This is a genomic window from Microbacterium sp. USHLN272 (assembly GCF_037149655.1).
Lineage (GTDB): Bacteria > Actinomycetota > Actinomycetes > Actinomycetales > Microbacteriaceae > Microbacterium > Microbacterium galbinum.
This window is the reverse complement of the sequence record NZ_JBBCRA010000001.1, coordinates 1072363-1129211: the sequence shown is the minus strand read 5'-3', so window position 1 is coordinate 1129211 and position 56849 is coordinate 1072363. Positions and strand designations below refer to the sequence as shown.

53 protein-coding genes, 1 tRNA gene and 1 riboswitch (2 of these 55 only partly in view) are annotated in these 56849 nt (G+C 70.1%); of the genes, 31 read left to right on the top strand and 23 right to left on the bottom strand.

Features of this window, described 5'->3' with window-relative positions; translation table 11 throughout:
• The 4 genes from WFJ97_RS05570 to WFJ97_RS05555 form a co-directional block, all read right to left on the bottom strand.
• Positions 1-30 carry the start of a glycoside hydrolase family 35 protein gene (locus tag WFJ97_RS05570; RefSeq protein ID WP_336640752.1) on the bottom strand. 1707 nt of this gene lie to the left of the window's left edge, so only the first 30 of its 1737 coding nucleotides appear in the window; the start codon lies at positions 28-30; its stop codon lies off the left edge, out of view.
• A 95-nt stretch (positions 31-125) separates the two neighbouring features.
• A complete protein-coding gene (locus tag WFJ97_RS05565; RefSeq protein ID WP_336640751.1) occupies positions 126-1481 on the bottom strand; it encodes an ABC transporter substrate-binding protein in 1356 nt (451 codons plus the stop codon).
• 76 nt (positions 1482-1557) lie between these two features.
• On the bottom strand, positions 1558-2403 hold the full coding sequence (locus WFJ97_RS05560; RefSeq protein ID WP_247624713.1) for a carbohydrate ABC transporter permease: 846 nt from the start codon (positions 2401-2403) through the stop codon (positions 1558-1560).
• A 46-nt stretch (positions 2404-2449) separates the two neighbouring features.
• A complete protein-coding gene (locus WFJ97_RS05555; protein WP_247623054.1) occupies positions 2450-3367 on the bottom strand; it encodes a carbohydrate ABC transporter permease in 918 nt (305 codons plus the stop codon).
• Between the two features lie 159 nt (positions 3368-3526).
• On the opposite strand from WFJ97_RS05555, the gene WFJ97_RS05550 reads away from it, so the two are divergent.
• The 3 genes from WFJ97_RS05550 to WFJ97_RS05540 all read left to right on the top strand — a co-directional run bounded on the left by WFJ97_RS05550 (position 3527) and on the right by WFJ97_RS05540 (position 6039).
• The gene (locus WFJ97_RS05550; protein WP_404596783.1) at positions 3527-4516 is read left to right on the top strand and encodes a LacI family DNA-binding transcriptional regulator; all 990 of its coding nucleotides are present in this window, start codon (positions 3527-3529) and stop codon (positions 4514-4516) included.
• 207 nt (positions 4517-4723) lie between these two features.
• Complete coding sequence (locus WFJ97_RS05545; RefSeq protein ID WP_336640749.1) at positions 4724-5209, top strand: hypothetical protein; 486 nt, start codon at positions 4724-4726, stop codon at positions 5207-5209.
• 290 nt (positions 5210-5499) lie between these two features.
• Positions 5500-6039, top strand: coding sequence for a hypothetical protein (locus tag WFJ97_RS05540; RefSeq protein WP_336640748.1), 540 nt, complete (start codon positions 5500-5502; stop codon positions 6037-6039).
• Between the two features lie 232 nt (positions 6040-6271).
• On the opposite strand, the gene WFJ97_RS05535 is transcribed toward WFJ97_RS05540, so the two are convergent.
• The 7 genes from WFJ97_RS05535 to WFJ97_RS05505 all read right to left on the bottom strand — a co-directional run bounded on the left by WFJ97_RS05535 (position 6272) and on the right by WFJ97_RS05505 (position 11869).
• Positions 6272-6625, bottom strand: coding sequence for a Fe-S protein (locus tag WFJ97_RS05535; protein WP_336640747.1), 354 nt, complete (start codon positions 6623-6625; stop codon positions 6272-6274).
• 65 nt (positions 6626-6690) lie between these two features.
• On the bottom strand, positions 6691-7164 hold the full coding sequence (gene ribH, locus WFJ97_RS05530; RefSeq protein ID WP_247623052.1) for a 6,7-dimethyl-8-ribityllumazine synthase: 474 nt from the start codon (positions 7162-7164) through the stop codon (positions 6691-6693).
• Positions 7161-8426: a GTP cyclohydrolase II gene (ribA, locus tag WFJ97_RS05525; protein WP_247623051.1), complete on the bottom strand. Its 1266-nt coding sequence runs from the start codon at positions 8424-8426 to the stop codon at positions 7161-7163. The genes ribH and ribA overlap by 4 nt, the downstream gene beginning before the upstream one ends.
• Positions 8423-9070, bottom strand: a complete 648-nt coding sequence (locus WFJ97_RS05520) for a riboflavin synthase (protein WP_247623050.1) — start codon at positions 9068-9070, stop codon at positions 8423-8425. The genes ribA and WFJ97_RS05520 overlap by 4 nt, the downstream gene beginning before the upstream one ends.
• Complete coding sequence (gene ribD / locus WFJ97_RS05515; protein WP_247632648.1) at positions 9070-10113, bottom strand: bifunctional diaminohydroxyphosphoribosylaminopyrimidine deaminase/5-amino-6-(5-phosphoribosylamino)uracil reductase RibD; 1044 nt, start codon at positions 10111-10113, stop codon at positions 9070-9072. Before ribD ends, WFJ97_RS05520 begins: the two co-directional genes overlap by 1 nt.
• Positions 10114-10167: 54 nt before the next feature.
• Positions 10168-10314, bottom strand: a riboswitch (FMN riboswitch).
• Positions 10315-10380: 66 nt separating this feature from the next.
• Positions 10381-11244, bottom strand: coding sequence for an Fpg/Nei family DNA glycosylase (locus tag WFJ97_RS05510; RefSeq protein WP_336640746.1), 864 nt, complete (start codon positions 11242-11244; stop codon positions 10381-10383).
• A gap of 61 nt (positions 11245-11305) precedes the next feature.
• Positions 11306-11869, bottom strand: coding sequence for a GNAT family N-acetyltransferase (locus WFJ97_RS05505; RefSeq protein ID WP_336640745.1), 564 nt, complete (start codon positions 11867-11869; stop codon positions 11306-11308).
• Between the two features lie 79 nt (positions 11870-11948).
• On the opposite strand from WFJ97_RS05505, the gene mfd reads away from it, so the two are divergent.
• The 5 genes from mfd to WFJ97_RS05480 all read left to right on the top strand — a co-directional run bounded on the left by mfd (position 11949) and on the right by WFJ97_RS05480 (position 20968).
• A complete protein-coding gene (gene mfd, locus WFJ97_RS05500; protein WP_336640744.1) occupies positions 11949-15530 on the top strand; it encodes a transcription-repair coupling factor in 3582 nt (1193 codons plus the stop codon).
• A gap of 87 nt (positions 15531-15617) precedes the next feature.
• A complete protein-coding gene (locus WFJ97_RS05495; RefSeq protein ID WP_247623045.1) occupies positions 15618-15779 on the top strand; it encodes a hypothetical protein in 162 nt (53 codons plus the stop codon).
• A gap of 56 nt (positions 15780-15835) precedes the next feature.
• The gene (locus WFJ97_RS05490; RefSeq protein ID WP_336640743.1) at positions 15836-16447 is read left to right on the top strand and encodes a gamma carbonic anhydrase family protein; all 612 of its coding nucleotides are present in this window, start codon (positions 15836-15838) and stop codon (positions 16445-16447) included.
• Entirely contained in the window at positions 16440-19382 is a 2943-nt protein-coding gene (locus WFJ97_RS05485; protein ID WP_336640742.1) for an aminotransferase, read from the top strand. Before WFJ97_RS05490 ends, WFJ97_RS05485 begins: the two co-directional genes overlap by 8 nt.
• A 158-nt stretch (positions 19383-19540) precedes the next feature.
• Positions 19541-20968 (top strand): APC family permease, encoded by a 1428-nt coding sequence (locus WFJ97_RS05480; RefSeq protein ID WP_336640741.1) that lies wholly within the window; start codon positions 19541-19543, stop codon positions 20966-20968.
• Between the two features lie 63 nt (positions 20969-21031).
• Here the strand turns inward: WFJ97_RS05480 and gdhA are convergent, their stop codons facing one another.
• Positions 21032-22402, bottom strand: coding sequence for an NADP-specific glutamate dehydrogenase (gene gdhA / locus WFJ97_RS05475; protein WP_336640740.1), 1371 nt, complete (start codon positions 22400-22402; stop codon positions 21032-21034).
• Positions 22403-22544: 142 nt separating this feature from the next.
• Entirely contained in the window at positions 22545-25241 is a 2697-nt protein-coding gene (locus WFJ97_RS05470) for a phosphoenolpyruvate carboxylase (RefSeq protein WP_336640739.1), read from the bottom strand.
• 82 nt (positions 25242-25323) lie between these two features.
• Between WFJ97_RS05470 and WFJ97_RS05465 the strand changes: the two genes are divergently transcribed.
• The 4 genes from WFJ97_RS05465 to WFJ97_RS05450 all read left to right on the top strand — a co-directional run bounded on the left by WFJ97_RS05465 (position 25324) and on the right by WFJ97_RS05450 (position 29452).
• Positions 25324-26490, top strand: coding sequence for a Na+/H+ antiporter NhaA (locus WFJ97_RS05465; protein ID WP_336640738.1), 1167 nt, complete (start codon positions 25324-25326; stop codon positions 26488-26490).
• Positions 26491-26524: 34 nt separating this feature from the next.
• A complete protein-coding gene (locus WFJ97_RS05460; RefSeq protein ID WP_336640737.1) occupies positions 26525-27184 on the top strand; it encodes a MazG family protein in 660 nt (219 codons plus the stop codon).
• Positions 27185-27315: 131 nt separating this feature from the next.
• Positions 27316-28581 carry a histidine--tRNA ligase gene (hisS, locus tag WFJ97_RS05455; protein ID WP_336641858.1) on the top strand — a complete coding sequence of 422 codons (1266 nt, stop codon included), beginning with the start codon at positions 27316-27318 and terminating at the stop codon, positions 28579-28581.
• 58 nt (positions 28582-28639) lie between these two features.
• Positions 28640-29452 carry an SGNH/GDSL hydrolase family protein gene (locus WFJ97_RS05450; RefSeq protein ID WP_336640736.1) on the top strand — a complete coding sequence of 271 codons (813 nt, stop codon included), beginning with the start codon at positions 28640-28642 and terminating at the stop codon, positions 29450-29452.
• 11 nt (positions 29453-29463) lie between these two features.
• Here the strand turns inward: WFJ97_RS05450 and WFJ97_RS05445 are convergent, their stop codons facing one another.
• Together WFJ97_RS05445 and WFJ97_RS05440 are read right to left on the bottom strand one after the other, a co-directional pair.
• Positions 29464-30729: an APC family permease gene (locus WFJ97_RS05445; protein WP_336640735.1), complete on the bottom strand. Its 1266-nt coding sequence runs from the start codon at positions 30727-30729 to the stop codon at positions 29464-29466.
• 43 nt (positions 30730-30772) lie between these two features.
• Entirely contained in the window at positions 30773-31243 is a 471-nt protein-coding gene (locus WFJ97_RS05440) for a PaaI family thioesterase (RefSeq protein ID WP_336640734.1), read from the bottom strand.
• A 101-nt stretch (positions 31244-31344) separates the two neighbouring features.
• On the opposite strand from WFJ97_RS05440, the gene WFJ97_RS05435 reads away from it, so the two are divergent.
• The 10 genes from WFJ97_RS05435 (at position 31345) to WFJ97_RS05390 (ending at position 40922) form a co-directional block, all read left to right on the top strand.
• Entirely contained in the window at positions 31345-31734 is a 390-nt protein-coding gene (locus WFJ97_RS05435) for a GntR family transcriptional regulator (RefSeq protein ID WP_247623034.1), read from the top strand.
• Entirely contained in the window at positions 31731-32765 is a 1035-nt protein-coding gene (locus WFJ97_RS05430; RefSeq protein WP_336640733.1) for a DUF1648 domain-containing protein, read from the top strand. Before WFJ97_RS05435 ends, WFJ97_RS05430 begins: the two co-directional genes overlap by 4 nt.
• Complete coding sequence (locus WFJ97_RS05425) at positions 32765-33739, top strand: CPBP family intramembrane glutamic endopeptidase (RefSeq protein WP_336640732.1); 975 nt, start codon at positions 32765-32767, stop codon at positions 33737-33739. The genes WFJ97_RS05430 and WFJ97_RS05425 overlap by 1 nt, the downstream gene beginning before the upstream one ends.
• Positions 33740-33770: 31 nt before the next feature.
• On the top strand, positions 33771-34430 hold the full coding sequence (locus WFJ97_RS05420) for an O-methyltransferase (protein ID WP_336640731.1): 660 nt from the start codon (positions 33771-33773) through the stop codon (positions 34428-34430).
• Positions 34431-34546: 116 nt separating this feature from the next.
• Positions 34547-35827, top strand: a complete 1281-nt coding sequence (gene eno, locus WFJ97_RS05415) for a phosphopyruvate hydratase (RefSeq protein WP_247623030.1) — start codon at positions 34547-34549, stop codon at positions 35825-35827.
• Between the two features lie 100 nt (positions 35828-35927).
• Positions 35928-36401, top strand: a complete 474-nt coding sequence (locus tag WFJ97_RS05410) for an FtsB family cell division protein (protein WP_247623029.1) — start codon at positions 35928-35930, stop codon at positions 36399-36401.
• 46 nt (positions 36402-36447) lie between these two features.
• Entirely contained in the window at positions 36448-36990 is a 543-nt protein-coding gene (locus WFJ97_RS05405; protein ID WP_247623028.1) for a DUF501 domain-containing protein, read from the top strand.
• Complete coding sequence (locus WFJ97_RS05400) at positions 36987-38309, top strand: S8 family serine peptidase (RefSeq protein ID WP_336640730.1); 1323 nt, start codon at positions 36987-36989, stop codon at positions 38307-38309. Before WFJ97_RS05405 ends, WFJ97_RS05400 begins: the two co-directional genes overlap by 4 nt.
• A gap of 38 nt (positions 38310-38347) precedes the next feature.
• Entirely contained in the window at positions 38348-39850 is a 1503-nt protein-coding gene (locus tag WFJ97_RS05395; protein WP_336640729.1) for an NAD(P)/FAD-dependent oxidoreductase, read from the top strand.
• A 286-nt stretch (positions 39851-40136) separates the two neighbouring features.
• A complete protein-coding gene (locus WFJ97_RS05390; protein ID WP_336640728.1) occupies positions 40137-40922 on the top strand; it encodes a cation-transporting ATPase in 786 nt (261 codons plus the stop codon).
• A 17-nt stretch (positions 40923-40939) separates the two neighbouring features.
• Here WFJ97_RS05390 and WFJ97_RS05385 read toward each other — a convergent pair.
• Positions 40940-41012: transfer RNA gene (locus WFJ97_RS05385), tRNA-Leu, on the bottom strand.
• 88 nt (positions 41013-41100) lie between these two features.
• Between WFJ97_RS05385 and WFJ97_RS05380 the strand changes: the two genes are divergently transcribed.
• From WFJ97_RS05380 to WFJ97_RS05370, 3 genes are all read left to right on the top strand, one after another.
• Positions 41101-42348, top strand: a complete 1248-nt coding sequence (locus WFJ97_RS05380; protein ID WP_336640727.1) for an alanine racemase — start codon at positions 41101-41103, stop codon at positions 42346-42348.
• Positions 42345-43658 (top strand): D-arabinono-1,4-lactone oxidase, encoded by a 1314-nt coding sequence (locus WFJ97_RS05375; protein ID WP_336640726.1) that lies wholly within the window; start codon positions 42345-42347, stop codon positions 43656-43658. Before WFJ97_RS05380 ends, WFJ97_RS05375 begins: the two co-directional genes overlap by 4 nt.
• Before the next feature lie 91 nt (positions 43659-43749).
• Entirely contained in the window at positions 43750-44316 is a 567-nt protein-coding gene (locus WFJ97_RS05370; RefSeq protein WP_247623022.1) for a LemA family protein, read from the top strand.
• A gap of 33 nt (positions 44317-44349) precedes the next feature.
• On the opposite strand, the gene WFJ97_RS05365 is transcribed toward WFJ97_RS05370, so the two are convergent.
• Together WFJ97_RS05365 and WFJ97_RS05360 are read right to left on the bottom strand one after the other, a co-directional pair.
• Positions 44350-45303, bottom strand: a complete 954-nt coding sequence (locus WFJ97_RS05365) for a hypothetical protein (protein ID WP_336640725.1) — start codon at positions 45301-45303, stop codon at positions 44350-44352.
• Positions 45300-46556 carry a winged helix-turn-helix domain-containing protein gene (locus WFJ97_RS05360; protein ID WP_336640724.1) on the bottom strand — a complete coding sequence of 419 codons (1257 nt, stop codon included), beginning with the start codon at positions 46554-46556 and terminating at the stop codon, positions 45300-45302. Before WFJ97_RS05360 ends, WFJ97_RS05365 begins: the two co-directional genes overlap by 4 nt.
• Positions 46557-46653: 97 nt before the next feature.
• On the opposite strand from WFJ97_RS05360, the gene WFJ97_RS05355 reads away from it, so the two are divergent.
• Both WFJ97_RS05355 and ilvA read left to right on the top strand, forming a co-directional pair.
• A complete protein-coding gene (locus WFJ97_RS05355) occupies positions 46654-47850 on the top strand; it encodes an AI-2E family transporter (protein WP_247623019.1) in 1197 nt (398 codons plus the stop codon).
• Positions 47847-49076: a threonine ammonia-lyase gene (gene ilvA, locus WFJ97_RS05350; RefSeq protein ID WP_247623018.1), complete on the top strand. Its 1230-nt coding sequence runs from the start codon at positions 47847-47849 to the stop codon at positions 49074-49076. Before WFJ97_RS05355 ends, ilvA begins: the two co-directional genes overlap by 4 nt.
• 60 nt (positions 49077-49136) lie before the next feature.
• Here the strand turns inward: ilvA and greA are convergent, their stop codons facing one another.
• Both greA and WFJ97_RS05340 read right to left on the bottom strand, forming a co-directional pair.
• Positions 49137-49625, bottom strand: a complete 489-nt coding sequence (greA, locus tag WFJ97_RS05345) for a transcription elongation factor GreA (protein ID WP_247623017.1) — start codon at positions 49623-49625, stop codon at positions 49137-49139.
• A gap of 96 nt (positions 49626-49721) precedes the next feature.
• Entirely contained in the window at positions 49722-50108 is a 387-nt protein-coding gene (locus WFJ97_RS05340; protein ID WP_247623016.1) for a DUF4307 domain-containing protein, read from the bottom strand.
• Between the two features lie 68 nt (positions 50109-50176).
• Here WFJ97_RS05340 and WFJ97_RS05335 point away from each other — a divergent pair, with 68 nt between their 5' ends.
• On the top strand, positions 50177-50476 hold the full coding sequence (locus WFJ97_RS05335) for a hypothetical protein (RefSeq protein WP_247623015.1): 300 nt from the start codon (positions 50177-50179) through the stop codon (positions 50474-50476).
• A gap of 4 nt (positions 50477-50480) precedes the next feature.
• Here the strand turns inward: WFJ97_RS05335 and trhA are convergent, their stop codons facing one another.
• Positions 50481-51167, bottom strand: coding sequence for a PAQR family membrane homeostasis protein TrhA (trhA, locus tag WFJ97_RS05330; RefSeq protein WP_247624710.1), 687 nt, complete (start codon positions 51165-51167; stop codon positions 50481-50483).
• A 144-nt stretch (positions 51168-51311) separates the two neighbouring features.
• On the opposite strand from trhA, the gene WFJ97_RS05325 reads away from it, so the two are divergent.
• The 3 genes from WFJ97_RS05325 to WFJ97_RS05315 all read left to right on the top strand — a co-directional run bounded on the left by WFJ97_RS05325 (position 51312) and on the right by WFJ97_RS05315 (position 54817).
• Positions 51312-52091, top strand: coding sequence for an isoprenyl transferase (locus WFJ97_RS05325; protein WP_247623014.1), 780 nt, complete (start codon positions 51312-51314; stop codon positions 52089-52091).
• A gap of 54 nt (positions 52092-52145) precedes the next feature.
• Entirely contained in the window at positions 52146-53276 is a 1131-nt protein-coding gene (locus WFJ97_RS05320) for an aminotransferase class V-fold PLP-dependent enzyme (protein ID WP_247623013.1), read from the top strand.
• A gap of 158 nt (positions 53277-53434) precedes the next feature.
• Entirely contained in the window at positions 53435-54817 is a 1383-nt protein-coding gene (locus WFJ97_RS05315; RefSeq protein WP_282185340.1) for a PhoH family protein, read from the top strand.
• A 73-nt stretch (positions 54818-54890) separates the two neighbouring features.
• On the opposite strand, the gene WFJ97_RS05310 is transcribed toward WFJ97_RS05315, so the two are convergent.
• On the bottom strand, positions 54891-56285 hold the full coding sequence (locus WFJ97_RS05310) for a class II fumarate hydratase (protein WP_336640723.1): 1395 nt from the start codon (positions 56283-56285) through the stop codon (positions 54891-54893).
• A protein-coding gene (locus tag WFJ97_RS05305) for a carbonic anhydrase (RefSeq protein ID WP_336640722.1) crosses the window boundary here: on the bottom strand, positions 56282-56849 show its 3' portion. 92 nt of this gene lie beyond the right edge of the window; the window shows 568 of its 660 coding nt (coding positions 93-660); its start codon lies beyond the right edge, outside the window; it ends in the stop codon at positions 56282-56284. The genes WFJ97_RS05310 and WFJ97_RS05305 overlap by 4 nt, the downstream gene beginning before the upstream one ends.

Genomic DNA, 56849 nt, shown 5'->3' with positions numbered 1-56849 from the left:
GTCGGTGTCGCCGATGGTGAAGGAGGTCACGATGTGAAGTGCTTTCGGTAGAGAAGTGGCCGGATCGGGTCCCGAGCTCAGGATCGTTCCCTGAGCCTGTCGAAGGGCCCGATCCGGCCACCGTGTTACTTGTTGACGCTGAAGCCCTGCGAGTTGCCGTACTCGACCAGCGCGTCCTGCCAGGCGATGAGGCCCTCGTTCAGGTCGGTGCCGTTCTGGTACGCCTGGCCGACGGTGTCACCGAAGATGCTGATGCCGTAGACCTGGTAGGGGAGGTAGCTCCAGTCGGGGACCACGTCCTCGGCCGCTGCGGCGAGCACCTCGTTGATCTTCTGGCCGCCGAAGTACTCCGGGGCGTCGGAGAGGAACTCCTCGCTCGACAGCTCGGCGGAGGTCGACGGGAAGCCGCCGCTCTCGAGGAAGAGCGAGATGCTGTCCTCGGAGTTGTTGAGCCACCACAGGAATCCGGCCGCGAGCTCCGGGTTCTCGCTCTGCGTGGTCACGGCCTGGCCGCCGCCGCCGTTCTCGGCGCTGGCGGGGGTGCCGTCGTAGGTCGGCATCGGAGCGACGCGCCAGTCACCGGCGCCGTCGGGCGCACCCGAGATGAGGTTGCCGGGCATCCAGGCGCCGATCACGAGGGTGGCGATGCTGCCGTCGCCGAGGGCGCGGAACCACTCGTCGCTCCAGCTGCTGACCGGGGCGACGAGGTCTTCCTCGACGAGACGGTTCCAGTTCTCGGTCCACTTCTTCGAGCCCTCATCCTGAAGGTCGATCGTGACGTCGGTGCCGTCGGTCGAGAAGGGCTGGCCGCCGGCCTGCCAGATCATCGACGTCGCGAAGCCCGCGTCGCCGGTGTCGTTGGTGATGTACGCGTCGGGGTTCGCGGCGTGGATCGCCTTCGCGGCCTCGTAGTACTCGTCCCACGTGGTCGGCACGGCGATGCCGGCGGCGTCGAAGACGGCCTTGTTGTAGAACAGCGCCATGGGGCCCGAGTCCTGGGGGAGGCCGTAGATGGCGTCACCGTCGGTGACCGAGTTCCAGGTCGAGGCGGTGTAGTCGTCCTCGAAGTCGCCGAAGCCGTACTGAGACAGGTCGACGAAGGCATCCGTGAGGGCGAACTGCGGGAAGGCGTAGTACTCGACCTGCACGACGTCGGGAGCACCGGAGCCCGCCTTGATGGCGTTCTGCAGCTTCGTGTACTCGTCGGTGTTGGTGCCGGCGTTGACGACGTTGACCTTGACGTTCGGGTACTCCTCCATGAACGCCGCGGCCTGCGCCTCGGCGGAGGGGGTCCACGACCAGTACGTGATCTCGCCGCCCTTCTCGAGCGCGGCCTCGACCGAGTCGAACGATCCGTCGCCGGCGGCGCTGCCGCCGCCGGTGCCTCCGGTGCTGCAGCCGGCCAGGGCGAGAGCTGCGACGGTGCCGGCGGCGAGCACCGTCAGGGTGCGGCGCGCAGCGGGGTGAGGAAGGTGCTTCATTGCTGTGTCCTTTCGGGGGTGCGATCCAGCATCGGATCGACGTTTTCTGCGATGCGAGGTGCGGGAAGAGGGGTGCTTACTGCTTGACGCTTCCCGCGGTGAGACCTGACTGCCAGAACCGCTGCAGCAGCAGGAAGGCGATCACGATCGGGATGATCGTGAGCAGCGAGCCCATGATCACCAGGTTGTAGATCGGCTGGGATCCGGCCCCGATCGCCTGCGAGCTCCACTGGTTCAGGCCCACGGTGAGCGGGTACCAGGCGGGGTCGGAGAGCATGATCAAGGGCAGGAAGTAGTTGTTCCACGTCGCGACGACCGTGAAGAGGGCGACGGTCACGATGCCGGGTGCGAGCAGGCGCATCGAGATCGTGAAGAACGTGCGGAACTCCCCGGCGCCGTCGATGCGAGCGGCTTCCAGCAGTTCGGTGGGCACGGATTCCGAGGCGAACACCCAGATGAGGTAGAGGCCGAACGGGCTGATCAGCGAAGGGATGATGACCGCCCAGGGGGTGTTCGTCAGACCCAGCTCGCTGAAGAGCAGGAAGGTGGGCACCGCGAGCGCCGTGCCGGGCACCGCGACCGCACCGAGCACGATCGCGAAGACGGCGCGTCGGCCGGGGAAGCGGTACTTCGCCAGGCCGTAGCCGGCCATGGTCGCCAGCAGTGTCGCGCCGCCCGCGCCGACCACGACGTAGAGCAGGGTGTTGCCCAGCCAGCGCAGGAAGATGCCGTCGCGGAACGAGAACGTCGCGACCAGGTTGTCGATGAACGCGAAGTCGTCGGCGAACCAGAGGCCGAACGAGCTGAAGAGGCCCGACTGCGTCTTGGTCGAGCTGAACAGCAGCCAGACGAGCGGCACGAGCGTGTACAGCGCGTACACGACCATCACGATCAGCAGCGTCTTCGACGACCGCGGGTTCATCGGGTCGTTGCGCTTGCGTGTGGAGCGGGCGAGGGGGAGTGCCATCTCAGCGCACCTCCGACTTCGAGCCGCGCAGTTGCACGACGTAGGCGATCACGGCCGTGATGATGCCCATGATGATGGCGATCGTCGCGGCGTAGTTGAACTGCTGGCCCGCGAACGAGAGGTTGTACGCGTACATGTTGGGGGTGAAGTACGTCGTGATCACGTTCGGGGCGAGGGGGCGCAGGATGTTGGGCTCGTTGAAGAGCTGGAAGCTGCCGATGATCGAGAAGATCGTGGCGATGACGAGCGCGCCGCGCACGGAGGGGATCTTGATGGAGAAGATCGTGCGCCAGGCGCCGGCGCCGTCGAGCGAGGCCGCCTCGTACATCTCGGTGGGGATCGTCTTGAGCGAGGAGTAGAAGATCAGCATGTTGTAGCCGACGAACTGCCACGTCACGATGTTTCCGATCGACACGAGGATCCACTCGCGGGCGAACGGGGTGATGAGGTCGCTGCCGAGGAAATCGTTGAAGTTCGACGTCAGACCGAACTGGTCGCCGTAGATGTAGCCCCACATGAGCACCGCGACGACGGCGGGAACCGCGTACGGCAGGAAGATCAGGATGCGGAAGAACGAGGCGCCGCGCAGGCGCGCGCTGTCGAGGGCCAGGGCCGCACCGAGGGCGAGGGCGAGCATGATCGGCACCTGCACGACGAGGAAGATCAGCACTCGGCCGAACGCCTCCCAGAACTGGGGGTCGGTGAGGGCGCGCACGTAGTTGTCGACGCCGACGAACGCGTTGCCGCCGATGAGCTTCTCCTGGAAGAAGCTGAGGTACAGGGCGTACGCGAGCGGGGTGAGGAACACCAGCGCGAACACGAGCATGAACGGGCCGACGAAGGCCCATCCCTTCCAGTCGCGCTTCTCGCGGCGGCGAATGCCGGCGGCTCCGGGGGCCGCAATGATTTCAGTCGTCATCGACGAGACCTTCTCCAAGTCCAGGCGCTCACTGCGCCGTGTGTCAACGTCAACATATGCGATGCGCTGCTAGTGTGTCAACGTCAACACATGAATGGATGATCAATCGTGTCCCTGGAATCCTCGACAGAGCAGTCGCCGCGGCGGCGAGACCCCTCGATGGAAGACGTGGCGCGCGAGGCCGGCGTCTCCGGCCAGACCGTCTCCCGGGTGGTGAACGCGCGCGGCTACGTCGGTGCGGCGACCAGGGAGCGCGTCGAGCAGGCGATGCAGCACCTCGGCTATCGGCCGAACAGTGCGGCCAGGGCTCTGCGATCGGGCCGCTTCCGCGCCATCGGCGTGATCATGTTCTCGTTCAGCTCCTACGGCAACCAGCGCACGCTCGACGCCATCGCCGTGCGCGCCTCGCAGATGGGCTACGCGCTCACCCTGATCCCGGTCGAGTCCAGCGCCCGCGAGACGGTGGCGGGCGCGTTCCGCCGTCTCGAGGAACATGCCGTCGACGGCATCATCATCGTGGTCGAGGCCCACCAGCTCGACGAGGCGGAGGTCGAGATCCCCGACGGGTTGCCGATCGTGCTCGTCGACTCGAACCGCGGATCGACGCATCCGTTCGTCGACACCGACCAGGCGCAGGGCGCCCGGCTCGCCACCGAGCATCTGCTCGACCTCGGGCACGAGACCGTCTGGCACGTGTCGGGGCCGACCGAGTCCTACTCCGCCGAACGTCGCCGCGAGGCCTGGCGGTCGACGCTGGAGGCGCAGGGTCGCCGGGTTCCCGAGATGATCCCGGGCGACTGGAGCGCTGCCTCCGGGTACCGGGCCGGTGTCGAGCTGCGCGATCGCGACGACGTCACCGCCGTGTTCGCCGCCAACGACCAGATGGCGATCGGTGTGGTGCGCGCGTTCCGCGAGGCAGGCCGCGACATCCCGAGCGACGTCAGCGTGGTCGGCTTCGACGGACTGCCCGATGCGGCGCAGATCTGGCCGCCGCTCACGACGGTGCAGCAGCACCCCGAGAGGGTCGGCGCGCTTGCGGTCGACGCGCTGCTCGCCGAACTCGACGGGGGAGAGGCCGCGCAGACGCCCCTCGTCGGCACCGAACTCGTCGTCCGCGAGAGCACGGCCCCCCCGCGCCCCGCTCCCTGAGCCCGTCGGAGGGCCCCGCCCCGTGCAACTGGGTCCCTGAGCCTGTCGAAGAGTCCCACCCCACCGGAACTGGGTCCCTGAGCCTGTCGAAGGGCCCCGCGATGCGCGACGGTGGCCTGTGGATAACTCCCGCGGGTGCGCTCAGATTCGGGCTACTTTGTGGCGGTGATGTCGACTCGATACCCCGCTGCCACCCTCGCTCTCGCCGTGGTCGCCGCCGCCCTCAGCGGCTGCGCACCCGCCCCGCAACCCACGCCCACTCCGACGCCGGCGTTCGCCAGCGAGGAAGAGGCGTTCGCCGCGGCGGAGGAGGTGTACCGGGAGTACAACGAGGCGGTGAATGCAGAGCGTCGCGGCGATGACAGCGTCGATCCGCGCGATTTCTTGATCGGACTGGCGCTGGAAGGCGACACGGACGCCCGGCGGATACTGGCAGAGGAGGGACTCACCATCAGTGGAGACGGAGAGGTCGCCGAGTTCGTATTGCTCCAGACCGAGCTCGAGTCCGGTGCGGCGTCGGTCCAAGTGCTGGTGTGCCTGGAAGTGAGCGAGACGACCGTGCTCGATGCGAAGGGCCTTGACGTGACGCCTCCGGATCGCGACCTGCGAGTGCCGCTGCAAGTCACCTTCGACGAATCTGATCACGGATTGATGATCTCGGAATCGACGACCGAAGACGGTCAGTCATGCTGAGCGCCGCATCACTCTTGATCCTGAGCTCGCTCGTATTCGGTGGCCCTGGGATCGTTGCCGCATCCGCGACTTGCGAGTCCAGTCTCGCCTCCGCAGGCCTCTGCGGTTCCACCGACGGCACGTCCGTGACGGTCACCGGCACTCAACCGGGCCCGCAGTACCCCGGCTCGTCGTCGAATCCGGGCTCGGACTCTGGTTACTCGAACCCGGGAACGTCCGCTCCCCGCTACTCGCGCCCGCAGCAGAACTACGACACGGATGACTGCCGCGGTGTCTCCGACCTTCGATGCGTGCGCGGCGCAGAACCCGGTCTGACGCCTGAGGCCCCGGCATCCGCCCCCGCCGCCCCGACGATCTCCATCACCGACCTCGTCACCCTCACCCCGGCGACCGCGACCCCGACCGCCGACCCCTCCAACGTCGGCATCGCCGGACTCCCCACGAACTTCGTCACGACCGCATCCGTGCACACCCGCACCGGCACCCTCTTCGGCGCACCCCTCACCGCCCGCTTCACCCCGGTCGGCTACGACTTCGCCTATGGCGACGGCACCACCGCCCACACCACCACTCCCGGCGCCACTTGGGACGCCCTCGGCCAACCCCAGTTCACCCCCACCGCCACGAGCCACACCTACACCGACCGCGGCACCTACGACACCACCGTCACCATCCACTACACCGCCGAGATCGACCTCGGCACCGGGTGGATCCCCCTCACCGGCACCCTCACCATCCCCGGGCCCACCCAACAGATCCGCATCTACGAAGCCCACACCGCCCTCGTCGCCCACACCTGCACCGAACAACCCACCGCCCCCGGCTGCTGAACACGCACCTGCAGGTGCGATGCACGTGCACAACACGGCGGGCCCTCCGACGAGCTCAGGGCGGCAGGTACCGCGCCTCCCGCCGTCTCATCTGCACGGATCGATCACACGTGCACGACGAAACCACCGGATGCTCCGTGCAGACGTGACATCTCCGTGCAGACGTGACATCTCCGTGCATACGAGCACGCGAGGACGCGAAAGACGCGCCAGACGTCAGTCGCGGGTGGGCTTAGCGCCAGATCGCGGCGATGGCGGCGTTCGCGGCGGTGAGGATTCCGACGAGCCAGAACATCACCGGGGGCATGGATGCTCCGCGCTTCTGCCGCGCGGTGCCGATGCCGAGCAGTGCGCCGATGACGAGCAGCAGCACGAGCTTCACGCCGATCTTGACGTAGTTCAGTTCGTACGAGATGCCCCACGGGGCGGCGAGAGCGAGACCGGCGACCGCGGCGATCGCCATGCCGATGCTCATCAGCCGCGTGAAGACGCGCTTACCGCCGAAGGCCTGCGCCGCCCACGCTCCGAAGAGCACGGCGAAGCCGATCAGGTGGACGAAGAGAACGATGTGGCGCAGGGTCTCCATGACCCTCACCGTACGAGTCTGCGCCTTCCCTCCGCTACGAAGGAAAGGCTGGCCTCAGCGCGCTCTCAGCCCCGCAGCTCCTTGATGACGAGGGCGGTGCGCAGCGCGGCATCCGCTGCTTCGGCGCCCTTGTCCTCTTTCGATCCCTCGAGACCCGCACGGTCGAGACCCTGCTGCTCGTCGTCGAGGGTGAGCACGCCGAAGCCGACGGGCTTGCCGGTGTCGAGCGAGACGCGGGTGAGGCCATCGGTCGTCGCTGCCGACACGTACTCGAAGTGCGGGGTGCCGCCGCGGATGATCACGCCGAGCGCGACCACCGCATCCGCACCACCGGCGAAGGCGGCCTGTGCGGCGACGGCGAGTTCGAACGATCCCGGCACGCGCACGAGGCGGTGCGTGGCCCGCGCCTCGTTCAGCACGCGCTCGGCCCCGGCGATGAGGCCGTTCGTGATCGTGTCGTGCCACGTGCCGGCGATGATGACGACGTCGAGTCCGCGTCCGTCGATGTTCCCGGTCGTGGGTGCTCCTGCGCCGCTCATGCGTCGTCCTTCCGTCCTGCGAGGGCGGCCTTGAGCTCGTCCTCACCGATGATGTGACCCATGCGGTCACGCTTGGTCTCGAGATACTGGTGGTTGTTGGGTCCGACGCCGACGATGAGCGGCACCTGCTCGACCACGTCGAGGCCGAGCTCGCGCAGCTGATTCACCTTGTCGATGTTGTTCGTCAGCAGGCGCACCTTCGACACGCCGAGATCGGCGAGGATGCCGGCGGCCGCCGCGTATTCGCGGGCATCGGCCGGCAGCCCGAGAGCGAGGTTCGCGTCGACGGTGTCGAGCCCCTCCTCCTGCAGGCTGTATGCCCGGAGCTTGTTGATGAGCCCGATGCCGCGTCCCTCGTGACCGCGCATGTAGATGACGATGCCGCCGTCCTGCTCGATCGCGTCGAGCGCGGCGTCGAGCTGGGGGCCGCACTCGCACTTGAGCGAACCGAAGGCTTCGCCGGTCAGGCACTCGGAGTGCACGCGCACGAGCGAGGTCTCCTGCGGTTCGCCCGAGACGACGGCGATGTGGTCGGTGCCGGTGACGCGGTCCTTGTAGGCGAGGAACCGGAAGGTTCCGTGCGTGGTCGGCACGGTCGCATCGGCGCGCAGGCTCACGCGGCGGTTGCGCACCGGGCCGTTGTCGCCCTGCGGGTCGATCTCGTTGAGGTGGTCGATCAGCTGCTCGATCGTGATGACGGGCACACCGTCGCGGGCGCCGAGCTCGAGGAGCCCCGGCATCCGCATCATGCTGCCGTCCTCGGCGACGACCTCGGCGATCGCCCCCACCGGCTGCAGTCCCGCGAGGCGCATGAGATCGACGGCGGCCTCGGTGTGGCCGCTGCGCTCGCGCACCCCGCCGTCGACCGCGCGCAGCGGCAGCACGTGGCCCGGGCGGATGATGCTCGTGGCGGTCGATTCGGGGTTCGCGAGCACGTTGAGCGTGTGCGCGCGGTCATGCGCGCTGATACCGGTCGTGACGCCCTCGGCGGCATCGACGCTCACCGTGTACGCGGTGGCGCGCGCGTCTTCGCTCGCGGCGACCATCGGCTGCAGGTTGAGGTCGTCGGCGCGGTCGGCGGGCATCGGCGCGCAGATGAATCCGGACGACCAGCGCACGGTCCACGCGACCCACTCGGGGGTGGCGAGCTCTGCCGAGAGGATGACGTCGCCCTCGTTCTCACGGTTCTCGTCGTCGGCGACGAGAACGGGGCGCCCGGCGCGCAGGGCGTCGAGGGCGTCGGCGATCGTGGAAAGGCTCATCGCGAGCCTCCTTCCGGTGCGGTCCGGAACGCGAGCAGGCGCTCGACGTGCCGGGCGAGGATGTCGGTCTCGAGGTTGACGCGGTCGCCGACGGCGCGGGTGCCGAGGGTCGTCGCGGCGAGCGTCTCGGGGATCAGGGAGATCTCGAACCACTGCTGCTCGTCGGGTCCTGAGCCTGACGAAGGAGGGTCGCTGACCGCGCTGACGGTGAGCGAGGTGCCGTCGACCGAGATCGATCCCTTGTCGACGACGAGCGGGGCGAGGTCGGCGGGAAGGCCGATGCGCAGCACACTCCACTGGGCTCCGGGCCGAACCTCGAGAACCGTGCCGACGCCGTCGACGTGGCCCTGCACGATGTGCCCGCCCAGGCGCGCGCCGACGGGCATCGCCTTCTCGATGTTGACGCGGGTGCCGACGGCGGCATCGCCGAGCGCCGCGACGTCGAGGGTCTGCTTCATGACGTCGGCGTCGAAGGAATCCGCATCCGAGGCGACCACGGTCAGGCACACGCCCGAGACGGCGATCGACTCGCCGTGCACGGCGTCGGCGGCGGCCTTCGGAGCGCGCACGGTCAGACGCCAGCCGTCGCCCGACGGCGAGATGGCGGTGATCTCGCCGATCTCCTCGATGATCCCGGTGAACATCAGACGGCTCCTTCGGTCGACGCGGTGGGGAGAGAAGCGGGATGGGCGATCGCGAGCAGATCGGCGCCGAGGGGCAGCCACTCGTCGATCGTCAGGCGGTGCGCCTCGCCGATGGACGAGACGCCGATGTCGGTGAGGGCGAGGCGGCTTCCGCCCAGCAGCACGGGGGCGATGTAGGCGAGCACGCGATCGGCCAACCCCGCCGCCACGAACGCGCTCGCGAGGGTCGGCCCGCCCTCGACGAAGACGCTCTGGATGCCGCGGCCGTGCAGGTCGGCGAGCACCGCGTGCAGGTCGTGTCCGTCGAAGAAGAGGGGAGTGTGCGGATGCCGGCGCACCGCCGCATCCGCCGGAGTGGGGCGCGAGCCGATGACCACCGGGACGGGCTGGTCGGGGAGGAGCGCGTCTCCGTCGCGAGCGGTGAGCGAGGGGTCGTCGGCCAGCACGGTGCCGGTGCCGACGACGATGGCATCGGATGCCGCGCGGCGGCGGTGCACATCGGCACGGGCAGCGGGACCGGTGATCCACTGGCTCGATCCGTCGTCGGCCGCGGCGCGTCCGTCGAGGCTCTGCGCCCACTTCACGGTGACGTGGGGGCGGCCGAGGCGCTGCGCGGTGAGCCATCCGTCGATCACGGCGTGCGCGGCATCCGCCTGCTCGCCGGCCTCGACGCTGACGCCCGCGGCCCGCAGCCGCTCGGCGCCTCCGCCCGACACGGCGCCGGGATCGTCGAGCGCGTAGACGACGCGGCTCACTCCGGCCTCGATCAGGGCGAGCGCGCAGGGACCGGTGCGTCCGGTGTGGTTGCAGGGTTCGAGGGTCACGACCGCGGTCGCGCCGCGGGCTGCGCCGGGGGCGAGCTTCGACAGCGCGTCGACCTCGGCGTGCGGGGTGCCGGCGCCGTGGTGCCATCCCTCGGCGAGGATCGTGCCGTCGGGGGAGAGGATGACCGCGCCGACCTGCGGGTTCACGCCGCGGGGGCCGAGCGCCGCGAGCGCGAGAGCACGGCTCATCGCCTCGCGCTCTGTCTCGTTCACTGCCATCCGTCGTCCTTCTCTGAAGGCTCCGGGGGAGGCGGACGGCGCGCACGGCGGCGCATCGTGCTGCCTCCCTTCCGGACTAGCGGGATCTCTCCCGCATCACCGTCGGTCCCGGATTTCCACCGGATCGGCACCTCGGTCGAAACCGAGACGCTCGCGGACTGTCACCGCCGGTTCGGATTCCCACCGACCCCGGAGCACGTTGATGTTCTGAGTGTACTCAACGCGCCCGCGCGGAATTCATTCCCCGTCATCCGGCGACGTCTCGGCTCATTTCAGCAGGCGCGACAGGCGTCGGTCGGCGAGCACCTTTCCGCCCGTCTGGCAGGTCGGGCAGTACTCGAGAGAGCGGTCGGCGAAGAAGACGCTGCGCACGGTGTCGCCGCAGACCGGGCAGGTCTCGCCGCGGCGGGCGTGCACCTGCATCCCCCGGCGCTTCGCGTCTTTCAGCTCGGCCGGGGGCTTGCCGGATGCCTCGGCGAGCGCCTCGCGCAGCGTCGCCTGCATCGCCGCGAACAGCGAGTCGATCGCCGCGTCGTCGAGCGTCGCGGCGATCGCGTACGGCGACATGCGCGCGGCGTGCAGGATCTCGTCGGAGTACGCGTTGCCGATGCCGGCGATCACCGCCTGATCGCGCAGCAGGCCCTTGATCTGCGTGCGCTTGCCGTCCAGGAGACCGGCGAACACCTCGCGGGTGAAGGCGTCGTCGAGGGGGTCCGGGCCGAGACGGGCGATGCCCGGCACCTCCGCCGGGTCGCGCACGACGTAGACCGCGAGGGACTTCTTCGTGCCCGCCTCGGTGAGGTCGAACCCGCTGCCGTCGTCGAGCGCGACGCGCAGGGCGATCGGCGTCTTGCCGGGCTTGATGATCGTCGTGGGCAGGGTATCGTACCATCGCAGCCAGCCCGCCTTCGCGAGGTGGAAGACGAGGTGAAGATCGTCTCCGCACGAGAGCACGATGAACTTGCCCCGCCGCGAGGCGCCGCTGATCACGGCGCCGTGCAGCGCGGTGTTGGGCGGGTCGTAGGTCTTCAGCGCGGCGATCGCCGCCACGCTCGTGCGCGTGATCGTGCGACCCACGACGCGCTCGCCCAGGAAGTCGACGAGCCCCTGCACCTCCGGCATCTCGGGCATGCGAACATCCTGCCACCGGCATCCGACATCGTCACCCCCGGCTCCGGGCGCGAGGGGCGGCTCAGAGCACGGGCCAGGCCACCGGGGCGCGGTCGTCGGTGGGGAGGAGCCCCGCGACCCAGCCGTCGTCGCGGCCGCGCGGTCCGGTGAGCAGTTGCCGCTGAAGACCCTCGTAGCGGAAGCCGAGCGCGCGGGCGGCGCGAGCCGAGGGGACGTTCCCGACCACGGCGCGCCAGGTGAGGCGTGCGAGACCCAGCTCGTCGAAGCCCCAGTCGATGACGGAGCGGGCCGCCTCGACGAGATACCCCCGACCACGGGCGGATGCCGCGACCCAGTAGCCGAGTTCGGCGTGCCCGCCCGCGTCGTGCGGGGTGATGTGGTGCAGCCCGATCGAGCCCACGAGCTCCTCACCCGCGTGCACGCTCCACACCGCCTGCGACCCGTCGGCCCACCACTCGCCGGTCAGACGCACGTAATCGGCGGCGTCGTCGCGCGAGTAGGGCGAGGGCACGGTGGTCCAGCGGGGGATCTCCGGGTCCTGGCACGCGGCCGTGATCGCGTCGATGTCGGCGTCGGTCGGCGCCGCCAGCACGAGGCGCTCGGTCTCCAGTCGCACAGCTTCCATCGGACTACGGTATCGCCGTGGCGGGCGGCAGAGGGCGGATGCCGGAGCCGATGTCGGAGGCGGCGGCTAGTCTTGTCCGGTGACTGTTCCAGGGATTCTGCGCGCCTTGGAAGAGGCGTCTCTGTACCGTGAAGCGCTCGGCTGGGCTCAGATCGATGCCGACCTCGGCCTCGTCGACGGGCTCGATGCTCCGGCCCTCGCGGGACTCCTCGCCAAGCGCGCCGCCGCGGGGCATCCGCAGGCGTTGCTCGCCGTCGTGCCCACGGGCCGCCGCGCCGAGAGCCTGGCGCAGGCGCTCGGCTCCTACATCCCCGACGCCGAGGTGCTCACGTTCCCGGCTTGGGAGACCCTGCCGCACGAGCGCCTCAGCCCGAGCCCCGACACGGTGGGTCTCCGACTGCAGACGCTGCGCCGCATCCGCGAGTGGGCGGGCGATCATCCGCTCGTCGTCGTCGCCTCGGTGCGTGCGGCCCTGCAGCCGATCGCCGGCAACCTCGGCGAGATCGAGCCGCTCGAGCTCGCGGTCGGCAGCCGCGGCCTCGAACTCGACACCGTGGCCGCCCGTCTCGTCGAGCGCGCCTACTCGCGCGTCGACATGGTCTCGCGTCGCGGTGAGTTCGCGGTGCGCGGCGGCATCCTCGACGTGTTCCCGGCGATCTCCGAGCACCCGTTCCGCGTCGAGTTCTTCGGCGACGAGATCGATCAGATCCGCGCGTTCTCGGTCGCCGACCAGCGCTCCCTCCCCGGCGACGTCGGCTCCGTGGACCTGCCGCCCAGCCGCGAGCTGCTGCTCACCGACGACGTGCGCGATCGCGCGCGTGCGCTGATCGGCGGCTTCCCGGCGATCGCGGGCATGCTCGAGAAGATGGCCGAGGGCATCCCGGTCGAGGGCATGGAGTCGCTCCTGCCCGCGGTCGCCGGTCCCCTCTCGTCGCTCGCCGAGTACCTTCCCGCGGGGGCGGCGACCGCCGTGGTCGACCCCGAGCGTTCGAGCGCGCGGGCCATCACTCTCGGCGACACCAATCGCGAGTTCCTCGATGCGGCCTGGAGCGCCGCGACCTCGGGTGCCTCCGCCCCCATCGATCTCGGCGCGGGCGACTTCCTCACGATCGCCCAGCTGCGCGAGGTCGTCCGCGACCGCGGCGGTGTGTGGTGGCGGCTCAGCCCCTTCGGTGCGGGTCTCGGTGAAGACGAGGCCGAGGCGGCGAACCTCGACGCCACCGTGATCCCGTCGTTCCACGGAAACGTCGACGGGGCGATCTCCTTCGTCGCCGAGCGCATCTCCGAGGGCTGGCGCGTCGTGGTCATCGCCACCGGTTCGGGTCTCGTCGATCGCGCCCGCGACGTGCTCGCCGATCGCGGCATCGCCGCTCGCATCCTTCCCGAGCTGAACGATGCGCCCGAGCCCGGCGTCGCGACGCTGCTCACCGGCTCGGTCGAGGCCGGATTCCAGGTGCCGGAGGCGAAGCTCGCCGTCCTCACCGACAACGAGTTCTACGGTCGCACGATCGGCGGAGACCAGCGCGTCGTCAAGAAGCTCGCCTCCCGCCGCAAGAACGTCGTCGACCCGCTGCAGCTCAAGCCGGGCGACTTCGTGGTGCACAACACCCACGGCATCGGACGCTTCGTCGAGATGACCCAGCGCGAGGTCTCGACCGGTGGACGCAACGCCACGAAGTCGGTGCGCGACTACCTCGTGCTCGAGTACGCGCCCTCGAAGCGCGGCTACCCGGGCGACAAGCTCTACGTGCCCACCGACCAGCTCGACCTGCTCTCGAAGTACGTGGGCGGTGAGGGCCCGACCCTATCGAAGATGGGCGGCAGCGACTGGTCGCAGGCCAAGGGCAAGGCCCGCAAGGCCGTGCGCGACATCGCCGTCGAGCTCGTCAAGCTCTATTCGGCGCGCATGAGCGCCAAGGGCTACGCCTTCGGGCCCGACACCCCCTGGCAGCGCGAGCTGGAGGAGGCGTTCCCCTTCGCCGAGACGGCCGACCAGCTGCAGACGATCGACGAGATCAAGGCCGACATGGAGCGGCCGATCCCGATGGACCGCCTGCTCTCGGGCGATGTGGGCTTCGGCAAGACCGAGGTGGCCGTGCGCGCGGCGTTCAAGGCCATCCAAGACGGCAAGCAGGTCGCGATGCTCGTGCCGACGACGCTGCTGGTGAAGCAGCACCTCGAGACGTTCACCGAGCGCTTCGCCGGATTCCCGGTGAAGGTGCGCCCGCTCTCGCGATTCCAGACCGACAAGGAGGCCCGCCTCACGCTGCAGGGTCTGCTCGACGGCACGGTCGACATGGTCATCGGCACGCACCGCATCCTCACCGACCAGGTGATGTTCAAGGACCTTGGCCTGATGATCATCGACGAGGAGCAGCGGTTCGGCGTCGAGCACAAGGACGCTCTCAAGAAGATGAAGACGAACGTCGACATCCTCGCTATGAGCGCCACCCCGATCCCGCGCACGCTCGAGATGGCGGTCACCGGCATCCGCGAGATGTCGACGCTGGCCACCCCGCCGGAGGACCGGCATCCGATCCTGTCGTTCGTCGGTCCGCGCAGCGACAAGCAGATGGCCGCCGCGATCCGCAGAGAGATCCTGCGCGAGGGTCAGGTGTTCTTCGTGCACAACCGGGTGCAGTCCATCCAGCGCGTCGCCGCCCAGCTCGCCGAGCTCGTGCCCGAGGCGCGCATCGCGGTCGCCCACGGGCAGATGGGCGAGCACGCGCTCGAGCAGGTCGTCGACGACTTCTGGGAGCGCAAGTTCGACGTGCTCGTCTCGACGACGATCATCGAGACCGGGCTCGACATCTCGAACGCGAACACGATCATCATCGATCGCGCCGACCGCTACGGCCTCAGCCAGCTGCACCAGCTCCGCGGACGCGTGGGCCGCGGTCGCGAGCGCGCCTACGCGTATTTCTTGTACGACGAGATGAAGCCGCTCAGCGAGACGGCGGCCGACCGACTGCAGACGATCGCCGTGAACAACGACCTCGGCTCGGGCATGCAGGTCGCCCTGAAGGACCTCGAGCTGCGCGGCGCGGGCAACCTGCTCGGAGGCGAGCAGGCCGGTCACATCGCGGGCGTCGGCTTCGACCTGTATCTGCGCATGATCGGTGAGGCGGTGTCGACGTTCCGCGGCGAGGAGGTCGAGTCCGGTCAGGAGCTGCGTCTCGAGTTGCCGCTCGACGCGCGCATCCCCGAGTACTACATCGACAGCGAACGCCTGCGGCTCGAGGCCTACCAGAAGCTGTCGGCGGCCTCGATCGCGACGGCGAAGGACGACGCGATCGACCTCGTCATCGACGAGCTCACCGACCGCTACGGCACGCCCCCGGCCGAGGTCGAGGGGCTCATCGCGATCGCCCGTCTGCGCCGCCGGGCCGCACGCGCGGGCCTCGCCGACGTCGTCGTGATGGGCTCGAACCTGCGCATCGCACCGGCTCGCCTCGAGGATTCGATCAAGGTGCGCTTGCAGCGGCTCTACCCGAAGGCGAAGCTCGTCTCCGGCGGCGAGGCGCTGGTCGTGCCGATGCCCACGGTGCCGGCCGCGGTCGGCGTCGGGCTCGAACCCCTCCCGGATGCCGAGCTGCTCGAGTGGGTGGGGCAGTTGTTCACCGCCATCTTCCCGGAGCCCGTGAAGGCCGAGAGCGCATAGCCCGCAAGACCGCGTAGCCCACTAGACCAGCCACGACCGCGCGTCAACGGGGTGTGGAACCGGCGCAGGGCGGCGGATGCTGAAGCCATGTGGACACTTCTGATCATCCTGCTCATCGTGTGGGCCGGCCTCGCCGTCTTCGGCTTCGTGGTCAAGGGCCTCCTCTGGCTCGCCGTCCTCGGCATCGTGCTGTTCCTGGCGACCCTCGTCATCGGCATGCTCCGCCGCACCGCGGCGACCAAGGAGTAGATCGTCGACCGGAGCAGACCTCCCGCCGCGCGCTCCCGCGCCACTACGCTGTGAGCATGTTGTACGAGCACCTCGGGGCTCGGCCCCGGATCCACGACACCGCCGTCATCGCTCCCACCGCCGTCGTCTCCGGCGACGTCGAGATCGGAGCGGGCTGCCAGGTGCTGCACGGCGCCGTGATCACGGCCGAGGGCGGGCCGATCACGCTCGGCGCGCACGTGATCGTGATGGAGAACGCCCTCGTGCGGGCGACCGCCGCGAACGCCGTGCGCATCGGTGATCACACCCTCGTCGGTACGCTGGCGAGCATCGCCGGCGCGACGGTGGGCGAGGAGGTGTTCCTCGCCTCGGGTGCGCGGATCTTCAACGGCGCGATCGTGGGTGCGCGCAGCGAGGTGCGCGTCAACGCGATCGTCCAGAGGCGTGCGCGCGTTCCCGAGGGCACGGTCGTGCCGATCGGCTGGGTGGCCGTGGGCGATCCGCTCCAGCTGTTCTCGCCGGATCGGGATGCCGAGATCGCCGCGGCGCAGCCCGATCTCGACTTCCCGGGGCACGTGTTCGGCGTCGACCGCGACACCCCGGATCTGATGGTGCAGCTCACCGAGCGCTACGGCTCTTCGCTGGCGCGTCACGCTGACGACCTCCCGCTCGGCGACCACCGTGGCTGAGGCCGGCGCGGGACTCGTCCGGCCGGACGTCGACGAGGGAGACGCCGCCCGGATCGCCCGCGATCTCTACGGAGCCGACGTCGTCGCACGCGAGCTCGGCAGCAACCAGGACCGCAACTTCCTGCTCACGGAGGTCGACGGCTCGCGCAGCGTCCTCCGTATCGACAACCCGGTGTTCGGCGACGAGGCGCGCGACGCCCAGCACGCGGCCCTCGATGCCTACCGGGCAGCGGGCGTGGCCGTGCCCGCCGTGCTTCCGGGACTCGACGGTGCGCTGACCCAGCGCTGGCGCGGATTCGCCGTGCGCCGCAGCGAGTTCGCCGTCGGGGAGGAGCTCGTCGACGCCGGTTATCTCGCGCCGGTCGTGCACGCCGAGTTCGGAGCGCTCGCGGCGGCATCGGTGAACGCGCTCGCGCCCCTCCGGCATCCGGGACTCGATCGCCCGCACATGTGGGACATGCGCGTGGCCTTCGACGAGACGGCGAAGCTCGCAGGCTCGATCACCGACGACGCGCTGCGCGGGCGCGTGCTCGCGGCGTCCGAGGAAGCTCGGAAGGCGCTCGCGGCGGTCGAGAGCGATCTGCCCGTCCAACCGATCCACGGCGATCTCACGGACGACAACGTCATGGGGCGGCGAGGGGCCGACTCCCGCCTGCACCCGCACACCGTGCTCGACCTCGGCGACCTGGCTCTCGGGTGGCGTGTGGCCGAGCTCGCGGTGTGCGTGTCGTCGATGCTGCACCACGAACCGGATCGCCCGCTGCGGGTGCTCGACACGGTCGCCGCCTTCCACGCCGATGCGCCGTTGAGCGACGCGGAGGCCCGCGCGGTATGGCCTCTCGTGGTGCTGCGCGCCGCGCTCCTCGTCGCCAGCGGGTGGCGGCAGCTCGAGATCGACGGTGACAACGACTACGCCCGCGAGCGGATCGCGGGGGAGCGGGCGATCTTCGACGCGGCGACCCTCCTGCCGCTCGCGGAGGTCTGCGAGCAGGTGCTCGCACGAGTCGGGGTCGAGGCTCCGCAGTTCTCCGGTCGGGTCGAGGGGGCGCCGCTCACCGCTGTGCTGCCCGACTTCACCGGCACCGTCGAGGCGGTCGATCCGGGCGTCGAGTCCGACGCTCTCGACGCCGGACGCTGGCAGCGAGCGGATGCCGAGGCGGCCCTGGTCGCGTCGGCCCTGGCGGGGGGAGCCGGAGCGGCGCTGCTGCCCTACGGGGTGTTCCGGCTGACGCGCACGCGCGTGGACGTCGCGGATGCCGCCCCCACCTGGCCCGTGCACACCGAGATCCATCTCGGCGCCGGCCCTCGCCTCCGCGTGACGAGTCCCGTCGACGGAGCGCTGCGGGCGAGCCGCGAAGAGCCGCGCATCGTGATCGGGGACGGCTGGATCCTCGATCTGCGCGGGGTCGAGATCGACGACCGGGCGGCGCTGCACGTGTCGGCGGGTGACATGGTGGGGTGGCTCCCGGCGTCCGACACGGATCGCGTGCTCACCCTCGGCCTCCGACGGTCGGATGCCCCCGAACGACCTCCGCGCACTCCCGGCGCCGCCCTGGTCGAGCCCGAGCGGGTGCCGGCCTGGCGCCGTCTCACGGCCGATCCCGCGCCGTTGCTGGGTGTGCCGTCGCGCGCGCAGCACGACGAGTCCGCCGACGAGCTCGCACGCCGGGAGCGGATCTTCGCCGCCGCCCAGGAGCGGTACTACGCGCACCCGCCGCAGATCGAGCGCGGCTGGCGACACCACCTGGTCGATACGACGGGCCGCGCCTACATCGACATGGTCAACAACGTCGCCGGCCTCGGGCACGGACACCCGAGGGTCGCCGATGCGGCGGCCCGCCAGCTGCGCACACTCGGCACCAACTCGCGGTTCCTGTTCCGCGACCTCGCGGAGTACAGCGAGCGACTTCTCGCGCTGATGCCGCAGGGGAGCGGCCTCGACACGGTGCTGCTCGTCAACAGCGGCTCGGAGGCGGTCGACCTCGCGATACGGCTCGCGCAGGCGGCGACCGGGCGGCGCACGGTCGTGGCGCTGCGCGAGGCGTATCACGGCTGGACGATGGCCAGCGATGCGGTGACCACGAGCGCCTACGACAACCCGTTCGCCCTCGAGACGCGACCCGACTGGGTACACGTCGCCGACGTGCCCAACCGGTACCGCGGCACGTATCGCGGCGACGACACCGCGGGACGCTATCTCGACGACCTCTCGGCCGATCTCGCGGCCCTCGATCGTGACGGCCGCGGTGCGGCCGCCTTCCTGTGCGAATCCGTGCTCGGCAACGCCGGGGGAGTGCTCCTGCCCGAGGGGTACCTCGCGGGCGCCTACGAACGCGTCCGGGCCGCGGGCGGTCTGTGCATCGCCGACGAGGTGCAGGTGGGCTTCGGCCGCCTGGGATCGACGTTCTGGGGTTTCGAGCGGGCGGGCGTCGCGCCCGACATCGTCACGATCGCCAAGCCCATGGGCAACGGCTTCCCGATCGGCGGAGTGATCACCTCGAAGCGCATCGCCGACGCCCTCGCCACGCAGGGGCAGTTCTTCTCCTCGGCCGGGGGCAGCACCCTGAGCTGCCGCGTCGGACTCGCCGTGCTCGACGCGATGGTCGAGGACGACCTCCAGCGCAACGCCGAGAACATCGGCGCGCGGCTGGCCGACGGGCTGCGGGCGCTCGGCGACGAGCATCCGATGGTGGCCGTCGTGCACGGAGCCGGGCTGTATCTGGGCGTCGAGCTCGTGCGCGATCGCGCGACGATGGAGCCCGCGGATGCCGAGGCCGCCGCGATCTGCGAACGGATGCGTGAACTCGGGGTCGTGGTGCTGACGACCTCGGAACGATCGAACGTGCTGAAGATCAAGCCGCCGCTGTGTCTGACGGCGCAGAGCGCCGACCATGTCGTCGCGATGCTGGGGCGGGTGCTGCGCGAGGGCTGGTGATCCGGTGAACTTCGAATCGCGCGCATTTTCGTCATGTTAAATGCGCATTTCGAATCGAAATTAGGGGTCGCGGTGAGGAATACCTGTGCTCCATACTGATCCTCAACCGCCGGACGACCCGAGTCCGGCCCCTGGCGCTGTTCCAACGAGGAGTACCCATGGCACTGAAGACGAAGCCGCTCGCCCAGGGCGGCGGAACGCTCAGACGGAATCTCGGCCTGTGGGCCATCGTCGGTCTGGGCCTCGGATACATGACTCCCACCGTGGTGTTCGACACGTTCGGCATGGTCGCGCGCGACACGAACAACGTGGTCCCCGCCGCGTATCTCGTCGCCCTCGTGGTCATGGTTTTCACGGCCATCAGCTACGGCAAGATCGCCGGCGCCATCCCGAGCGCGGGATCGGCGTACACCTACGTGCGCGAATCGATCCACCCGAATCTCGGATTCATGGTCGGGTGGACGTCGTTGATCGACTACGTGTTGCTGCCCATGGTCAACTGCCTCATCGTCAAGAGCTACCTCGAGGCGATGTTCCCCGACATCCCGGCGTGGATCTGGGTGGTGCTGTACTGCATCCTCGTCACCAGCATCATCTACATGACCATGCGCGGCACCTCGAACCTGAACGTGATCCTGCTGATCTTCTCGATCATCGTCATGGTCGTGTTCGTGGTGCTCGTGGTCGCGCAGCTGATGCGCGGCGACGGGGCGGCGACCATCCTCTCGGTCGGCGCGTTCCTGCACGACGACGTCACTTTCACCGCCGTGCTGACCGGTGCGACCATCGTCTGCTTCTCGTTCATCGGATTCGACGCGGTCACGATGTACGCCGAGGAGGCGACGGACCCGAAGGTCATGCCGAAGGCGATCCTGCTCACCGTCCTCATCGGCGGCGGCATCTTCCTCGTCTCCTCCTACGTGTCGCAGTTGCGGTTCCCGGACTGGAACGAATTCGCCCCCGGCGGCGACATGCAGTTCGTCGAGGACTCGACGCTCCCGATCATCGGCGACCTCGTCGGCGGCAACGTCTTCATGGCGGTGCTGACCGCCGCCGGTTTCTGCGCGACGCTCGCCTCGGGCCTCGCCTCGCACGCCTCGGTCTCGCGCATGCTGCTCGTGATGGGCCGCAACAACGTGCTGCCGCAGAAGGCCTTCGGCTACATCAACCCGCGCACCCACACGCCCACGTTCAACATCGTGCTCGTCGGGGCGATCTCGCTGCTCGCGATCCCCTTCACCCTCGAGCTCATCGCCGCGTGGATTAACTACGGTGCGCTGATCGCTTTCACCTTCGTGAACATCTCGGTGATCGCCTGGTTCGCGATCCGCAAGGGACGCCGTAAGACGCCGGCCGACATCTTCAACTTCATCGTGATGCCAACCATCGGCATGCTGCTCACCGGGTTGCTCTGGGTCAACCTGCACCAGGACGCCCTCATCGGCGGCCTCACCTGGACGGCGATCGGGTTCGTCTACCTGCTCGTGATCACGCGCGGCTTCCGCCGGAAGGTCGCGGCCTTCGACGAGAACCAGGCGGTGACCGGGTTCAACAAGGTCGTGAAGGTGCCGGTCGACGAGAGCTGACTGCGCCCGCGCGCACGAAGGGCCGTCTCCCGAGGATCGTGGGAGACGGCCCTTCCGCAGGGGTCAGATGACGCCCTGCGCGAGCATCGCCGCAGCGACGCGCTCGAAACCGGCGATGTTCGCGCCGGCCACGTAATCACCTTCGACGCCGTAGCGCGCGGCCGCGTCGAAGGACGCTCGGTGGATGTCGCCCATGATCTCGCGCAGCTTGTTCTCGCTGTCGCCGAAGGTCCAGCGCTGACGGGAGGCGTTCTGGCTCATCTCGAGGGCCGAGGTGGCCACGCCGCCGGCGTTCGCCGCCTTGCCGGGGGCGAAGAGCACACCCGCCTTCTGGAACGCCTCGACCGCTTCGGGAACGCACGGCATGTTCGCGCCCTCGGAGACCGCGCGGACGCCGTTCGCGATGAGGGCCTGAGCGTCGGCGAGGGAGACCTCGTTCTGCGTCGCGGAGGGCACGGCGATGTCGACCGGCACCTCCCAGACGCTGCCGCCCTCGACGAAGCGGGCGCTGGGGCGGCGGTTCGCGTACTCGACGATGCGGGCCCGTTCGACCTCCTTGATCTGGCGCAGCAGATCGACGTCGATCCCGGCGTCGTCGACCACGTAACCGGAGGAATCGGATGCCGTCACCGGTACGGCACCGAGCTGGGTGGCCTTCTGGATCGCGTAGATCGCCACGTTGCCCGAGCCCGAGATGCCGACGCGCTTGCCCTCGAAGGAGTCGCCCTTCACGGCGAGCATCTCCTGCGCGAAGAAGACGGCGCCGTAGCCGGTGGCCTCGGTGCGCACCTCGGCACCGCCCCAGCCCGTTCCCTTGCCGGTGAACATGCCCGACTCGTGACGGTTCGTGACCTTGCGGTACTGGCCGAAGAGGTAACCGATCTCGCGGCCGCCCACTCCGATGTCGCCCGCGGGCACGTCGGTGTGCTCGCCGAGGTGACGGTAGAGCTCGTTCATGAACGACTGGCAGAAGCGCATGACCTCGGCGTTCGAGCGGCCGTGCGGGTCGAAGTCCGAGCCGCCCTTGCCGCCGCCGATGCCCTGGCCGGTGAGTGCGTTCTTGAAGATCTGCTCGAAACCGAGGAACTTGATGATCGAGAGATTCACCGAGGGGTGGAAACGCAGTCCACCCTTGTACGGCCCGAGCACCGACGAGAACTGGATGCGGTACCCGCGGTTGACCTGCAGCTTGCCCGAGTCGTCGACCCACGGCACGCGGAAGAGGATCTGCCGCTCCGGTTCGACGAGACGCTCGAGGATGCCGCCGTCGACGTACTCCGGGTGCGCGGCGAGCACCGGTGCGATCGACTGCAGCACCTCGTGCACCGCCTGGTGGAACTCGGGTTCGTGCGGGCTGCGGGTGAGCACCGTGTCGAACACGGGCTGCACGGCGGTGTCGAGCGGGTGGAAGGCGGCAGGGGAGAGTGCGGTCACGCGAAAGGCTTTCTGGGGTGGGGGAGGGTGGTGCAGGCGATCGTGTCGCGTGAGGCTTCGCCGGATCAGGCGCGAGTTTTCACTCTATCGCGCGTCCTCCGCGCGCCCTCCCGCCCGGCACCGCCCCCACGAGACGCGCGGGTCACCCGGTGTTCTGCAGGCCCGCCGCGACGCCGCTCACTGACAGCAGCAGCAGTCGCTGCTGCTCGGCGTCGGCTCCGGAACCCGTCGCCTCGGCATCCGCCGGCGCGCGCAACGCACGCAGTGCGCGCAGCTGGAGCAGCGAGAGCGCGTCGACGTACGGGCTGCGCAGCTGCACCGCGCGCTGCAGCACGGGCTTGTTCTCGAGCAGTCCCTCTCCGCCGGTGAGGCGGATGACCCACTGGCGCGTGAGAGCGAGTTCGTCGAGCACGAGAGCGGCCAGGTCGTCGCGATCGCCGAGCGCGAGGTACTCGCGGGCGATGCGCTCGTCGGTCTTGGCGAGGCTCATCGCGACGTTGTCGATCATCGTGCGCAGCAGCGGCCACTCGCGGTAGGCCTCGGTGAGAAGCGCCTCGTCGCCGACGGCCTCGAGCGCGGTGCCGAGACCGAACCAGCCGGCGAGGTTGATGCGGGCCTGGGTCCAGGCGAACACCCACGGGATGGCGCGCAGGTCTTCGAGCGACTCCACCGACAGGCCGCGGCGCGCGGGGCGCGAACCCAGCGCGAGCAGACCGATCTCCTCCATCGGGGTCACGGTCGCGAACCAGGGTGCGAAGCCCTCGGCCTTCACGAGCGAGAAGAAGCGATCGCGCGAGGAGCGGTCCATCACCGCGGCCACCTCGGCGTACCGGGCGGCGGCACCGCTCGTGCGCTGCTCGACCGAGGGGGAGGAGGCGAGCAGAGTCGCCGCGGCCACCTGGTCGATGTGGCGCATCGCGATGGCCGGCTCGCCGTAGCGGGCGAAGATGACCTCGCCCTGCTCGGTGAGCTTGAAGCGGCCGTCGACCGAGTGCGGCGGCTGGGCGAGGATCGCCGAGTTCGCAGGTCCGCCGCCGCGCCCGAGGGCACCGCCGCGGCCGTGGAACAGCGTCAGCTCGATGTCGGAGTCCTGCGCCCACTGCGCGATCTTCTCCTGCGCCTCGTAGAGCGCGAGGTTCGCGGCGACCGGGCCGACGTCCTTCGACGAGTCGGAGTACCCGAGCATGACCTCGAGGCGGTTGCCCGTCTCGGCCATGCGCGCCCGGAACTCGGGGAAGGTCACGGCCTCGGCGAGGATGCCGGGGGCCGCCTGCAGGTCGGCGAAGGTCTCGAACAGCGGCACGACGTCGAGCACCGGGGCGTCGTCGCCGAGCGCGTGGCGGGCGAGACGGTGCACGTTCGCGAGGTCGGAGGCCGCCTGGGTGAACGAGACGACGTAGCGGCCGGCGGCGCGCAGACCGCGGTCCCGCTGGATCTCGGCGATCGCGCGGAAGACCTCGAGCACCTCCTCGGTCTGGGCGCTGATCGGCTCGTCCGACTCCAGCTCGGCGAGGGCCTTGGCGTGCACCTGGGAGTGCTGGCGCACCTCGAGCTCGGTGAGGTGGAAGCCGTAGGTCTCGACCTGCCAGATGAGGTGCTGCACCCCGCCGAAGGCGTGGCGGCGCGCGCCGGAGGCGACCAGCGAGGCCTGCACCGCGCGCAGATCGGCGAGCAGTTCCTCGGGCGTCGCATAGCGCTGAGCGCCATCGCCCCCGCGCGTCGCCGCGACCCGGTGCGCGAGCAGCAGCAGCACGCGCCGGTGCGGTTCGTCGGGGGAGCGGGTGGCCAGGGCTGCCGCGGCATCCGCATCGGCGCCGGCGAAGTCGTTCCACAGGGCGGTGACCTCGGCGCTGGGCGGCGTGGTCTCGGCATCGAGCGTGAGCGTGCGGCCGATGCGCTCGAGAGCGCGCTCGAGGCCGCGGAGCACGTGGTCCGAAGCGATCTGCGATGCCTCGCGGGTGACGGATGCCGTCACGAACGGGTTGCCGTCGCGGTCACCGCCGACCCACGACCCGATGCGCACGAACGCCGGGACGACCGGTGCGCTGGCGCCGGACTCCTCGCCGCGGAGGGCGTCGTCGATGCGACGGTAGACGTGGGGGACCGTGGTGAAGAGGGTCTCGTCGAAGACACCCATGACCGTGCGCACCTCGTCGGTCGGAGACGGCTTCTGCGAGCGCAGCGGCGCGGTGCGCCACAGGGTGTCGATCTCCTCGAGCATGCGGCGACGGGCGCGGTGCTGCTCGGCCCCGCCCGCGCTCGCCGCATCGTGCTGCGTCAGCAGATCGGAGAGACGGCGGATGCTCGACGAGACGGCGCGGCGGCGAGCCTCGGTCGGGTGGGCCGTGAAGACGGGGTGGAAGCGGAGACCCGCCAGGCGACGGCGCGCCTCCTCGTCGCCGACCTCGGTGCGCAGACGCGCGTATGCGGTCGCGACGGTGTCGGCGGCATCCTCGCGGCCGGGCTGACCCGCGCGTTCGCGCAGCACGCGCACGCGCTGGTGCTCCTCTGCGAGGTTCACGAGGTGGAAGTAGCAGGTGAAGGCGCGGGCGACCTCGTCGGCGCGGGCGATCGTGAACGACTCGGCGATCGCCGAGGCCCGCTCGAAGGCATCCGAGGTCGAGTCCTCGTACGCCTGGATGGTCGCCAGACGCAGCCGCTCGACGTCGTCGAACAGGTCGTCGCCGCCCGCCTCGCGCAGCACCTGTCCGAGGAGCCCACCCAGCATGCGCACGTCGGAGCGCATCGCGTCGGGTATGCCCTGGCCTGCCTCGAAGCGCCCGATGACGCGGATGGCTTCGGTGTTGGTGGGCTCGGTGAAGACGTGTTCGGGGGTCACCCGTCGAGCGTATCCCGGTCGACGGGGGTGCTCCGAACGCATGACGGCGTGCGACACCGGTGCGCCGCCTAGCATGAGGGGGATGCGCATCTCGGTGAACCCCCTTCGCGGGCAGCAGTTCCCGGCCGTCCTCCTGCTGGTGGCAGCGGGACTCGGCCTCCTTCTCGCGAATCTGCCGACGCACGATCCGATCGCCGCGGCGCTCGACGTGCATCTCGCGGTGCCGGGCACGAGTCTCGACCTCTCCCTCGCGCACTGGGTGTCGGACGGTCTGCTCGCCGTCTTCTTCTTCGTGGTGGCGATCGAGCTGCGGCACGAGCTCACCCATGGCGAGCTCGACTCGCCCCGCAAGGCCCTGCAGCCCGCCATCGCGGCGACGGGCGGAGTGCTCGTGCCGATCGCGATCTACCTGCTGATCGCGGGTGACGGAGCGACGGCATCCGGCTGGCCGATCCCCACGGCCACCGACATCGCGTTCGCGCTCGGAGTGCTGGCGATGTTCGGACGGGGCCTGCCGTCGACCGTGCGGGTGTTCCTGCTCGCCCTCGCGATCCTCGACGACATCATCGGCATCGTCTTCATCGCGGTGCTGTTCGCCCACGACGTGCAGTGGGTGCTGCTCGCCGCGGCGGGCGTCGCGGTCGCGGTCTTCTGGGTGCTGAGCAGGTGGCTCGGTGCGACCGGGCACGCGGGCATCGCCGTGCTCATGGTGCTGGTCGGCATCCTCTGTTGGGGCCTGGTCGCGGCCTCCGGCATCCACGCCACGATCGCCGGGGTGATGCTGGGCCTGGTGATGGCGCCGACCCCCGCCGGACGTTCTCGTCATGCGCTCGAGCCCACGGTCAACGGCGCGATCCTCCCGCTGTTCGCGTTCGTCGCCGCGTTCGTGGTGATCCCCGCCGTCTCCCCGACGCAGCTGTCCCCGGCATTCTGGGCGATCGTGGTCGCCCTGCCGGTCGGCAAACTCGTCGGCATCGGTCTGTTCGGCTGGCTCGCGATGCGCATCCGACCGCGCGGGACGGCGCCCGCGCTGGTGCTGCCCGACATCCTGGCCGCAGGCGCCCTCGGCGGCATCGGCTTCACGGTCTCGCTGTTGCTCGCGAACCTCGCGTTCGCGTCCGACGACGGCATCCGCGACCAGGCGATCCTCGGCGTCCTGGTGGGGTCCCTCCTTTCGCTCCTCTTCTCGGGGGTGGTCGTGTCGGCGCGAGCGCGGCACTATCGTCGGATCGCAGCGGCGTCGTCCTGACACCCGAGAGGCCGCACCGAGTGAAGGAGCATCCATGACCGCGCAGGCCTCGGACCACGGCGACGGATCTCCCCGCGATTCCCTCCGCGCGGCGGCCGACACCATGCGCGCCGTGCGCGAGCGCTGCGTGTGGTCGCAGCGGATCACGCACCGCGACCTCGTGCCGTACCTCATCGAGGAGTCTCACGAGGTGATCGACGCGGTCGAGAGCGGCACGCGCGACGACCTGCGTGAGGAGCTCGGAGACCTGCTGTGGCAGGTGCTCTTCCACGCCGCGATCGCCGCGCAGGACCCTGACGACCCCTTCGACATCGACGACGTGGCCGACACCCTCACCGAGAAGATGGTGCGGCGGCATCCGCACGTCTTCGCGGGCGAGACCGCGACCACGCCCGAAGAGGTGCTCGTGCATTGGAACGCCGCGAAGGCGGCCGAGAAGCGCACGCGCACGAGCGTGCTCGACGGGGTGCCCCGGGGGATGCCGGCGCTGGCGCTCGCGCAGAAGCTCGCCGGTCGCGCGACCGGCGCAGGGATCGATGCGCCGGTGGCCGACGGTCCGTCGAGCGAGGCCGAACTCGGAGAGGCTCTCCTCGCCCTCGTGGGGCGCGCACGCGCCGAGGGCTGGGACGCCGAGCGGGCGCTGCGCGAACGGCTCCGCGTCCTCGAGCAGGACGTACGGTCCGCCGAGGGCTGAGCGGCGCTGGGTCGCCGAGTCGCCCGGGGTCGCTGAGTCTCCCCGGGGTCGCCGAGCCCGTCGAAGCGTCCCAGGCCTCGCAGCAGACCTGGAAAGATGGAGTCGTGGCTACTGTGAACCCGCCGCGCGGCATGCGCGACATCCTCCCCGCCGACAAGGCCCGCCGTGAGCGCGTGCTCTCCGTCATCCGCGAGCGCTACCGGGCGCACGGATTCGACGAGATCGAGACGCCCGTCGTCGAGGAGTACGCGCGTCTGCACGCCGGCATCGGCGGCGACAATGAGAAGCTCGCCTACAACGTGCTGCGCCGCGGACTCGACGCCGATGCCATCCGCGCGGCCGCCGACGACCCCGCCGCGCTGTCCGACCTCGGGCTGCGCTACGACCTGACCGTGCCGCTCGCGCGCTTCTACGCGAGCAACCGGGCGCAGCTCCCCGCGGTCTTCCGCTCGATCCAGATCGGCGCTGTCTGGCGGGCCGAGCGTCCCCAGAAAGGACGCTACCGCCAGTTCGTGCAGTGCGACATCGACATCATGGGCGACGACTCCTCGCGTGCCGAGGCCGAGCTCATGGTCGCGTCGCTCGATGCCGTCGACGCTCTGGGACTGGACGGCGCGACGGTGCGCATCAACGACCGTCGCGTGCTCGACTGGATGCTCGAGAGCTTCGGTTTCGCCGCGGACGAGCGTCCCGGCGTGCTCATCACGATCGACAAGCTCGACAAGATCGGACCCGACGGCGTCGCCGCCGAACTGCGCGAGCGGGCCGCGACCCCGGGCGCCGTCGACGCGTTCGAGGCGTTCCTGCGTCGCCCGCAGACCCGCGAGTACCTGCCCTACGGCGAGGCGCAGATCCGCAAGGCGCTGCCCGCGGATGCCCCCGACGAGATCGTCGATCACCTCGTGGGCATCGGCGAGGCCGTCGCGGTCGGCCGCGCGTCCGAGGCGACGGGTGCCGCCGGCATCCCGCTCGTGTTCGATCCGTTCCTCGTGCGCGGCATGGGCTATTACACCGGCACGATCTTCGAGCTCGCGCACCCCTCCGTCAGCTATTCGCTGGGCGGTGGCGGTCGCTACGACGGCATGATCGGTCGCTTCCTCGGGCAGCAGGTGCCGGCGGTGGGCTTCTCGCTCGGGTTCGAGCGCCTCGTCGACCTCGTGACGGCTGGCGGCGACGACCGTGAGGAGGCGATCGTGCTGGTGCACGACGCCGACGTCCCGGTCGCCGAACTTCTCGCGCACAAGACCGCACTGATCGCCGAGGGTGCGCGCGTGCGCCTGGAGCGCCGCACGAAGAACCTCAAGGCGCTGCTCGAGCGGGCATCCGCCGACGGCTTCACGTCGTTCGCCACGGTGTCGGTCGGGGCGGCCTCGCTGGAGCGCAAGCCGCTCGCCTGACGGTCGGCTCCGCGCCCGCGTTCACGCGGCGTTCACGTCACCGAGGTCGAATCGGGGCATGGGACGAACACGCCTCCCCATCCTCCTCGGCGCCACCGCCCTGACCGCGGGCTTCGCGGTCGGCGGGCGGGTTCTCCTCACGCGCCAGGCGGCGATCGCTCGGCGCCGGATCGGCAAGCCGCTGGGCGAGGACTCGCTGGATGCGGACCGCATCTGGCGACGCTCGCTCGACGGTGAGCCGATCGAACTCCTCGTGCTCGGCGACTCGCTCGCCGCGGGCCTCGGTGCGGCGCGGCGCAAGGAGACCCTCGGCGGACGCATCGCCAAGGGCCTGGCCGTTCGTCTGCACCGCCCGGTGCGGTTGCGCACCGCTGCGGTCGTCGGCTCGGAGTCGCCGGATCTCGACGCGCAGCTCGACGGTCTCGCGGCGGGGTACCGGCCCGATGTCGCGGTGATCGTGGTGGGGGGAAACGACGTGACGCATCGTCTTCCGGTCGCGACATCGGTGCGGCATCTCGATGCGGCCGTCCGGAGGCTGCGGGCGCTGGGCGCGGAGGTGGTGGTGGGCACCTGTCCCGATCTGGGATCGCTGCGCCCGGTGCCGCAGCCGCTGCGTCGGATCGTGTCGAGCCTGTCGCGGCGGCTCGCGGTCGCGCAGACGGATGCCGCGCGCCTCGCCGGCGCCGAGCCCGTCGACCTGCGCCGATCGGTCGGTCCGATGTTCTTCGACGAGCCGGAGCAGATGTTCAGCCTCGACCGATTCCATCCCAGCGCCCTCGGCTACCGCCGGACGGCCGAGGCCCTGTTGCCGGCGGTCTGCCGAGGAGCGCAGCGGTCGGTCAGGACGCGTCCTCACTCGGTGTCGCGTTGAACGAGGCGGCCCTACCGATCGGAGGCCGGGGGCTGAGCGCGAGGTCCGCTTCTGCGCCGGGCACGCAGCAGGATCGCTCGTCCGCCCACGCCGACGATCACGACGGCGGTGCCGACGAGAGACGCCAGCACGGGGAGCGTGTTCACGAGCATCAGGCACCCGAGCGCGCCGACGACCTGCAGTGCGCGGGGGAAGCGGCGGGCCGCCCCCTCCTGCCGGAAAGCCGCGGCGTTCGCGATCAGGTAGTAGAGCAGAACTCCGAACGACGAGAATCCGATCGCGCCGCGCAGATCGGCCACCAGGACGATGCCGATCACGACCGCGCCGATCGTGATCTCGGCGCGGCGGGGCACCTGCCAACGGGGATCGACCTTCGCGAGCACCGCAGGAAGGTCGTGTTCGCGCGCCATCGCGAGGGTCGTGCGCCCGATGCCCGTGAGCAGTGCCAGGAGCGCCCCGAGCGATGCGGTCGCCGCCGCGACGCGCACCACGGGCGCGAGCCACTCCGTGCCGGTCGCCGTGAGCACATCGACCAGCGGGGCGGGGCTGGTCGCGGCATCCGCTCCCAGAGTGAGCATCACGACGGCCGCGACCGCGCCGTAGACGACGACCGCGCCGCCGAGCGCGAGCAGGATCGCGCGGGGGATCGTGCGCGCGGGATCCACGACCTCCTCGCCCATCGTCGCGATGCGGGCGTACCCGGCGAACGCGAAGAAGAGCAGCCCGGCACCCTGCAGCACGCCATATGCCGTCGCATCGGGGAGCGCCGGGGCAGGGGTGGCGGGCGATGCGCCGAACCCCGCAGCGACGACGATCGCCAGCCCGATCAGCGAGAGCACCACCAGGATGCGTGTGACCAGTGCCGTGCGCGTCACGCCGAAGCAATTCACCGCGACGAGGGCGGCGACGGCCACCGCCGCGACGAGCGTCTCCCACCCCGCGGGGGCGGCGTAGGCGGCGAAGGTCATCGCCATGGCCGCGCAGCTCGCGATCTTGCCGATCACGAAGCTCCACCCGGCGACGAACCCCCACCAGGGACCGATCTCGGCGCGGGCGTACGCGTAGGTCCCTCCCGCGACGGGGTGGGAAGCGGCGAGCTGAGCGGAGGCGGTGGCGTTCGCGTAGGCGACGACCGCGGCGATCGCCAGGGCGACGGGCAGCCCGGCGCCGGCGACGCCGATCGCGGGCGCCCAGACCGAGAAGACCCCCGCTCCGATCATCGAGCCGAGACCGATGAAGACGGCATCGGCGAGTCTCAGTCGGCGGGCGAGGGGCATCCCGTCATCGTCGCATCGATCGGTGAACGGCGGGTGACCCGCGTCAGCGGCGGGCCGCGGTGACCCGCTTCTTCTCGCGGATGTAGACCTCGCGCCGCACGCGGGCCACGACATCCCCGTCGCGATCGGTGATCACGGTCTCGAACCATTCGAGCACCTTCCCACCGCCGTGCGCCTTGCGCCGGATGTCTTCGGCGCGCGCCTTCGACACCGCGAACTCGGCGGTCAGCACTCCGCGTCCCGGCTTGATCAGATCGATCTCGCCGCGGGTGTCCCACACGACGTAGTCCCGGCCGAGCTGGTGCATCACGAGCATGAAGAAGTACGGGTCGGTCATCGCCGACATCGATCCGCCGAACGCCGTCTTGACGTAGTTGCGGGTGAAGACGTTGACGTGCAGCTCGACGGTCGCGTGGGTCCAGTCATCGCTGAAGCGACGGACGCGGATGCCGCTGAACAGGTTCGGGGCCCACAGGCTCATGCCGATCGCGAGGCGGCGGGGAGTGATGCGCATGGCGCCAGTGTGGCCGAGCGTGTCCGCCGGACGAAGTTCGCTGGAGGATTGCGACAGTTGTTATAGTTCACCTATAATTACTAGAGAAACGAGGAGGCGAGATGCTCATCAGGGTCGACATCGACAGCACGCGGCCGCTGTACGACCAGGTCGCCGCCTCCGTGCGGGCCGACATCCTCTCGGGAACCCTTCGCCCCGGTGACCGGCTGCCCTCCGCGAAGGAGGTCGCAGCGGCCCTCGACATCAACCAGCACACCGTGCTGCACGCGTATCAGGGGCTCCGCGACGAGGGGCTCCTCGATCTGCGTCGGGGGAGGGGCGCGGTCGTCGCAGCCTCGGCCGCCCCGCTCGCCGAACTCGCGAGCGATGTCGCCGAGCTGGTGCAGCGCGCCGCCCGGCTCGGCGTCTCCTCCGACACGCTCGCCGCACTGATCCGCTCCCACCGCGCCGGTACGCCCGGCACCGCAGGCCCCGAGGAGGTCGCCCCATGACCACGCACCCTTCCGCGCAGGCATCCGAGAGCCGTCGCGCCCGCGCGGCGTTCCTCGCCGTCGGTGTCGCCCTTCCCGTCGCGCTCGTGGCGATCGGCTCCGCCGTGATCGCCGCGTGGCTGCCCACTCTGCCCGACCCCGTCGTCATCCACTGGGGAACCGCCGGCGCCGACGGGTTCGCCGCGCCGACCGCGTACTTCTGGTTGCTCCTCGCGGTCGGTCTCGTGCTGCCGCTCGCGCTCGCGCTCACCTCCTTCGGAGCATCGCGCGGCAGGTGGGGAGCGACCACGCGACTGATGGGCGGCTTCGCCGCCGGACTCTCGGCGTTCGCGCTCACGCTGTGCCTCGGGTCGCTCGCGCTGCAGCGCGGACTGGCCGACGCGGCCGACACCCCCGACGTCGGGCTCGTCCTCCTGCTCGCGTTCGTCGTGCTGGCCGCGGGAACGGTCGCGGGGTGGGCCGTGCAGCCGCGCGTCATCGACGAGGCGGCCGGCGTCCTCGAACCCCGGCTCGCGGTGCGGGTGGCCGACGGCGAACGGGTGGTCTGGCTCGGCACGACGACGATGCCGCGCGCGGCGCTGCTGTCGATGGCGGGGGTCACGCTCCTCCTCGCCGTGCTCGCGGCGTACATGCTCGCGGCGGGTGCCGCGGGCGGGTGGGTCACCACGATCAGCGTGATCGTGGTGGGCGGTGCGCTCGCCGTCACCTCCGCGTTCCGCGTGCGCATCACGCCGTCGGGGTTCGCCGCGCGGTCTCTGCTCGGCTGGCCGCGGGCGGTGATCCCGATCGATCGGATCGTCTCGGCGCGCGCCGTCGACATCTCTCCGTTCGGGGACTTCGGGGGCTGGGGATGGCGGATCGCGGTCGACGGCCGTACGGGGATCGTGATGCATCGGGGCGCCGCGATCGAGATCGCACGCCGTGACCGCAAGCCCTTCATCGTCACGATCGACGGCGCCGAAGAAGCCGCCGCGCTCCTCCAGGCCTACGCCGAGCGCCATGCATCCGACAGCGAACGAGAGGCCTCCTGATGACCGCTGCACGCCCCTCCCTTCCCCGACGCGTTCCGTGGAGCGCGGTGATCGTGTTCGTCGCGCTCGCCTGCGGCCTCGCCTGGCTCGTGGCGCTGCCGCTGTGGCTCGGCGCGGGGCTCGCCTCGCCGCTCACCCCGGTGCTGCTGCCGGTGATGATGTTCACGCCGGCGGTCGCCGCGCTCATCGTGACCTTCGCGCTCAGGGTCCCTGCCCCGGGCGGTCGCGCCCGGTTCCTCGGACTCTGGCCGCTCCGCCCGGCGAAGCGCGTCGTCTGGCTGATGGTGGCGGGGTGGCTCGTTCCGCCCGTGCTCGTGGCGCTCACGATCCTCGTCGCCGCCGCACTCGGGTTCGTGCAGATCGACCTCGCCTTCGGCGGATTCGCCGCCCAGATCGCCGCCGCTCTCCCGCCCGGCACCCCGATGCCGCCCATCGAGCTGCTGGTCGTCGCGCAGTTCGCGATGATCCCCGCCGGCGCGCTGCTCAACAGCGTCCTCGCGTTCGGCGAGGAGCTCGGGTGGCGCGGATGGCTCCTCCCGGCCCTGCGACCGCTGGGCACGTGGCCGGCGCTCCTCCTCAGCGGAGCGATCTGGGGGCTGTGGCACAGCCCGGTCATCCTGCTCGGGTACAACTTCGGCCGGATCGACTTCTCGGGTGTGCTGCTCATGGTCGCCGGATGCATCGCGTGGGGCATCCTGCTCGGGTGGCTGCGCCTACGGTCGGCATCGCTCTGGCCCGCGGTCCTGGCGCACGGAGCGCTCAACGCCGCCGCCGGGCTCGTGCTGGTCGTCGCCGCTTCCGCACCCGACATGGCGCTGGCCGGCCCCCTGGGGGTCGCGGCCTGGATCGTGATCGCCGTCGTGGTGCTCGTGCTCGTCGTGACCGGCCAGTTCCGCCATCAGCCCGAGCTCGCCGACGGGCACGGCCGACTGCTCTCGGTACCGCGCGAGGGGGCGGTGAACCCACCCTCTTGACGGTGTCGGGCTCGGCGGGTTGGCTGAGGCCATGGAATCCACACCGCAGACCTGGTCGGACGCCGACGTCTACCTCGCCGACACCCTCGTCGGGCACGACGATGCCCTGGAGGCCGCGCTCGCCGCGCAGCGCGCGGCGGGCCTCCCCGAGATCGAGGTCGCGCCGGTCGGCGGCAAGCTCCTGCACCTCCTCGCCCGCGTCAGCGGTGCGCGCCGGGTGCTCGAGATCGGCACGCTCGGCGGGTACTCGACGATCTGGTTGGCACGAGCGGTCGGTCCCGAGGGGCGCGTCGTGACCGTCGAGGCCGAGGCGGCGAATGCGGCCGTCGCGCGGGCGAGCATCGACGCCGCGGGGGTAGGGGAGCAGGTCGACATCCGGATCGGCCGCGGCGCGGACGTCCTGCCGACCCTCGTCGGCGGGTTCGACCTCGTCTTCATCGACGCCGACAAGGAGTCGAACACGATCTACCTCGACTGGGCGGCGAAGCTCGGTCATCCCGGCACCGTGATCGTGCTCGACAACATCGGCCGCGAGGGCGAGATCGTGCGCGCGGACTCGACCGATCCGAAGGTGATCGGCACGCGCGACGGACTGCGGATGCTCGGAACCGATCCGCGATTCGACGCGACCGCGCTGCAGACCGTCGGCATCAAGGGTTGGGACGGCGTGGCGATCGCCCTGGTCGTCTGACGTTCGGCTGCTGTTCGCCCCGGGAGGGCTTCGAGGCGTCGGAGGGGGCGGGCTAGACTGGGCGACGGATCGAAGACGCTCCACATCACTCTTCCCCCTGAACAAGGAGCACATCAGTGGCACTGATCGAGGCTGTAGGCGCACGTGAGATTCTCGACTCGCGCGGAAACCCGACCGTCGAGGTGGAGGTGCTCCTCGACGACGGCATCGTCCAGCGTGCCGCCGTTCCCTCCGGTGCCTCCACGGGTGCGTTCGAGGCGTACGAGCTGCGCGACGGAGACAAGAGCCGCTACGGCGGCAAGGGCGTGCTGAAGGCCGTCGAGGCCATCATCGACGAGCTCGGCCCGGCCCTCGAGGGTGTCGAGGCGAGCGAGCAGCGCATCGTCGACGAGATCCTCATCGAGGTCGACGGCACCGAGAACAAGAAGCGCGTCGGCGCGAACGCCATCCTCGGCGTCAGCCTCGCCGTGGCGAAGGCCGCCGCCGACTCGGCCGACCTGCCGCTGTTCCGCTACCTCGGCGGACCGAACGCTCATGTCCTGCCCGTCCCGCTGTTCAATGTCATCAACGGCGGCGAGCACGCCGACAACGGCATCGACATGCAGGAGTTCTTCCTCGCGCCGATCGGTGCCGAGACCTACTCGGAGTCCCTGCGCTGGGGCGTCGAGACCTACCACGTGCTGCGCAGCGAGCTGAAGGCCGCCGGCTACGCGACGGGCCTCGGCGACGAGGGCGGCTTCGCCCCCGACCTGCCCAGCAACCGCGAGGGCCTCGACTTCCTCGTCAAGGCGATCGAGAAGGCCGGCTTCACGCCGGGCCGCGACATCGCGCTCGGCCTCGACGTCGCCGCGACCGAGTTCTTCACCGACGGCGTCTACCGCCTCGACAACAAGGACTGGGACGCCGAGGCGCTCACCGAGTACTACGTCGGCCTCGTCAACGACTTCCCGATCGTCACGATCGAGGACGCCCTCGCCGAGGACGACTGGGACAACTGGAAGCACCTCACCGAGGCGCTCGGCTCGAAGGTGCAGCTCGTCGGCGACGACCTGTTCGTGACGAACCCTGCCCGTCTCGCCGACGGCATCAAGCGCGGTGTCGCCAACTCGCTGCTGGTCAAGGTCAACCAGATCGGAACGCTCACCGAGACGTTCGACGCGGTCAGCCTCGCGCAGCGCTCGGGCTACACGGCGATGCTCTCGCACCGTTCGGGCGAGACCGAGGACACCACGATCGCCGACCTGGTCGTCGCGACGAACGCGGGTCAGATCAAGGCGGGTGCGCCTGCTCGCAGCGAGCGCGTCGCGAAGTACAATCAGCTTCTGCGCATCGAAGAGGAACTGGGCGATGCGGCGGTCTTCGCCGGCCGCTCGGCGTTCCCGCGCTACCAGGGCTGATCGCAGCTGAGACATCGATGAAGGAGGAGCCGTGGTACGACGACCGGCTCCTCCTTCGGCGTCTCCGGGGCCGTCCGCGACGGCATCCGGAAAGGCTTCCGTGACCACGCCCGCGTCGCGCCGTCGTCGCGGGGCCGAGGCGAAGGTCGACGTGCGGGAGTGGGCCGCCGGCATCCGTCTCTCGGCGTTCTCGGTCATCATGCTGTCGCTCGTGGTGCTGGGTGCCTGGGTGCTCGTGCCGACGCTCGGCACGTTCATCGACCAGCGGCAGAAGATCGCTGCCCTCGAGGCTTCGGTGCAGGTCAGCGAGGAGCAGATCGCCGAACTCGAGCAGGAGCGCGAACGCTGGGACGACCCGGCGTACATCACGACGCAGGCGCGTGAGCGCCTCTACTACGTCAAGCCGGGCGAGGTCGTCTTCCTCATCGACAACGACCTCGACGCCACCGACCTCCCGCGCGAGCAGGAGCCGGTGAGCGACACGCTCGAGGAGAAGCCGGCCGACTGGATGCCGCAGCTCCTGCGCACCCTGGTGTCGAGCGGTCTGAGCGACACCGCCGCCGTCGCGCAGTGACCGGCGCTCCGAGCATCCTCTCGGCAGCCTCCCCTACGCTGGTGGGGTGACCACGCCGCCTTTCCCCGCGCCCACCGCCGCCGAGCTCGCCGTCGTGACGGCCCAGCTCGGGCGCCCCGTCCGCGGAGTCGTCGGCATCGCCGCGCGCTGCGCCTGCGGCAACCCGACGGTCGTCTCCACGACGCCCCGCCTGCCCGACGGAACCCCGTTCCCGACTTTCTACTACCTGACGCATCCGGCGGCGACGGCCGCGATGTCGACGCTCGAGGCCACGCAGGTGATGCCCGAGCTCGCCGCGCTCCTCGAGACCGATGACGACGTGGCCGCCGGCTACCTCGCCGCGCACCGGGCGTATCTCGCCGACCGTGCGCAGTTCGGCGAGGTCGCCGAGATCGACGGGATCTCCGCCGGGGGAATGCCGACGCGCGTGAAGTGCCTGCACGCACTGGCCGGGCACGCGCTCGCGGCAGGCCCGGGAGTCAACCCGATCGGCGATCTCGCCCTCGCCCGCTCGAGCTGGTCGCCCGAGGTGTGCCGCTGCGATGCGCCCGGAGCGGCGCTCCGCGACGAGACGGATCCGTCGGCGTGACGGTCCGGCGGACGCTGCGCACCACCGCCGCGGCGGCGCTGGTGGCGGTGTCCGTCCTGCTCCTGGGCGCGACGGCGACCCCCACTCCGAGTCCGGGGCCGGGCACCGGTCCCGTGCCCGACGATCCCTCCGATCCGGTGCGGGCGCAGGAGTACTGGCTCGACGGCGCACGGATTCGCGAAGCCTGGCAGACGACGCGTGGAGAAGGCGTCACGATCGCGGTGATCGACACCGGCATCGGCAAGGTGCCCGAGGCCTTCGGCGACGCGGTCATCGGCGGCACCGACGTGTCGGGAACCGGATCGCCCGACGGCCGCACCGCGTTGGGCGCGGTCGACGGCAACCACGGCTCCTGGGTCGCGTCGCTCGCGGCCGCCCGAGGTGCCGCCGACGGCACCGGCATGATCGGGGTCGCCCCCGAAGCGAATCTCCTGTCGATATCGGTCGGCTTCGGGGCAGCGGCCGCCGTGCCCTTCAGCGAGCAGGTCGCCGAGGCGATGCGCTGGGCGGTCGATCACGGCGCCGACGTGATCAACCTCTCCTTCACCACGAACACGCTCGACTGGGACGAGAGCTGGGACGACGCGTTCCTCTACGCCTTCGACCACGATGTCGTCGTGGTGGTCGCCGCCGGCAACCGGGGGAGCGGCACGAGCATCATCGGTGCTCCCGCGACCATCCCGGGCGTGCTCACGGTCGGCGGCGTCGACCAGACCGGCACGGCCAGCGTCGAGGCGTCGACGCAGGGCATCACGATCGGCATCTCGGCGCCGAGCGAGGGGCTGCTGGGCATCTCGGCCGACGGCAAGCTCGCCTCCTGGAACGGCACCAGCGGCGCAGCACCGATCGTCGCGGGCATCGCCGCGCTGATCCGGTCGGCCCACCCCGAAATCCAGGCCATCGATGTGATCAACCGCATCATCAAGACCGCGATCCCGGTGCCCGGTGTCACCGAGGTCCCCGATCCGCTCTACGGATACGGACTCGTGGATGCCGCGGCGGCGATCTCCGCTGAGCTCCCCTCGGTCGACAAGAACCCGATGGGAGATCTCGCCGAGTGGGTGCGGCTCTATCGCCGGGCCGCGGCGGCCGATCCCGAGCCGGAACCCGAGGCGACGCCGGTGGAGGTTCCCCCGCTCCCCGCCGCCGACGCACCGACCGAACCGGGTTCCCCGCTCCTTCCCAGCGCCGATTCACTGCGCTACGGTACCCTGCCGCTCGTCGCACTCACAGTCCCTGGTATCCTGGTGGGGCTTGGCGTCACCGCAGCTGCCCGGCGCATCCGATCGGCGCGCGTTCGACGTACGCCACATTCCTGACTCCGAGGAGTTGTCCCCCTGTGCCTCAGAACAGCACTGTGCCCAAGATTCTGATCGTCGGTGGAGGCTACGCAGGCTTCTACAGCGCATGGAAGCTCGAGAAGCACCTGCGCAAGGGCGAAGCCGACGTCACCATGGTCGACCCGCTGCCGTACATGACGTACCAGCCGTTCCTGCCCGAGGTCGCTGCAGGTTCGATCGAGGCGCGTCACTCGGTCGTCGCGCACCGTCGCCACCTCAAGCGCACGAACGTGATCACCGCCAAGGTGACGAACATCAACCACGCCGAGAAGGTCGCCACGATCACGCCGCCGTCGGGTGAGCCGTACGAGTTCGCCTACGACCAGATCGTCGTCACCGCCGGTGCCGTGTCGCGCACGTTCCCGATCCCGGGCATCGCCGACAACGCGATCGGCCTCAAGACGATCGAAGAGGCCGTCGCGATCCGCGACCGCGTCATGTCGAACTTCGACAAGGCCGCGTCGCTGCCCGCCGGCCCCGAGCGCGACCGCCTGCTGACCGTCGTCGTCGTCGGTGGCGGGTTCGCCGGCATCGAGGTGTTCGCCGAGTTGCGCTCGCTCGCCTCGTCGCTCGTCGGCAAGTACCCGCAGCTGAGCTTCGAGGACACCCACTTCCACCTCATCGAGGCGATGGGCCGCATCATGCCCGAGGTCTCGCTGCCGACCAGCGAGTGGGTGCTCAAGGACCTCGCCAAGCGCGGCGCCAACGTGCACCTCGACACGCAGCTCACGAGCGCGGTCGACGGCAACGTCGAGCTGTCGACCGGTGAGGTCATTCCGACCGACGTGATCGTCTGGACCGCCGGTGTCATGGCGAACCCGACCGTCGTGCGCGGCGGCGACCTGCCCGTCGAGGAGCGCGGCCGCATCCAGACCCGCGCTGACCTGCGCGTCGGAACCCCGGAGGCCTTCGTCGAGGGCGCCTGGGCCGCCGGTGACGTCTCGGCCGTCCCCGACCTCTCGGGCGGTGGCGTCGGCGGCTTCTGCGTGCCGAACGCGCAGCACGCCGTGCGTCAGGCCAAGCTGCTCGCGAAGAACCTCGTGGCCGTCCTCCGTGGTGAGGACCCCAAGGAGTACTTCCACAAGAACCTGGGTGCCGTCGCCGGTCTCGGCCTCTACAACGGTGTGTTCCAGTCCGGGAAGATCGCGCTCAAGGGCTTCGTCGCCTGGGTCGCGCACCGTGGCTACCACGGGCTCGCGATGCCGACGTGGGAGCGCAAGTGGCGCGTGCTGTGGGGCTGGTGGAACAACCTGTGGCTCGGTCGCGACATCGTGAACCTGCAGACCGTGCAGAACCCGCGCTACGTCTTCGAAGAGTTCGCGGCTCGTCCGCGTCCGGCCGCTCCGGCCGCATCGCCCGCTGCGCCCGCCGAGACGGCTTCGGCCAAGACGGATGCCGCGGCCGAGAATGCCGAGAAGGCTCCGGCTGACAAGGCTCCGGCGAAGAAGGCTCCGGCCAAGAAGCCCGCCGCGAAGAAGCCGGCTGTCGAGAAGGCCTCCGAGCCCGCCGCCGCGAAGTAATCCGCGTCATCGAACGCCCCGACTCCCGCCCGGAGTCGGGGCGTTCGTGCGTCAGCCCGTATTCGCACGGGGCTCATAGGTGCGATCGCTACTCTCGAGCATGCAAGGGGAGTACTCCCGTCTGCGGTGGTGTCGTCATTACGGACATGTCGATGTGTCCCGGCCCACCGGCCCCGTCCGGGGTGGAGGAGACCTGGCGTCCGCCGTCGCGGACAGCCGTGGATCCCTCGTCTCCTCCCGTCGTGGTTCCCGTGGTCGTCCGCACACGACCCGAAGGAATCGCATCATGGGAAAGCTCTCCCGCCTCATCGGAATGGCCACGCAGGCGCTCGACCTCGACTCCGGTGATCGCCGCCGGGATCAGGCCGCGCCGCAGACCGTGGCTCCGCGACAGCCGGCGCGCGGCCACGACCCCTACTCGCCTCCGCCCGCGCCGGGAGCGTATGCCGCCGCTCCGCGCGCCGGCGCGGCGGCCTCCGACGCCGACCGCGCGGCGATCGCGCGCTACGACTACCTGATGCAGACCGCTGACCCGCAGCGCATCGAGCAGATGCACCGCGAGGCGTTCGAGCGCCTCACCCCGGCGCAGCGCGCACAGATCGAGGACCGCATGCGTGCGGAGCTCCCTCCGCACGAGCGCCCGGCATCCGCCTCGGCCGACAACCTCGCCCGGGCGGCCGGCCGAGCCGAGGCGGCGAAGCCCGGGCGGATGCGGGGGCTGCTCTCGCGCGTTCGCGGCGGCGGTCGCGGGCTCGGCGCGGCGGGTGCCGTCGGTGGCGCAGCGGTCGGTGTGCTCGGGGCGGTCGCGGGCGGTGCAGTGCTGAGTACCGTCGCCGGCCCGCTGCTCGACCAGGCGGCGAACCTGGGCGTCGACTTCACGGCTCTCGCCGAGGGCGTCGACCTCGAGGCGATCGCAGCGGGCATCGACGTCGAAGGCTTCGCGGGCGCGGCCGAGGGCGTCGTCGGGTCGGCCGGCGAGGCGGTCAGCGGGCTGGGCGAGACGGCGAGCGGCTGGGGGGACAAGCTCGGGGAGCTCGGGCTTCCCGACATCCGCGATCTCTTCGGGCGGTGATCCGCGACCACGAGGAGTGCCCCCGCTGGGACTCGAACCCAGACTGAAGCGATTTTAAGTCGCCTGCCTCTGCCATTGGGCTACGGGGGCCTCGTCGTGGCCAGCCTATCGAAGCCTTCGTGTGCGATCCGGTCCCGCGACCCGTGACCCTGAGTCCGAGAAGCCGTAGGGTGGGGGAGTGCTCGACCTCACAGCCGAACTGAGCCCCGATCCGCACCGCACCGGGGTGTCCCCCGAGTGGGAGGACCCCGCGAGATACTGGCCGCGCCTGTCGGCCGCGACCGCGCATCTGCCGGCCCCCGTGGCCGTGATCGATCGCGACGCGCTCCGCTACAACGCGATGGACATGCTCGTCCGCGCGGGGGGTCTGCCGATCCGGGTCGCGTCGAAGTCGGTGCGTGTGCGCGCCGTGCTCGACGCGGTGCTGGCTCTTCCGGGCTACCGGGGCATCCTCGCCTTCACGCTCGCCGAGGCGCTGTGGCTGGCCGAGACGCACGACGACATCGTCATCGGCTATCCCACGGTCGACCGGGCCGCACTCGTGCGGCTCTTCGCCGACGAGCAGGCGGCCCGGCGCGTCACCCTGATGGTCGATGACCCTGCGCACCTCGATTTCATCGACAGCGTCGCCGGTGCCGGTCGTCGGCCGGAGATCCGCGTCGCGATCGACGTCGACGCGTCGTGGCGCTCGGCCCTGCTCGGTCACATCGGGGTTCGCCGCTCGGCCCTCTTCAGTGCGGGTGAGGTCGCGGCTTTCGCCCGCGAAGTGGCGGCACGCCCCGGGTTCCGGCTGGTCGGGTTGCAGATGTACGACGCCCAGATCGCCGGGCAGGGCGACGACGCAGGGTCGGATGCTCCGCTCATCCGTCTCGTCCAGGCGCGTTCCCGGGCCGAGCTGCGGGAGCGGCGGGCCGCCATCGTCTCGGCGGTCGCCGAGGTCGCCCATCTCGACTTCCTCAACGGCGGCGGCACGGGTTCGCTCGAGTTCACGGCGAGTGACGAATCGCTCACCGAGGCGAGCGCCGGGAGCGGTCTTCTCGGAGGCCACCTCTTCGACGGGTACCGCTCGTTCCGACCCGCTCCGGCATCCGCGTTCGCGTTCGACGTGGTGCGACGCCCCGCCTCTGACATCGCCACCGTTCTCGGCGGAGGATGGATCGCGTCGGGTCCGCCCGTCGCCTCCCGTCAGCCCCGACCGGTGTGGCCGGAGGGTCTGCGCACCCTGCCGCGCGAAGCCGCGGGCGAGGTGCAGACGCCGTTGCAGGGCCCGGCTGCCGCCTCGCTCGGTGTCGGCGACCGCGTCTGGTTCCGGCACGCGAAGAGCGGCGAACCGGCGGAGCGCATCGATCGCTATCAGCTCGTCTCGGGCGACGAGATCGTCGACGAGCTGCCCACCTATCGCGGCGAAGGAAAGGCGTTCCTGTGACGAGAATCGGCGGCACCTGGCAGAACTGGGGGCGGTCGGCATCCGTCAAGCCCGTCCGTGTCGAGCGCCCGCGCACGCCCGAAGGGGTACAGCGCGCCGTCGTGGCCGCCGCCTCGCAGGGGCTGACGATCAAGGCCGTCGGCGCCGGGCACAGTTTCACCGGGATCGCGGTCGCCCCGGGCGTGCTGCTCGAGCTCGACGATCTGCAGGGCCTGGTGTCGGCGGACGCCACGACCGGCCGCGTGACCCTGCTCGCCGGCACTCGTCTGCACCGCATCCCCGGTCTGCTCGCCCCGTTCGGCCTCGCGATGGAGAACTTGGGCGACATCGACCGGCAGTCGATCTCCGGGGCGATCTCCACGGGAACGCACGGCACGGGTACCGGTTTCGGGGGACTCGCGGCGCAGGTCGTCGGCGTCACACTGGTGACCGCCGCGGGCGAGTTCCTCCGGGTCGACGACGAGCAGAACAGCGATCTGCTTCCGGCCGTCGCTCTCGGACTCGGAGCCCTCGGGATCCTCGTCGAGGTGACGCTGCAGTGCGTTCCCGCCTTCGTACTGCACGCCGTCGATGCGCCCGCCCCGCTCGCAGATGTGCTCGCGACGCTCCACGATCGCGCGGCGGCATCGGATCACTTCGAGTTCTACTGGTTCCCGCACACCGACGTCGCGCTCACGAAGCGGCAGACCCGTCTCGACGAGTCGGCGGTGCGCAAGCCGCTCCCTCTCCTCGGCAAATGGGTCGACGAGTCGCTGCTCTCGAACGGCGTCTACCGCGCGGTGTGCGCCGCGGGCCAGGTGGTGCCCGCGGTCACGCCCCCGTTCAGCCGCCTCGCCGTCAAGCTCACGGGCGATCGGGAGTACACCGACCGCTCGCACCGGGTGCTCACGCAGTCGCGCAACGTGCGCTTCCGCGAGATGGAGTACGCCGTGCCGGCGGAGCGGATCGTTCCGGTGTTCCGCGCCGTGCAGGCGCTGATCGCCCAGCGCGGATGGCGCATCGAGTTCCCGCTCGAGGTGCGGTTCGCGGCGGAGGACGACCGCTGGTTGTCGACGGCCTACGGGAGAGCCAGCGCCTACATCGCCGTGCACCGCTACTGGCGGGCCGACCCCACGGAGTACTTCGAGGCGGTCGAGCAGATCATGCACGAGCACGGCGGGCGCCCGCACTGGGGGAAGCTGCACACGCTGAACGCCGATCAGCTGCGTGAGCGGTATCCCCGATTCGACGATTTCGTCGCGCTGCGCGACCGGCTCGACCCCGATCGGCTCTTCCGCAATCGGTATCTCGATCGCGTTCTCGGAGCCTGAACGCATTCACAGGTCCGAGACGCGTCATGCCCAGTCCACGTGCAGGCGCGGTGGATAGGATGAGAGAAACACGAGGAAGGGTGGGCCTCTGATGGAATGGCTCGTGCCGGTACTGATCATCGTCGGCGTGATTCTGCTGGTCGGCATCTATCTGTGGGCCACGTACAACTCGCTGGTTCAGTTGAACGTCCGCGTCGATGAGGCATGGAGCGGCATCACCGTCCAGCTCAAGCGTCGAGCCGACCTCATCCCCAACCTCATCGAGACCGTCAAGGGCTATGCCTCGCACGAGAAGGCCGTCTTCGAGAACGTGACCCGTGCGCGCGCCGAGACGCTCTCCGCGAGCGGGCCCGGTGCGGCCGGCATCGCCGAGGGCCACCTGCAGCAGGCATTGCGCAGCCTGTTCGCCGTCGCCGAGGCGTACCCGCAGCTGCAGGCCAGCACGAACTTCCTCCAGGTGCAGCAGGCTCTCGTCGACACCGAAGACAAGATCCAGGCTGCGCGCCGGTTCTACAACGGCGGTGTGCGCGAGCTCAACACCAAGATCAAGGTGTTCCCGAACAATCTCTTCGCCAAGGGCCTGGGATTCACCGAGCGCGAGTTCTTCGAGGTCGCTGACAGCGGAGCGATCTCCGAGCCGCCGCGCGTCCAGTTCTGATCGCGTTCCGCATTCCGCTTTCGTGAATGACCCTCACCACACGGTGAGGGTCATCTCGTTTCCGGCCAACGTCACGTCTCCCCGCACCGCCCAGTCCTCGCTGCGATAGGTGGTCGTGCGCGAACCGCCGTCGCGAGCGGTGCCGGTGAGGGTCGCCACGAGCTCCCCGCCGCTCGCGGTGAAGCTCGCGCCGTCGTCGGCGAGCACCACGGTCGGCATCGTGTCGATGCGGAATGCGACGTCGTCGACCGTGCGGAACTCGGTTCCCCAGGGGATGCGGATGCCGCAGCCGTCGGTCGGGAGGGCCGTTTCCGCCGCGCATGCCTCGAGGAGTTCGTCGAGTCGCTGCTGCGCCGCTTCCGTCGCCTCGGGCCGCAGCGACGTCTCGACCTCGACGTCGTCGGCCGCGCCCGGAAGCGCCACGACGTCGATCGACCCCGACAGGTACGCGGTCGGCGCGGCCGCGACCGTGTAGACGGCGGGGACGAGGAAGAGCGCCTCGGAGGCATCGAGCACCGTGCCTTCGATCGCAACGGCCGTACCCGCGGTCGTCGAGACCGTCACCTCGGCGAGGCCCGATCCGTCCGGGACCCACCGACCGTCGGAACGGGTGAGAGCGAGGTCGGCGTCGTGCTCGGCATCACCCAGCACGAACGACACGTGCGCCACCGCGCTCGATCCCGTCGCCTCTACCGAGACCACGGTGGCCTCGGAGACGACCGAATGCGCGCCGTCGAACGCCTGGAGCGCCTCGTCCGAGACGTCGATCCCGGTGGCCTGCACCGCCGCGGCGTCGCCGGACTCGAGCGCCCGGAGATACGCGTGCGCCGCCTCGTCGGCCGAGCCCGCCCGCGACTGCGCCTGCCAAATCACGATGCCCGCACCGACGAGGAGCACGGCGACGATCGCGGCGACGAGCCATACCCAGGGCCGAGTGCTCCTGCGTCGTGGGCTCGGGTGCGGATCCGTCGTACTGCGCTCGGTCATCCGTCCGTCTCCCGAGCGTGAACGTGCCGGCGAACGTCGCCGCCGAGGGCGTGCAGCGCTCCGTGGATCGCGTCGGACGCGTCGCCCCAGCCCGACACCGATACGTGCTCGAGCCGCTGCCAGGCGGCGGCGAGAGCGAGTTCGCGGGCGATCGGTTCGGCGTCTTCGGGTCGGGCCTGCGGCTCCCACCAGGCCGACTGCACCTGCAGCGTGGACGTGGAACGGTCGGCCTTGAGATCGACGCGGGCCACGATGCGGTCGCCGACGAGCACGGGCAACGAGTAGTAGCCGTAGCGACGTTTCTCGGCCGGGACGTAGATCTCGATGCGGTAGTCGAGGTCGAAGATGCGCAGCGCTCGATCGCGGAACCACACGACGGGATCGAACGGGGTGAGCAGTGCGGCGCTCCCGAGGGCGCGGGGCAGGACGCTGTCCCGATGCCGCCAGGCGGGGAGGGGGCGCCCGCCGCGCTCCCATCCGCGAACCCGTACGGGGACGAGCTCCCCGGCATCCGAGAGATCGGCGATCGCCTGGGAGACCGCAGCGCGGTCGCGGATGCGGTAGTAGTCGGCGAGATCGGACTGCGTCGCGACGCCGGACGAACGTGCGGCGCGGCGCACGAGCTCGCGGATCGCATCGGAGCGGGGAATCGTCCGGGCGCGCACATCGGCGGGGATGACGTGCTCGGCAAGCGCGTAGGTGCGCTCGAATCCCTTGCGACCGCTGATCGCCACGTCGCCCGTGCGCCAGAGGTGCTCGAGGGCGAGTTTGACGTCGTCCCAGTCCCACCACGTCCCTCGCTCGCGCGGTGCATCTTCGCGCAGGTCCACCGGCCGCAGCGGGCCGCGGGCGCGCAATTCATCCTGCACCCAGGTCAGGGTGCGCGCGTTCTGGCTCATCCAGGACTCGTCGCCCGACCAGCGTCGGCGGAAGTCGTCCATCCGGAACTGCCAGAGCGGCCAGTCCTCGATCGGGATGAACGTCGCCTCGTGGGCGAGGTACTCGACGTAGTGGGTGGTGCGTGAGAGGAACACGCGGTCGAGGAGGGCCGGTTCGTAGGCTCCCAGACGGGAGAACAGGGGCATGTAGTGCGACCGGGCGAAGACGTTGACGGAGTCGATCTGCAGCACACCGAGTCGCTCCATCGCCCGATGCACGTGCCGCGAGGAGACGTCTTTCGGGCGCGCACGTGTGAACCCCTGAGCGGCGAGGGCGATGCGCCGCGCCTGAGCGGCGCTGAGGGTTTCGGTCACGTCGGAAAGCGTAGCCCCGGCCGCCGACATCGCGGGCGCGTGACCGGCCGCCGAAGGATGCGTCTGACGGCATACGGCATCGCCGTAGACTTGGGCGATGAGCGACGAGCAGCGACCGCGGTTGAGGGATCTCCTGCGTCCGCGCCCGGTCTCGACCGACCGGACGGTGACGACCGAGGCGGAGGAGGCCGTGCCCCTCCCGTTGCGCATCACGGCGGGCTACGCGTGGCGTCTGCTCCTGATCGCCGCGGTCGTCGCGGGGTTCATCTGGATCGTCATCCAGCTCAAGCTGCTCGTGATCCCGCTGATGGTCGGCATCCTCATCACCGCTCTGCTGTGGCCCGCGTTCGAGTGGATGCTGCGGCACCGGTTCCCCCGGTGGCTCGCCGTCGCGATCTCGATCCTCGGCACGATCGCGATCGTCTCGACCCTGCTCTGGCTCGTGATCTGGCAGATCCGCGCCCAGCTCCCGGACGTGCAGGCGCGCACAGGGGCCGCGGTCGAGCAGTTCCGGCAGTTCCTCCTCGACGGTCCGCTGCACCTGACCGAGAAGCAGATCCAGGGCTACATCGATCAGGCGTTCGAACTCGTCAACGAGCAGGCCCAGCTCCTCCTCAACGGGGCTCTCGCCGTCGGAACCACGGCCGCCCACGTCGTGACCGGAGCCGTCCTGTCGCTGTTCATCCTCATCTGCCTGCTGGCCGACGGAGCGGGGATCTGGCGGTGGACGCTCCGGCTCTTCCCGCGCAAGGCGCGTCCCGCCGCCGACAGCGCGGCCCACAACGGCTGGTCGACGATCGTCAACTACGCACGCACGCAGCTGCTCGTCGCCGCGATCGACGCGGTCGGCATCGGCACCGGAGCGGCCCTTCTCGGTGTTCCCCTCGCCCTCCCCGTCGCGGTGCTCGTCTTCCTCGGATCTTTCATCCCGATCGTCGGTGCCGTCGTGACCGGCGCGATCGCGGTGCTGCTCGCCCTCGTCTACAACGGCCCGTGGATCGCCCTGGCGATGCTCATCGTCGTGCTCGGGGTCCAGCAGCTCGAGGGCCATGTCCTGCAGCCGATCCTGATGGGGTCCGCCGTGAAGGTGCACCCCCTGGCGGTCGTGCTGGTGGTGGCCGGAGGATCCATGATCGGCGGCATCCCCGGCGCACTGTTCGCCGTGCCGCTGGCCGCATTCGTGAACGTGGCCGCCGTGACCGTCAGCACCGGGTCGTGGCGCACCGGAGACCAACCAGATGCAGATCTGATCTGGAGCACAGTACCGCGACAGCGGAGACGGAGAAATCGATGAGCGCAGTCCCCAGCCTGACCGAGTTCGAGCACGCAGCTCAGAGTCTGGCTGAGGTGATCTCGCACACGCCCACGCTGCCCTCCCGCGCACTGTCCGACATCCTCGGCGCACCGGTGCTGCTGAAGATGGAGAACCTGCAGCGCACCGGCTCCTTCAAGATCCGCGGCGCGGCCTACCGGCTGTCGCGGCTGAGCGCCGAAGAGCGCTCTCGCGGCGTGGTCGCGGCGTCCGCAGGCAACCACGCGCAGGGCGTCGCGCTCGCCGCCCAAGCGCTGGGCATCCCGGCGACGATCTTCATGCCGCTGGGCGTGCCGGTGCCCAAGCTGCTCGCCACGCGCGGCTACGGCGCCGAGGTCGTGCTCGAGGGCGAGACCGTCGCCACCTCGTTGCGACTGGCAGCGGAGTTCGCCGAGCGGACCGGAGCCGTGCTCATCCCCCCGTTCGACCACCGCGACGTGGTGATCGGCCAGGGCACGCTCGGCCTCGAGCTGCTCGCCGACGCCCCCGAGGTCGATACGATCGTGCTCGGCATCGGCGGGGGAGGGCTCATCGCCGGCGTGGCCGCGGCGGTCAAGGCGCGCGCCGCCGAACTCGGCCGCGAGGTGCGCATCATCGGTGTGCAGGCCGAAAACGCCGCGGCCGTGCCGCCGTCGCTCGCAGCCGGCCACCCGGTCGACATCGAGACGCGTCCGACCATCGCCGACGGCATCCTCGTCGCCCGTCCCGGGGCGATCCCGTTCGACATCATCAAGGACCTCGTCGACGAGGTCGTGACCGTCTCCGACGACGATCTGGCCCGGGCGATTCTCATCCTCCTCGAGCAGGCGAAGGTCGTCGTCGAGCCCGCGGGCGCGGCGGGTGTCGCCGCGATCCTGTCGGGGAAGATCGAGGCGACGGGCACGACGATGGCGGTGCTGTCGGGAGGGAACATCGATCCGCTCCTGCTGCAGCGCGTCGTCTCGCACGGTCTCGCCGCCTCCGGCCGCTACCTGACCATCCGCATCCCCCTTCCGGATCGTCCCGGCCAGCTCGCGCGCGTCTCGGAGCTGATCGCGGAAGCGGGAGCGAACGTCATCGAGGCGATGCACACCCGTCACGGGCACGGTCTGCAGATCAGCGACGTGATCCTCGAACTCAGCGTCGAGACCCGCGGACCCGAGCACTCCGAGCACACGCTCGACACGCTCCGCCGCGAGGGTTTCGAGCCCATCGTCGTTCCGGACTGACGCCGAACGCAGAACGCCCCTCGTGCCTGCGGGCCGAGGGGCGTTCTGCGTGAGGGGGTGTCAGCCGGTGTACGTCTCGACGTTGACGATCTCGACCGAGATCGAGCGCCCGTTGGGAGCCTCGTACGACGACTTCTCGCCGACCTTCAGGCCGAGGATGGCCTGTCCGAGCGGGCTGGCCTCGCTGTACACGTCGAGGTCGCTGCCGACCGCGATCTCACGGCTGCCGAGGAGGAAGACCTCTTCGCCGCCGGCGACGAGCGCCGTGACGACCGTGCCGGGCTCGACGACGCCGCGGCTGGCCGGTGCCTCGCCGACCTTGGCGGTCTTGAGCAGGTTCTCGAGCGTGCGGATGCGCGCCTCCTGCTTGCCCTGCTCGTCCTTCGCGGCGTGGTAGCCGCCGTTCTCCTTGAGATCGCCCTCTTCGCGAGCGGCCTCGATGCGCTTCGCGATCTCGTCGCGGCCCGTGGTGGAGAGGTTCTCGAGCTCGGCGACGAGCCGGTCGTAGGCTTCCTGCGTGAGGAAGGGAACCTGAGCGTCCGTGGACATGACGAAGCTCCTTCTTTCGGTATCGCTCCCGCTCGCGGCGGGGGATATGCCAAGACGCCCCGGCACTTGCCAGGGCGTCGTCGTTCTGCGTCGAGTCTAAGCGACCCAGCAGGTGTTCACCAAACCTGTCGTGGCCTCGGCCACGGTCGGGATGGTGGCGGCGAGGGCCTGCGCGTGGCTGTCGCCGGCGGGGATCTCGACGACCTTCCACCCGACCACGCCGAACTCCTCGTCGAGGGCCTCGACGATGCAGACCACGTCCTTGCCCTGAACGCCGGTGATCTGGAACCGCACGTCGACGCTGTGCTCGTCGACCAGCGTGTATCCCAGGTCGTCGGCATCGACCTGGTTCATCGACTGCGCCACGATGCCCCACCCGTAGCCGCCGACGAGCAGGATCGCGACGATTCCGGCGATGATCCAGGGGGCGCGGCGCCTGCGGGTGCGTCCGTACCGTTCGTCGAGCTGCTCTGGGGTCGTCACGCTGCAGGTCTCCCGATCGTTAGGCTGGTGATTACAGGTTATGCGACCTGCGTACGAAAGGCCGATTCATGCTCGCTCTGTCCGAGACCCCGATGCCGACGCCCACGATGACCGTCGACCCGGAGTCCGTCACCCCCGGCTTCGTCGGGTTCGCGGCGATCGTCGTCGTCCTGATCGCCGTCATCCTGCTGATCTGGGACATGAACCGCCGTATCCGCCGCGTGCGCTACCGCGAGGAGGTGCGCGACGAGCTCGACGCCGAGGAGGCCGCCCGCGCCGCCGACGAGGCGACCGAGACGGATGCCGACCTGCCGATCGTGCGCGAGGGCGACGACGATCCTGCAGACGACGGTCCGCGCCCGGCCTGACCGATCAGGCGGGTACGCCGAGCGAGGGCGACAGCGGTGCGAGGGCGATCAGCAGGCACGCCGTCCAGTGGCAGAGGAATGCCAGCACCGTGCACACGTGGAAGATCTCGTGGAAGCCGAAGTGCCCGGGCCACGGGTTCGGCTTCTTGAGCGCGTAGACGATCGCCCCGCCCGTGTAGAGCAGTCCGCCCACGATGACGAGCACCATCATGGCGACGTTCGCGTTGAGCAGGTCGACGATGTACATCACGGCGGCCCAGCCCAGCAGCAGGTAGAGCGCGACGTACAGCCACCGCGGGGCGTGGATCCAGAACACCCGGAACAGGATGCCCAGCAGGGCGCCGCCCCAGACCAGGAAGAGCAGCAGCGTGCCCTTCTCCGGCGGGAGGGCGAGCGTCGCGAGCGGCGTGTAGGTGCCGGCGATCAGCAGCAGGATGTTCGCGTGATCGATGCGCTTGAGCACGATCTTCGTGCGCGGGCCCCAGTTGAAGCGGTGGTACAGGGCGGAGTTGCCGAAGAGCAGCAACGATGACGCCATGAACACCGCGGCGGCCCACTTGGCGGGCGCTCCCTCCGAGAGCACGATGAGCACGACGCCCGCGGCGATCGCCACGGGGAAGGTGCCGGCGTGGACCCATCCGCGCCACGAGGGCTTGACCTCGATCACGGCATCGGCTGCGGCAGCCTCCATGAGGGGCAGCTGAGGGAGGTCGGGGCCGGAGTCTTCGGGAGTGCTCACGTGCACACTCTATTCGCGGTGGCATTCCGCCAGCCGTACATGTCCACAGCATCCGCACCGGCGGCGAGGGGGAGGACGCTGTAGCGTAGGAAGGTGATGTCAGGGGATAACCAGGGGCGTGGGCCGCTGTACCGGCTCTACAGCAACCGGCTGCGCCGCCGCCTCGATCCGGCGTCCGTTCCGCACCACATCGCGATGATGATCGACGGCAACCGTCGATGGGCACGACAGCTCGGCTACGCCACGGCCGCTCACGGACACCGCGCCGGTGCGATCAAGATGCGCGAGTTCCTCGGTTGGTGCGATGAACTCGGCGTGCGCGTGGTCTCGCTGTACCTGCTCTCGAGCGACAACCTCCTCAAGCGCGACTCGGCCGAGCTGGCGGATCTGATCGAGATCATCGCCGATCTCGCCGAAGGCCTGTCGTGGGAGGGCAACTGGCGCGTCAAGCACGTCGGGCGCTCCGACATCCTTCCGACGGATCTCGCCCGGGTCCTCGCCGATGCCGAGGAGCGCACGAAGGACCACACGGGACTCCACGTCAACCTGGCCGTCGGCTACGGCGGCCGGAACGAGATCGTCGACGCGGTGCGCAGCATCCTGGTGACGCACGAGGCGTCCGGCGGCACGATGGAGGACCTCGCGGCGCAACTCACGCCGGAGATGATCGGGGAGCACCTCTACACCGGAGGACAGCCGGATCCCGACCTCGTGATCCGCACGAGCGGCGAGCAGCGCCTCAGCGACTTCCTCCTGTGGCAGAGCGCCCATAGCGAGTTCTACTTCGTCGAGGCTCTCGGACCGGACCTGCGCGAGGTCGACTTCCTCCGGGCGATGCGCGACTTCGCGGATCGGGACCGTCGTTTCGGGCGGTGACGGGACGCCCGAGAGGGAGTCGTCACCGTGCCGCCATCGTGCCAGACTTACTCGGTGAGCACCATCCACGACTACTTGGCCACGTTCGACGTCGAACCCGGTTATCTCAACTGGGCTGCATTCGGACCGTTGTCGCCATCGGTGCGCGAGGAGGTCTTCGCCGACGCCGACCTCCTCGGCAGCGGACGCCCCGCCTCGCTCGCGCTCGTCGCGGAGCGCGTCACCCAGGCGCGCGAGGTCGTCGCCGACATCCTGCAGGCGGATGCCGAGGACGTGACGGTGCAGCCGTCGTCGACCCAGGGACTCGCCCAGGCGCTCTACGGCGCACGGGGCACGGTGATCGCCTCGACCGCCGAGTTCCCGAGCGTCAGCCTGACGCTCGATCGCGCGGCCGCCTTCTCGCAGGGCACGGTCGTGCCGCGATGGATCGACCCGGCCGACGGCCGTGTGACCCCGGATGCCGTCGCGGAGGCGCTCGACGACGATGTCACCGCCCTCGCCGTGAGCCACGTCGACTTCCGCACGGGCTACCGTGCCGACCTCGCGGCGCTGCGGGAGGTGATCGGCCCGGACCGATTGCTCATCGTCGACGCCGTGCAGTCCTTCGGCATCGTCGACACCGACTTCCGCGTCGCCGACGTCGTCGTGGGGCACGGTTACAAGTGGCTGCGCGCCGCGCGCGGGACCGGCTTCGCCTGGTTCTCGGATCTGGCGCGTGAGCGCCTCGCCCCGGTGCTCAGCGGGATCACCGGCACCGAGGGGGAGGGGCTCGCGGTCGACGAGCGCCCTGCGCCCGCGGCATCCGCGCGCGCGTTCACGACCAGCGGTCCCGACACGCTCGCGGCGGGTCGCCTGGCCGTCGGCGCACGCACCGTGCGCGATGCCGGGATCGCGGCGATCGAGGAGCATCTCGCGGGCCGCGTCGACGCGGTCATCGAGATCGCCGACCGGCACGGTATCACGGTCGTCTCTCCGCGCGAGCGTGAGCGGCGCGCGGGGATCGTCGCCCTCGCGCCGGAGGAGCCTGCCCGCCTCGCAGCCGCACTCGCCAACGCCGGTGTCGTGGTGACCGCTCGTGGTTCGGCGGTACGGGTGGCCCCGCATGCCGGCACCGACGACGAGACCATCCGGATGCTCGACGACGCGCTCGCCGGATTCGGCAACGAGACGTTCACCATCGCGTAACACTTCGCTGGCGTGTCGAGCCGAGGAAAAGTCGGCGGCTGGTCGTACCTTCAAGGCATCGGGCATGGTGCCCGATCGGGTCGGCCACAGGCAAGCGACTCGTGACCCCCTGGTCGACTCGTTCGAATAGCCGGGATTCCCCGGGTCGGGAGTGGGTCGTGACCACACGTTCAGCGCAGCAGTCCACCAGCACCGCGCAGCAGTCCACCCGTCAGTCGAATCGACGGGCGTCGTCATCGGATCCGGATCAGGATCTCCGCACCTACGTCCTCGACACCTCGGTTCTGCTGAGCGATCCGCAGGCGTTCTTCCGATTCGCCGAGCACTCCGTCGTCCTCCCGGTGGTCGTGATCACCGAGCTCGAGGGCAAGCGTCACGACCCCGAGATCGGATACTTCGCCCGACAGGCGCTCCGGCACCTCGACGACCTGCGCATCGAGCACGGGCGTCTCGACTTCCCGGTCGAGGTCGGCGAGGGCGGCACGCTCCGGGTGGAGCTCGCCAACACCGACTCCTCGGTGCTCCCCGCGGGCATCCGCCTGAGCGACAACGACACCCGCATCCTGTCGGTCGCGATGCATCTCGCCCAGGACGGCCAGGACGTCACGATCGTCTCGAAGGACCTGCCGATGCGGGTGAAGGCGGCGTCGCTCGGGCTCCGAGCCGAGGAATACCTCGCCGAGCAGGCGATCGACTCCGGCTGGACCGGCATCTCGACGCTGAACCTCTCGGGCGACGACATCAGCGACCTGTACGAGAGCGAGGTCGGCATCAGCGAGGAGGCCCGCGGTCTTCCGGTGAACACCGGCCTCATCATCCACTCGGAGCGGGGTTCCGCCCTCGGACGGGTGACCGGGGAGGGCGAGTACAAGCTGGTTCGTGGCGACCGTGACATCTTCGGGATGCACGGGCGCTCGGCCGAGCAGCGGATCGCCATCGACCTGCTCACCGACCCCGACGTCGGCATCGTCTCGCTGGGTGGTCGTGCGGGTACCGGCAAGTCGGCCCTGGCGCTCTGCGCCGGGCTGGAGGCCGTGCTGGAGCGGCAGCAGCAGAAGAAGATCATCGTCTTCCGTCCGCTGTTCGCGGTCGGTGGGCAGGAGCTCGGATACCTCCCGGGCGACCAGGGCGAGAAGATGGGGCCCTGGGGCCAGGCGGTCTTCGACACGCTCGGCTCCGTGGTCTCGGGCAATGTGATGGAGGAGGTCGTCGAACGCGGCATCCTCGAGGTCCTGCCGCTCACGCACATCCGCGGCCGTTCGCTCCACGACGCCTTCGTGATCGTCGACGAGGCCCAGTCCCTCGAGCGCAATGTGCTCCTCACCGTGCTCAGCCGCATGGGTCAGAACTCGCGGGTCATCCTCACGCACGACGTCGGTCAGCGCGACAACCTCCGCGTCGGACGCCACGACGGCATCGCCAGCGTGATCGAAACGCTGAAGGGACACGACCTGTTCGCGCACGTCACGCTCATGCGCTCCGAGCGCTCCGCGATCGCGGCCCTGGTCACCGAACTCCTCGAGGGCGGTGAGCTGAGCTAACGGTCCGTCTCATCCGAGAAGGCAAAGAACGCCGGCCCCGAAAGGGACCGGCGTTCTTGCGTGGGCGGACGGATCAGCCCGGGTGCGTCATCGACAGCAGGTCGAGCTTCTCGTCGAGCTGCTCGAGCGTAAGCTCGCCGCGCTCGACGTAGCCGAGGTCGATCACGGCGTCGCGCACCGTGATGCCCTGGGCGACCGCGTGCTTGGCGATCTTGGCGGCGGCCTCGTAGCCGATCAGCTTGTTCAAGGGCGTCACGATCGACGGGCTCATACCGGCGAACGCGGCCGCGCGGTCGAGGTTCGCCTGCAGGCCGTCGATCGTCTTGTCGGCCAGCACGCGCGAGGCGTTGGAGAGCAGACGGATCGATTCGAGGAGCGCCGTGCCCATGACGGGGATGGCGACGTTCAGTTCGAACGAACCGGATGCTCCGGCCCAGGCGACGGTCGCGTCGTTGCCGATCACGCGCGCGCACACCATCAGCACGGCTTCCGGGACGACCGGGTTGACCTTGCCGGGCATGATCGACGAACCGGGCTGGAGATCGGGGATGTGCAGCTCGCCGAGGCCCGTGTTTGGGCCTGAGCCCATCCAGCGCAGATCGTTGTTGATCTTGGTCAGCGAGACGGCGATGGTGCGCAGGGCACCGGATGCCTCGACGAGACCGTCGCGGTTGGCCTGGGCCTCGAAGTGGTCCTTCGCCTCGGTGATCGGCAGTTCGGTCTCGGCCGCGAGCAGCGCGATGACCTTCTGCGGGAAGCCGAGCGGGGTGTTGATGCCGGTGCCGGTGGCGGTGCCGCCGAGCGGGACCTCCGCGACGCGGGGGAGCGCCGACTGCACGCGCTCGATGCCGAGACGCACCTGACGGGCGTAGCCGCCGAACTCCTGGCCGAGGGTGACCGGGGTCGCATCCATGAGGTGGGTGCGACCGGACTTCACCGCGTCCTTCCACAGCTCGGCCTTGGCCTCGAGTGCCACGGCGAGGTGGTCGAGCGACGGGATGAGCGTGTCGATGAGCGCCTGGGTCACCGCGATGTGCACCGAGGTCGGGAAGACGTCGTTCGACGACTGCGAGGCGTTGACGTGGTCGTTGGGGTGCACGTCCGCGCCGAGGATGCGCGTCGCCAGCGTCGCGAGCACCTCGTTCATGTTCATGTTCGACGACGTGCCCGAGCCGGTCTGGTAGGTGTCGACCGGGAACTCGCCGTCGTGGGAGCCGGCGGCGACCTGGTCGGCGGCCTGCGCGATGGCGTCGGCGATGGCGCCGTCGAGCGTGCCGAGCTCCTTGTTGGCGAGCGCGGCGGCCTTCTTGATCCGGGCGAGGGCTGCGATCTGCGTCGACTCCAGCCCCTTGCCCGAGATCGGGAAGTTCTCGACGGCGCGCTGCGTCTGCGCCCCGTAGAGCGCGTTCACGGGCACCCGCACTTCACCCATGGTGTCGTGCTCGATGCGGTACTCGGTATCGGTCATTCCGAACCCTCCTGCGTTTCGGGGTCGATCCCCACGGTGATGACGGGCACGGCCGTGCCCTCGGCCAGACGGTAGTTGGCGCCGACGATGCCCAGGCGGCCCTCGGCGACGGCGGTGCTGATGATCTCGGACGACTGCAGCAGGTCGGCGACGGTGTTGCGCAGGTGCTCCTGGCCGACGAGTTCGGCGTCGATCTCGGCGACCGTCGTGCCGCCGCTCTCGGCGAGCACCTTGCGCGCGGCCGGGACGATCGGGGCGATCAGCTTCCAGATGTGCGGGGGCACGGGTGCCGCGTCGATCGCGGTGCCGTCGATCGCGGCGCGCACGGCACCGCAGGAGTCGTGCGCGAGAACCACGATGAGCGGCACGTTCAGCACCGCCACCGCGTACTCGAGGCTCGCGACGATCGATTCGCCGATCACCTGGCCGGCGTTGCGCACGACGAACAGGTCGCCGAGTCCGAGGTCGAAGATGATCTCGGCGGCGAGACGCGAGTCCGAGCAGCCGAACAGGGTGGCGACCGGGTTCTGGGCCTCGGCGAGTCCCTTGCGGCGGGCGACGTCC

Coding starts and splice junctions, on each gene's coding strand:
- WFJ97_RS05565 (WP_336640751.1), bottom strand. CDS start 1,481: ATGAAGCACCTTCCTCACCCCGCTGCGCGCCGCACCCTGACGGTGCTC.
- WFJ97_RS05560 (WP_247624713.1), bottom strand. CDS start 2,403: ATGAACCCGCGGTCGTCGAAGACGCTGCTGATCGTGATGGTCGTGTAC.
- WFJ97_RS05555 (WP_247623054.1), bottom strand. CDS start 3,367: ATGACGACTGAAATCATTGCGGCCCCCGGAGCCGCCGGCATTCGCCGC.
- WFJ97_RS05550 (WP_404596783.1), top strand. CDS start 3,527: ATGGAAGACGTGGCGCGCGAGGCCGGCGTCTCCGGCCAGACCGTCTCC.
- WFJ97_RS05535 (WP_336640747.1), bottom strand. CDS start 6,625: ATGGAGACCCTGCGCCACATCGTTCTCTTCGTCCACCTGATCGGCTTC.
- ribH (WP_247623052.1), bottom strand. CDS start 7,164: ATGAGCGGCGCAGGAGCACCCACGACCGGGAACATCGACGGACGCGGA.
- ribA (WP_247623051.1), bottom strand. CDS start 8,426: ATGAGCCTTTCCACGATCGCCGACGCCCTCGACGCCCTGCGCGCCGGG.
- WFJ97_RS05520 (WP_247623050.1), bottom strand. CDS start 9,070: ATGTTCACCGGGATCATCGAGGAGATCGGCGAGATCACCGCCATCTCG.
- ribD (WP_247632648.1), bottom strand. CDS start 10,113: ATGGCAGTGAACGAGACAGAGCGCGAGGCGATGAGCCGTGCTCTCGCG.
- WFJ97_RS05510 (WP_336640746.1), bottom strand. CDS start 11,244: ATGCCCGAGATGCCGGAGGTGCAGGGGCTCGTCGACTTCCTGGGCGAG.
- WFJ97_RS05505 (WP_336640745.1), bottom strand. CDS start 11,869: ATGGAAGCTGTGCGACTGGAGACCGAGCGCCTCGTGCTGGCGGCGCCG.
- WFJ97_RS05495 (WP_247623045.1), top strand. CDS start 15,618: ATGTGGACACTTCTGATCATCCTGCTCATCGTGTGGGCCGGCCTCGCC.
- WFJ97_RS05490 (WP_336640743.1), top strand. CDS start 15,836: ATGTTGTACGAGCACCTCGGGGCTCGGCCCCGGATCCACGACACCGCC.
- WFJ97_RS05480 (WP_336640741.1), top strand. CDS start 19,541: ATGGCACTGAAGACGAAGCCGCTCGCCCAGGGCGGCGGAACGCTCAGA.
- WFJ97_RS05465 (WP_336640738.1), top strand. CDS start 25,324: ATGCGCATCTCGGTGAACCCCCTTCGCGGGCAGCAGTTCCCGGCCGTC.
- WFJ97_RS05460 (WP_336640737.1), top strand. CDS start 26,525: ATGACCGCGCAGGCCTCGGACCACGGCGACGGATCTCCCCGCGATTCC.
- hisS (WP_336641858.1), top strand. CDS start 27,316: ATGCGCGACATCCTCCCCGCCGACAAGGCCCGCCGTGAGCGCGTGCTC.
- WFJ97_RS05450 (WP_336640736.1), top strand. CDS start 28,640: ATGGGACGAACACGCCTCCCCATCCTCCTCGGCGCCACCGCCCTGACC.
- WFJ97_RS05445 (WP_336640735.1), bottom strand. CDS start 30,729: ATGCCCCTCGCCCGCCGACTGAGACTCGCCGATGCCGTCTTCATCGGT.
- WFJ97_RS05440 (WP_336640734.1), bottom strand. CDS start 31,243: ATGCGCATCACTCCCCGCCGCCTCGCGATCGGCATGAGCCTGTGGGCC.
- WFJ97_RS05435 (WP_247623034.1), top strand. CDS start 31,345: ATGCTCATCAGGGTCGACATCGACAGCACGCGGCCGCTGTACGACCAG.
- WFJ97_RS05430 (WP_336640733.1), top strand. CDS start 31,731: ATGACCACGCACCCTTCCGCGCAGGCATCCGAGAGCCGTCGCGCCCGC.
- WFJ97_RS05425 (WP_336640732.1), top strand. CDS start 32,765: ATGACCGCTGCACGCCCCTCCCTTCCCCGACGCGTTCCGTGGAGCGCG.
- WFJ97_RS05420 (WP_336640731.1), top strand. CDS start 33,771: ATGGAATCCACACCGCAGACCTGGTCGGACGCCGACGTCTACCTCGCC.
- WFJ97_RS05390 (WP_336640728.1), top strand. CDS start 40,137: ATGGGAAAGCTCTCCCGCCTCATCGGAATGGCCACGCAGGCGCTCGAC.
- WFJ97_RS05370 (WP_247623022.1), top strand. CDS start 43,750: ATGGAATGGCTCGTGCCGGTACTGATCATCGTCGGCGTGATTCTGCTG.
- WFJ97_RS05365 (WP_336640725.1), bottom strand. CDS start 45,303: ATGACCGAGCGCAGTACGACGGATCCGCACCCGAGCCCACGACGCAGG.
- WFJ97_RS05355 (WP_247623019.1), top strand. CDS start 46,654: ATGAGCGACGAGCAGCGACCGCGGTTGAGGGATCTCCTGCGTCCGCGC.
- ilvA (WP_247623018.1), top strand. CDS start 47,847: ATGAGCGCAGTCCCCAGCCTGACCGAGTTCGAGCACGCAGCTCAGAGT.
- greA (WP_247623017.1), bottom strand. CDS start 49,625: ATGTCCACGGACGCTCAGGTTCCCTTCCTCACGCAGGAAGCCTACGAC.
- WFJ97_RS05335 (WP_247623015.1), top strand. CDS start 50,177: ATGCTCGCTCTGTCCGAGACCCCGATGCCGACGCCCACGATGACCGTC.
- trhA (WP_247624710.1), bottom strand. CDS start 51,167: ATGGAGGCTGCCGCAGCCGATGCCGTGATCGAGGTCAAGCCCTCGTGG.
- WFJ97_RS05325 (WP_247623014.1), top strand. CDS start 51,312: ATGTCAGGGGATAACCAGGGGCGTGGGCCGCTGTACCGGCTCTACAGC.
- WFJ97_RS05310 (WP_336640723.1), bottom strand. CDS start 56,285: ATGACCGATACCGAGTACCGCATCGAGCACGACACCATGGGTGAAGTG.